We start from the raw sequence: 57,671 nt of genomic DNA on the forward strand, positions 1-57,671 counted from the left end.
CTGATTATACACAATACCGCAGCAGCCAGCTATCCATTCAGCGTACAACAAAATAGTTTCAACACTTCACGTCTGCAACTCGACACAAGAGGTATGGATGTAAAACACTGTGACATGATTGGATGGGTAACAGAAAAAACCGCTAACCGTTTATTCAGTGCCGCGGGCTTCGATTCTACCTTACTCAAAAAAGCGAATACACCCGGTTTTAAAGCCGTACCACTCAACCTGAATGTTTCTACCGGCATGAAAGTACAGGCTACCTATAAAAAATCATACAATGTCATCGGCAAAATCACAGGCACCAAAAGACCCGATGAAGTAATTATCTACACTGCGCATTGGGATCACCTGGGTATCGGTCGCCCCGATGCTACCGGCGATTCTATTTATAATGGCGCGCTCGATAATGCCACAGGTACTGCTGGTTTATTTGAACTCATCCGTGCCTTCAAAAGCATGAAGAAACAACCGGAAAGAACTGTGGTGTTCCTGGCTGTTACAGCAGAGGAACAGGGGCTGCTCGGCTCTGCTTATTATGCGCAAAACCCGGTGTATCCTGCTGATAAAACAGTAGCCAATATTAACATGGATGGACTCAACCGCTTTGAACCCACAAAAGATATTGTGATTGTAGGCGAAGGCCAATCTGATCTGGAAGATTACCTGAAAGAAGCCGTAGAGCGAACCGGTGGTTATATTTCCTATGATTCGCATCCCGAAGCTGGTTATTATTATCGTTCCGACCATTTCAATTTTGCCAAAGCCGGTATCCCAGCACTCTATGTAAGCACAGGAATTGATGTAATTAACAAAGGCAAGGCATTCGGACAAAAACTGGAAGATGACTATACCGATAAAAACTATCACCAGCCATCAGACAGCTACGATCCGACAACCTGGACCATGAATGGTGCCATCAACGACTTAAAATGGTTATTTCAGGTAGGCAAAAAATTATCCTTCGAAACCCATATGCCCAAATGGAAAGCGGGATCGGAGTTCAAGGCGAAGAGGGAGAAATAATTTGAAAATTTGATCCGCCTAAGGCGGATTGGAAATGAATTAATTTGGAAATGAAGGCTTTGCTGTTTTAAGGTTGCTATTTACAAGTGATTTTAAAAGATAAAAAGGTTTTCATTTCCAAATTTCCAAATTACCTCATTTCCAAATTTTCTCCTTTAGTTTTGCATCTAAGAATAACAGCACATGAAAGTATTTAAGTTTGGTGGAGCGAGTGTGAATAGTGTGGAGCGTATTAAGAACCTGACGGGTATTGTGAAGCAGTATCAGGGCGAGCAGTTAGTGATCATTATTTCGGCCATGGGCAAAACCACCAATGCACTGGAAAAAGTGGTGGAAGCTTTTTATGCCGGAAAGAAAGAGGAAGCATTGCAGCTTTTTGAAATCATCAAAAACCAACACCTTACTACCGCCAAATATTTACTGGTTACCCATTACAATGCCTGTGCCGCACAACTGAATGATTTTTTTACAGAAGTAGAATGGCTCTTACACGATAAACCCGTTCGCGAATTTGATTATTATTATGATCAGGTGGTATGTGCCGGTGAATTATTGAGCACCTGTATCATCAGTCATTACCTGAACCAGGAAAAAATACCGAACCAGTGGGCAGATGTGCGCGATATCATCCGCACCGATGACCATTTCAGAGACGCGGGTATCGACTGGCACTATACCACTGAAAAAGCAACACAGTGCTGGGCATCCGTAACAGCCAGTCATAACATCCTCATCACACAGGGTTTTATCGGATCTACCGACGAAAACGAAAGCACCACACTGGGCAGAGAAGGCAGTGATTATACCGCTGCTCTTTTTGCCAATATACTCAATGCTGAAAGTGTAACCATCTGGAAAGATGTGGAAGGTGTAATGAATGCCGACCCCAAAAAATTTCCGGATGCGCAGCTCATCAGTGAACTCAATTTTAATGAAGTGATCGAAATGGCGTTTTATGGCGCACAGGTCATTCACCCTAAAACCATCAAACCTTTACAGAACAAGGGTATACCCATGTATGTAAAATGTTTTCTCGATCCTTCCTTACCCGGCACCGTTATTCATAAAAAGAATGTAAAGAACCTGCCTCCTATTATTGTTGTCAAAGAAAATCAGCTGCTGGTACACCTGAACAGCCGCGACTTTTCTTTTATGGGCGAAGCACCCATGCAGCAACTGTACAGCATTTTTGCAGAGGCCCGCGTACGTCCCAACCTCATACAAACCGGCGCCATCGGCGTTCAGATCTGTATGGACGACAAGCAGGATAAAACAGAACAGTTTGCCTCAATGGCCAGCACACTCTTCGATGTGCAATTGGAAAAAAACCTCCAGCTCCTTACCATCCGCCACTACAACGAACCCCTCGTAGCTACCATGCTCGAAGGAAAAGAAGTTATTTTAACGCAGAAAACGAAGGAAACAGTGCAGATAATTTTTAAAATTTGAAAATTAGTTAATTTGAAAATTTGAAAATGAAAGAGATTTTTTGCTTCGCAAAAAAAGAGTAGCCAATTCTATAGAGCGCGCAGTAATAGTAGCTACCGCATTTCCAAATTTCCAAATTAACCAATTTCCAAATTATTTAGCGCGGCCCGCACCTCTGAATCTCGGTTGCCAGTATTTCTCATTGAGATCGCTGATCATCACACCACCGCTGGTGGCAGCGTGAACGAATTTGTTGTTGAGGAGATACACACCTACATGGGTAATATCTTTTTTGCGGCCCGATGTATGGAAGAAAACAAGATCACCTTCCTGTAAATCGGCGAGTTCTATTTTTTCGCTGTTATCAAATTGCTCCTGGGCAGTGCGGGGAAGAGAGGTATTGAAAACATCCCGCATCAGTACTTGTGTAAAAGCGGAGCAATCAATACAGTCAGTGGTGCTGCCACCCATACAGTATTTGGTGCCCCACCATTTATCGATAGTTTCCAATAAAGGAATATTGGTCAGTTTTTCTACCGTAGCATCAATGATCACTGCATATTTTAGCTGGAGATAACCAGCCCGCTCGATATTAAAACTATTCATATCCTTCGCAACAGCAGCTTTATCCTTATTGGCCGAACTGTTTACGGAAGAAGCATTGGTGGTACTGGTTTTATGACGGCTGGTAACCGCAGCGCCGGGTGTAATTTCTATACCGTCCAGAAATTCCCTTTGCTGTTTTGCCGTAGCCGTTTTTGCAGGGGCCGCTTTTGCCGTAGAATTATCCCTCGACGTGAGTTTACTCAGCGATTTACAACCCGACAGCACAAAAACTGATACCATTCCCGTAAAAAAAACAACTCTTTTCAGCATAACCCCCGCAATATAATCCCCCCTGCCATTCTGCCCAAGTATTGCGTATAAGTTTTAAGGATTTACTAGTAGTTCCACAGATGTGGAAAATGGCTGATGGCGGATCGCGGATGTCGGATTTGGGATGGAGGATTTATGATCTCAGATATCGGATGTGAACATTCTTGAATGTGGATAATCAGGCCTTTCTGAAACGGCTCCAAATTGGGATATTTGTGATTCGGAAATGACGGTGCTCTAACTCAAATCAGACATCCGCCATCAGACATCCGACATCCCTCTATGGTTTTCTCTCATTTACACGTACATACTCAATATTCATTGCTCGATGGTGCCGCGGCGATTGATAGCCTGTATAAAAAAGCAGCGAAAGATAATATGCCCGCACTGGCCATTACCGACCATGGTAATATGTTTGGTGCTTTTGAATTTGTAAGTCAGGCATGGAAGAATACCAAAGTCATCGGGAAAGATGAAAATGGAAAAGATATACTGGCCCCACAGGTGAAACCGATTGTTGGTTGTGAATTTTATGTGGTGAAGGACCGGCACATTAAAACCTTTACCAAAGAAATAAAAGACGAACGCTATCACCAGGTATTACTCGCTAAAAATAAAAAGGGCTATGAAAACCTGGTAAAACTCACTTCACTGGGTTTTATCGAAGGTATGTATAGCAAATACCCACGTATTGATAAAGAACTGATAGAACAATACCATGAAGGACTCATTGCCACTACCTGTTGCATTGGTGCCTATGTTCCGCAAACCATTCTGCATGACGGAGAGGAAAAAGGAGAACAGGAATTCAAATGGTGGCTCGATTTATTTGGAGAAGATTATTATATCGAACTGCAGCGACATAATATCAAAGAGCAGGAAATCATTAACCAGTCGCTGCTGAAGTTCGCCAAGAAATACAATGTACCGGTAATTGCTACCAACGATAGTCACTATGTAGACAGAGATGATGCGAATGCACATGATATCCTGCTATGTATTAACACGGGCGAAAAACAAAGTACACCGGGCTTTGATGATTTTGTGAATGATGATGCACAGATCAAGAACCGCCGCTTTAAGTTCCCGAACGATCAGTTCTATTTCAAGACCACGAATGAAATGGAAAAATTATTCAGTGATATTCCTGCATCACTGGATAATACCAACCAGATCGTAGACAAGGTGGAAGTGCTCAACCTGAAGAAAGATATTTTATTGCCGGCCTTCCCCATTCCCCCATCCTTTCAGATACATACCGATGCCAACCTGAACCAGTGGGAATACCTGAAACATATTACCATGGAAGGCGCTAAAATGCGCTATTCAGATCTTACACCAGAGATACAGGAGAGAATTGACTTTGAGTTGTTCACCATCAAAACCATGGGTTTTGCAGGTTACTTTCTCATCGTAAGTGATTTTATCAAAGCAGGTCGTGAGCTGGGCGTATTTGTGGGGCCGGGTCGTGGTTCGGCTGCGGGTAGCGTGGTGGCTTATTGTATAGGTATTACCAATATCGATCCCATCAAATACAACCTGCTGTTTGAGCGTTTCCTGAATCCGGATCGTAAGAGCATGCCGGATATCGATACGGACTTCGATGATGAGGGCCGTCAGAAAGTGATTGATTATGTAGTGGCCAAATATGGCAAGCAACAGGTGGCACAGATTGTTACCTATGGTACCATGGCTGCCAAAATGAGTATCAAAGATGTGGCCCGTGTACTGGATCTGCCACTGGCAGAAAGTAATATGCTGGCCAAACTGGTACCTGATAAACCCGGTACCGAACTCGGCAGGGTATTACATGCACCCATCACCAGCAAAGAAGGTGAAAAATCACTGGAAGAAAAAGAAGGTTATCAGCAGGAAGACATTGAGAATGTAAAGAAGCTGAGAGAAATTTATCAGGGTACCGATATACGTGCACAGGTACTCAAAGAAGCTGAACGTTTGGAAGGCTCTGTACGTAATACAGGTATACATGCTGCGGGTATCATCATTGCACCCAAAGACCTTACAGAACTCATACCGGTAGCTACGGCCAAAGACTCAGACCTTTGGGTAACACAGATTGAAGGAAGTATTATTGAAGATGCCGGCGTTATTAAAATGGACTTCCTGGGTCTGAAGACCCTCTCCATTTTGAAGACGGCACTCGAGCTTATCAAACAAAACCATGGTGTGGATATTGACCTCGACAATATTCCACTCGATGATGAAAAAACATTTCATCTCTATCAGCGCGGCGAAACCAATGCCACATTCCAGTTTGAAAGTGTGGGCATGCAGAAATACCTGCGCGATCTGAAGCCCGATAAATTTGATGACCTGATTGCCATGAACGCCCTGTACCGGCCGGGGCCCATTGCCTATATCCCCAAATTTATCGACCGTAAACATGGGCGTGAAGCGGTGAGCTATGATATTCCTGAAATGGAAGAATACCTGGCCGAAACCTATGGTATTACCGTTTACCAGGAACAGGTGATGTTGCTGAGCCAGAGCCTCGGCGGTTTTACCAAAGGTGATGCGGACGTACTCCGTAAAGCCATGGGTAAAAAACAAAAAGCCGTTCTGGACAAAATGAAAAAACAGTTTATCGACGGTGCCTCCGCAAAAGGACATCCTGCTGATAAACTGGAAAAAATATGGACAGACTGGGAAGCTTTTGCACAATACGCTTTCAATAAATCGCATTCCACCTGTTATGCTTTTGTGGCTTACCAGACCGCTTACCTGAAAGCCCATTATCCGGGAGAGTATATGTCGGCGGTATTGAACCATGCAGGCAGTATTGAAAAAATTACCTTCTTCATGGAAGAATGTAAACGCATGGGCATTAAAGTTCTCGGACCCGATATCAATGAATCACTGAAAGGTTTCGCCGTAAATAAAAACGGAGAGATCCGTTTTGGTTTGGGTGGATTGAAAGGTGTGGGTGAAGCAGCCGTAGAAAACATCATTGCCGAAAGAGAAAAGAATGGCTGGTATAAAGATGTTTTCGATTTCAGCAAACGGGTGGTACAGAGAAGCGTCAATAAAAAATCGCTGGAGAGCCTTGCCTATTCAGGTGCTTTCGATTGCTTCCCTGAATTTCACCGTGCACAGTATTTTCATGTAGCGGATGGTGATAAACTATCCGGCCTTGAAAAAATCATTCAGTACGGACAGGCCAACCAGACCGCTTCTGCAGCCAGTGCCAATACTTTGTTTGGCGATATGAGTGCTGCCATGCAGGTACCCATTCCTAAAATTGCTACGGTTGAGCCATGGACACTTACTGAATTACTCGATCATGAAAAAGAGGTAACAGGTATGTTCATGAGCGGTCACCCGCTGGATCATTTTAAGTTCGAACTGAAGTATTACGGCATTACCAATATCAACGATTTCAATGAAATCAAACAAACCCTGCACTTACAACCCAATCCGGGTAAACAGTTGCGTGTGGCAGGATTGGTGATTGATGTACAGCACCGCGTAACCAAAACCGGAAAGAATTTCGGTTCCTTTATCATTGAAGATTTCAGTGGTAAAACCGATTTTATTTTATGGAGCGAAGATTATATCAAGTTTCAGAACTACCTCGAAAAAGGACAGAACATATTACTCAACGGCTTCTTCCGGTCAAGGTATAACCAACCCAATAATTTCGAGTTTAAGATCAATAGCATGTCATTGCTCGAAACGGTAAAACAAAACCTCACCCGTAGTATTGAAGTAAGCATGCAGCCCGCGGCACTAACGCCCGACTTTGTTTCTTTTATTGATAAGAATGTACGTGAGTTCCCCGGCAAGTCCTCTCTTCGTTTCACTTTATACGAACCGAGAGAGCAACTGAAAGTAAGTCTGTATACATTGGAAAAAGGTTTTATGATGAACGAAGACATGGCCCATTTCCTCCTCAACAATCCGGATATTGAAGTTACAGTGGGGCTGGTAGGATGAACCCCGGATACCTGAAAAGAGCCAAAAATATCATCAAGTAGCACACTTATCATGTAACAATACCTTAAACCTGACGATTAACTTTATACAGTCCTTATTTATTTAGACCATAGATGATACTGTATTTATGCCAATTCAACATTACCAGCCACATCAACATCTGCAACATCTTATTAAAGGATACTGGCTGCTCGATGAAAAGGAAGCAAATAGTACAGTACAAAACATACATATGTTATTTCCGGCGGATGCTATTGAAATTATTTTCCATAGAAAAAATGTTTTGAACCGCATTAATCAGGATATAACCCAAAAGGAAGAAAATGCATTTCTGGAAGGGCAGCAAAGAAAAGCGATCTATGTACAGCACACCGGGCCAATAAACACAATCGGCATAACTTTGTATCCCTGGGCAACGTATATTCTATTCAATACACCTGCTGCCGTTTTTACAGATCAGAAATTTCCGATTAGGGTTATCGACCCTACACTTATTCAGCTATATGATCTTTTACAGGAAGCAGCTCCAGCGCATATACCACTTATATGTAACAACTACTTCTTCCATCGAATAAAGAAAAGTAAGCTGGACTTTTCTGACAAAGATGATTTACTCATAGAACTGATGTCTGAAACAAAAGGAATAACGAACCTTGATATGGTTAAAGGGAACTGGACACTGTCTACAAGATACTTCGAAAAAAAATGTCTGGTACTGTTGGGAATACAGGCTGGAGAAGTATTAAGGAAGAGAAAGATGAAAAAAGCCATCAGTTTTTGTATGCAGGAAGATTTTATTTCTTTTACCGATGTAGCACATAGGGCAGGATATTACGACCAGTCTCATTTTATTCATGAATGCCAGTATTATTTTCACCAGTCACCCAAGCATTTATTTAAGCACCCTCATCATTTATTACCATATTTTGTATAACTGTTCGCTCTCATACAATTTCAAGTCAGGCGATTAGGCTTGATTTGTAAAAAAATGAATATGAAATATCTGTTTTTACTACTACTGGCCCCTGCATACGTTTTTGGGCAATTTTTTGAAGCGGTTCCTAAAGAACAGGAGAAATTGTATCAATTTAATATAAAGGAGAACTTTTTCCATACAGAAGCTGACTACTACAGAGAATTTTCGAAAATAATAACCGAACTCAATCTTATCAATAACATTCTCAAAAAAAAGGGAACTACATCCACCCTGCTAACCCAAACAATACTCCGCTATTCCAATGCTGAAAAAGCATATCGAATCGTTGACTTGTATTTGTTTCTGCGTTTCGCAGTAAACATGAATGATGTGAAAGCCGATCGCGAATCAGATTCATTGAGGACCTTTATCAGAGTGACCCGGCAACTTGTAAAAGAGAAAATAGCGAATTTAACAAGCAGAGAGATAAAAGAAATTACGAAATACAAACCTTCGCTTGCTTATTACTTACAGAAAACCAGAGACAATAGTAAACATCTACTGAATGCTGCAAGTGAAAAAATTGTTCAGCCATTTACCAATTTACAGTCTGCTGATTTTTATGGCCAGGCTCTTCAAAAGATGAAGTTCGAAACCCTTAAAACCCCCAATAGCGAAATCGATGTGTTCAAGGATAGAGGTCAATGGGAGAATCACCCTGACAGTACTATACAGTTACTAGGGCAGGAATACCTTTTGAAAGGATACAATACACAAAGAGATTTTATTGGATATAATTACATTCAATATATAAAAGGACTTAATGCCTATGCGAAAACTAAAAAATTTCATTCACTTTTTGAGGAAAAGGCAAAGGATTGGGGATTAGAGACTACCGACATTGAAAAGTTATTTGATGTAATTATCAAGGGTGCCACTAAGCGTAAAAGTCCTGCTGAAAATCGCTCTCAGGCAAATAATCAACCCATACAATTCAACATAAAAGACGCATGTACCATCATTAAATCTGCGCTAAAAGTTCTTGGCAATGATTACGGTGATGAACTGGCCGGGTTACTGGATCCGGCAAATGGAAGAATTGATCTGAAAGGTGATAGCAATAGGATGCCGATCCGAGGTATGGCAAGTGTATATCCGGTATCACCCAGTATTTTTTTCGCTTATAACTATGAAGGCTATTTATTGGATCTCACCTTACTGGCACATGAGGCCGGGCATGCAATACAGGCTACCCTGATGGAGAAAAACAATGTTCCTTTGTTATACGCTACCGGGCCTGGATACTTCACCGAATCTTTCGGAAAATTGAATGAACTATTGTTATTTGATTATCTCACAACACATGAAACAGATAGCATTAAGAGAAAAGTATACAAGGAAGAATGGGAAAACAGGCTATCTGCTATGTTTGGCAGTGCCATGGAAGCCTATGTGGAGCATTCATTAATCGATGGGATCCTTAATGGCAGCATTCAAACACCCGATGATTTAGATAGTATTACCTTACAAAAGGGCAGCCTCATTACACCTGAAATATTTACAAAGATCCCATCTTACAAATCAAGCTGGCTATTACTGGAAAGTAATTATCAGGCACCTTTGCATAATATCGATGATATGATTGCAACTGCTCTATCCATCTACTACTACCGATTGTATAAGACTGATAAAGATAATTTTATAAAAAACTATATTCACTTATTAAAAAACGGATACCATGATGACCCTGATAAATTATTAAAAAAACTGGGAATCAATCTCAAATCTCCTTCATTCATACAATCGGTTATCGATTTTATTATAAGTAACAGGTAACAGGATCAATCATAAGAAACTATTACCGCTTATCATTTTTATTTATTTTATCTGCAAAAATGATAGCTTATTGTACGCAAATTGCTACGAATGCAAGCCGAAACCCTGAAAACCCGTATCATTACGGTTGATGCACTCCGTGGATTTGCCCTATTGGGTATCCTTCTCGCCCATATGATATACTGGTACAATGCCGGTAATATGCCGCAGGAACTTTTTCAAAAACATGATGGTATTGCCATGCGCATTGTAGGCACCATCAACGATATTCTCATCTCCGGTAAATTTTTCGCTTTCTTCTCCTTTCTTTTTGGACTGAGTTTTTTTCTGCAGATGAAAAGTATGGAAGACAGTGGCCGACCCTTTGTATGGCGCTATGCATGGCGCATCACCCTGATGGGTATCATCGGTCTCATACACCACGCATTCTGGAGAGGTGATATTCTTTCTATTTATGCGCCACTGGGTTTTATACTACTACCCATGCGTAAACTGAGTAATAAAGTGATTCTGGTACTGGGCATTTTACTAGCCATTAACCTGCCCGGTTTATTGATTCAGTTACCCGGATTGATCGAACAAATGGGAGCTGCCGCAACCCCACCACCACCACCGCCAGCCGGTGCGCCATCTGCTCAGGACCCCTCACAGGTGTTTTTCAGTACCGTATATAAAAGTGATTTATGGACGATGATGAAAAGCAATATCCTCAGTATCGGAGAAAAATTCGATTTCCAGTTTGGCAGTGGGAGGATTTATATTACGCTCGGCTTTTTTCTATTGGGTATGTACAGTGGCAGAAAAGGTTGGTTTGCGATGAGTAGTGAAGAAAGAAACCCTGCTTTCAGAAAAATCAGGAACCGATCAGGCTGGCTGGTACTCATTACACTGGTAATCGGCATCGGTATCATTGTGGTAAATGAAATTTTAAAACTGGGCTGGGAACAAATGCCTTTACCCGGTTATATTTTCGGTATCCTGTTTAATATAAACAGTGCTGCCCTGGTGGTGTTTTATGTGGCGGGTATTACATTACTGATGAACCGGCATTTCTGGCAATACCTCTTGTATCCATTGGCACCTGTGGGTAAAATGGCGCTGACCAGTTATCTTCTGCAAACCGCATTGGGACTGATCTTATTTTTCAATTTCGGTTGTAAACTGGTGGGTGTAACAGCACCCTGGCTTAACTGGGTAATTGCAATTGTATTTTTTATACTGCAGGCATGGTTCTGTAAATGGTGGTTCCGCTATTTCTACTTCGGCCCTGTTGAATGGCTCTGGAGAACAGCCACTTATTTCAAAGCACAACCTTTCAGGAAAAACCACTCCTCTGCATAAACGCTGCGACCTCATGTTCTCTGCTATCGGATTTCTAACGTCATCCTGACGCGGGAAGGAACCGCAGAAAACGAGGGAACGCAGGGATTATATTGATTGTCCGAAGGTGAGTAGGTTATGATCGGGATCGAGGAGGGCGAATTCTTTTTGTCCCCAGGGCTTTTCCGTCAATGGCGCATTCGGATGAATGGCTACTCCTTTTTCCAGCAAGGATTGATACAGCTGATCGATATCATTTGTTCTGATATACACCTGACCATAATTGCTCAGCGGATCCAGTTCAGGGAAAGAAAAGAAATGTATTTCAATCGCATCTCTCTGTACAATCAGGTAATCGCCATAATCTGCCGCCATTCGAAAACCCAGTTGCGCATAATATTTTTGGGTGGCGTCCTTATCACGCATGGGTAATTTGGGATGTATCTGTTGTAGCATATTCAAAAGTTTAACCCTTGCAATTTCAGTTTTTCATACCAGCCCCGGAAATAAAATCAACCACTCAATGCTGTTTTTCAACGGATCGGCATCCTGGCGAAGGACGGAACCGCAGAGAACGAGAGGACGCAGAGATTTCGTAGGGTTATTCGGGATTCATGGTTAATAGCAGATTCATCTCTGCGTTACCCCTGCGTCCTCTCGTTCTCTGCGGTGAACATACTCCGTAAGGATAATAGCAGGAAATTAGCAGCAGAGCCCCGGCATGTAAGGAGACACTGCTATCGAATCAACAACATCTTTTTGTTTTTGGTATCCAGTACCAATCCTGTCCGCAGGAAAAGTTTGTTGCCGGTCATACCACCTATACCCAGTTTCATCATACGGCTCACCTGTTCTTCACTGGCACCATCCATATAGGTTACGGTACGGATGGGTATGGAGAGTTCACTTATTTCAACACTATCCCTGGTAGCCATACTATTGGCATAGAGGGTTCTGCCCCAGGAAGTAACCGGATACCTGCTGGCAACCGTATCGGCACCTGCCATAGACAGGGCTATTTCTTTGGAGGTTAATAAACTGAAAGCGCTGGAACCCGTATCAAAATACAAAAGGGTTTTCTTTCCCCTTATGGTGGCAGGGAGCAGTATATTACGCTGTACATAACTGAAATCGGTTACCCTGTTTTGCAGTTTTTCAGGAATCGTGTAATTCAATACAATCTGCTGTTTGGGATAATCCATTAAAATGGTTCTGTTTTCCAGCCAGTCGCTGCCAATGGTACCAATGATTTCTTTTTTATCCGATGACCAATCAATCGTTTTGTCACCAAATGCAAGCAGACCCGGATGCTGAATCGTCAGTTTGTTTTTTCCTATCCGGATGGTTATTTCCGGTAACCGGCTGGTACTATCTTCTATGTGGTAACCGGAGGGATATTTTTCGAAAACAGCCCTGAGTTTCGATCTGTAGAAAAGGGTTGCCGGTGCCCCCATGTCGAACTGCATATAAAACTGTCTCGAACAATTGGGAAGTGTAACCGGTATGAGCATGGCCGCATGAGGCTCTATGGTACCCTTAATGGTATCCTGCATCCATACAAAGGGAAGGCTGTATTTTTCAGATGGCGACAATACAATACCAGATACAGGTTGCTGACCGCTTACAAAGCTCATGAACATAAGACCTGCGATGATGCAGGGAAAAGATTTTTTACGGAAAAAAGAAGACATCATTTTTTTCTGCAAAACTAATGGCGCACCAGCGGTAAGTGCCACCACAAATACACGACAAGACCACGACATCTGCACGACATCTATTATAAATCAATCCGTTAGAAAGTTGTCCGGATCTTCCGGTGTTGTAAGAGAATAATAAGCGCATTGGTAAAATACATCAACAGAAAAGGCCAGATATAAGCAATGGCTCCCTCTTTGCTTCCCCTTACCGATACCAGTATATAATTATAACCCAAAACACACAGCAATGCCAGGTGCAGAAAAATGACCCAGTACACCTGTCGCCTGATGATAGTGCGGCAGTACTGTACAGCTTCGGCAGGTAATCCTTTTCTTTTTTTGAGGATGTACATCGGTACCAAGCAATGTACCCATGGAACCACGATATAACTGAAACAGGAAATATTGAAGAGGATCATGAAATGACGGATATCCCCGGTGGCGGCTTGCACAGCGGGCTCCTCCCGACTGAGCAGCATTTCATAATCTACCTCCAGTGCTTTGGCAATGGCTTTCAGGGTAAAACTTTGTGGGGTATTGGCACCTGCTTCCATTCGCTGAATGGTACGAACGGTGATTTGTGAGCGATCAGCCAGTTCTTCCTGTGTAAATCCTTTCTGTTTTCTTATTTCAGCAATTTTCTTTCCCGGATGCATGGTGGTGTATTCCTGTTATTTATTGGAGCAATAATACAGGCAAAATTGTGTTTTCGGGATTTTAATTTAAATAGTTGCAGGGAATTGTGAGGGAGATTTTTTCACCGCAGAGAACATGAGAACGCAGAGATTTCGCAGGGTTCATCAGCAGGGCCAGGGTATGGATGGAGACGCTGCTGTGAATTCTCTTATTCACAAAGAGCCTTCCCTTCGGAGATGCTCAGGGCAGGCTTACAATTTCCGACATACTTCGGAATGCTCCTCAGGATGACACCGTCGGTGGCGGGAAAAGAGAGGGGGCGATTGGCTTTGCCAATCGCCCCCTCTCTTTTTTATCATTCAATTCCGTCATCCTGAGGAGCGTCACGATCGAAGATCGGGAAGCGCGACGAAGGATCTTTTCGTTCTCAGCAGTGTCTCCAAGAAACAAGCGATACTGCTGGTTGAACATCCAGAGTGTATCAAATAGTTTTACTGACAAAATATAATACCCTCCCAGTCATAAAGATCCTTCCCTTCGACTATGCTCAGGGCAGGCTTGCAATTTCCGACATACGTTGGAATGTTCTTTATATTGATGAAGTCATAATACCCTCCCAGTCATAAAGATCCTTCCCTTCGTTATGCTCAGGGCAGGCTTGCAATTTCCGACATACGTCGGAATGCTCCTCAGGATGACACCGTTGGTCGGGGGGGAAGAGAGATGGGCAATTGGCTTTGCCAATCGCCCATCTCTCTTTTTATCATTCAATTCCGTCATCCTGAGGAACGTCACGATCGAAGATCGGGAAGCGCGAGCCTGCCCTGAGCATAACGAAGGGAAGGATCTTTTTCGTTCTCAGCAGCATCTCTGAGACACGCAGAACACTTCCTGTTATCTTATTCATTAGGGTTAAAAACTTCCGTGCTCTCAATTCCTTTAATCAATAACCACAAACTAAATGCTAATTCTCCGATAAAAATCGGGATAGCAACATAGGAAAAAACAGGGTTTTCAAATCCTTTGGATAGCAGCATGGTGAAACTGTTGATCAGGTATCCGACTCCTGAAACAGCATACAGTATTCCCAGAAATTTAGGCACCAGTTTAGATTTGTAAACAACAAAGCCTACCAGCAAACAATACACCCCAAAAAATACCAGACCGATTGCATAACCTACAGCCTGAATATTCAGTGATAATTGTGAAAGGCCGGCAAGTTGATTGGGTTGAAATGATTGCAGGTAAGCGTCATTACCCAATATTAGCAAGGGTGAGGTCTGGTTCAAAAGATTAACAGCTATGATTGCCGTTTGAATGATCACAAATACTAGCGCAAGCTGAAGTAAAAACTTGTTTATGCGTTTGAATAAAAAATAAACAATCAACACACATGGCAAGCCACAAACAAAATTCACGATATCTGCCGCAATCCCCAATCGAAAAAGCATTTCAGACTTTTGAATATTATTTGCGGTAGCCAAAGCATCTCCTGAAACTTTGAATGCCTGCCGCACAGCTATCTCTGCAAATAACCCTGTAGCAATAACTATCAGGTAAAAGAGTCCGGCAATGCGTGCAAGGTTTTTGTTTGAAATCATTTCAGTTGGTTAAATATGGGTTACATAATGGTCTAAGGTATTGCTTTTAGGTTGCTGGCCATATATGTTTTTCACCGCAGAGAACGAGGGAACGCAGGGGTTACGCAGGGTAATTCGGGATTCATTATTAATAGTAGACTCCCCTCTGCGTAAACTCAGCGTCCTCTCGTTCTCTGCGGTGAACATACTCCATCATCATGAAGTCTGAAAACTTTCAAAACATAAATTTCAGTAATGCTCCTGTTTACGCTTAAACGTCTTTGTAATCTTTCTGAAACTTTCCAGGTACTTATCAAAATCTTCTTTGGCCTGCCCGATCATGATATAATAATCCCCGTTTTCATTAAAGAGCATTACCTGGTATACTAATTCAGTTTTATCATCTTTGGTTTTTCCGTTGGCAACAATTTCATACCCGTTTACATTGTCGATCCTAATCGGATTGATTTCTTTGATGATACTTTGTTCACCACGAGGAAGCTTTTTAAGCCTTTCTTCTGCGTATAGCTTTTGATTTGGAGGTGAAACTTTTGCAATAGAATTACCAACAAGTAAGGTTGGTTTTTCAGTCGGAATTTTTCCATCGGTAGAATAAATCAAAGTGCCCGACATATTCCTGATAAGCTGGAATTCAGATTCTTTTGTATCAATGGTAAATGTGGCCGCCTCCAGTGGATTCTCCTTTTGTTCATTGTTATACACGATCGATAATATAGCATCCTTAATCTGTGGTTCTATATTTTTTGATGCTTCAGGATAAATACCATTTACCAAAACAGTATTTTTTGAATCGCCAAAGACCAATATTTGTTTATGATAAATTACCCCGTTGGCAGGTTGTGTAAGCTGTACCAAAGTAGCTTTTGAGCCATTAAAGTCTATGACTTGCTTCTTTACCAATGTCATCCCTCTTGATCGTAAAGCTTCTGCAGTAAAACCATCTGCTACAGGTTCATAGGGTCCAGGAAGTTCATTCACCATAATGGAAGCGCCCGTTGCCGCACTCTGAAAACCACTGAAAGCTGTTGCTGCTACAAAACCATCTGGCGGAATGATGCTGCATTTTGTAGCGGGGATTTTGATATGTTTTGCTGTTTGCCCAAAAGCAACTTGTGCACAAAGCAGGAAAACAAGTAAGCATGTATTTTTCATTGTGAAGAGTGTCATTTTAAAATTACCGATCCTTTTGTAACCGGTTGATAGGTTAAAATCCTCGCCGTACCATTTCAGCTGCAGAAGCCTCTTAAAATTACGGATATTAAAGTGAAATATGCAACACCGGTTAGCGTATGGTTTATGCACAAACAACTGATGTAGTACCCTAATGCATGTTATGCAATGCCAGCCTTTTGAAAAAAAAAGGATTCAGCAGTTTTTTACTGCGATTGCAGCCATTTTAGTATCTGTACAGGATCTGCAATGCTCCAGGAATGGGGATGTCGCATATTATCAGGTTTTCTATATCCCTTACCCGCTGTTGTTACTAAAACAGCTTTCTTATTACCCAGTCTCTGCAACTCGTTAATCATGGCAGCATGGTCTGTAATATTATTATAAGTATAGTCGTATCCCCTTTCTTTTAACCACCACTGGATATCGGGTTCTGATATAAGCATGATGGGCGTTTTAATTAAATTTTTAACCGCTTTTTGCGTGGTATCAGAATATGAATAAGGGGAATGTTCATAAAAATTTTTCAATGCGGTTTCAGGCGTTCCTTTCATTTCTTTTTGTATTCTGTCGATCATATAAAATACCTCTCCATTTACTTTTGCGGCATCTGATAACCTAACAACCCTTCTGGCGGCCTTATAGTAACGCTCCCAATCAAGTGGCGGGTCAATTGCAAAAACGGCTTTGGGTTTTATTGCATAATTATGCTGCACAGATAACACTGCATATTTTACCGCACAGGTTCCGCCAATAGAAAAGCCACCTATATATAGATTTTTTCCCTTTAACTGATACCTGGCTACTGCCAGACTGATTATTTCTTTTAGTGATTGTTGAGAAGCTGCATCACTTCCAAAATATTGAGCACCTGTTTTTAAAATTGGGATAATCGTTAAGATGCCTTGTTGCGAGGCATATCTGGGGATAGCTGTTTGAAACAAAACATCTTTTGGAGAATTTCCAAATCCATCCAATAAAACCAGCAACGATTTTAGCTGCTGGTTTTCCGGTATAACGGCTATATACATATTTGTACTGCTGTCTTTAGCATTCAAATACACCGTCTCGGTTCTCTGACCATATGTAGAGATCAATGAGAAAGTCATCAGGATAAGTAAAATATTCTTTTTCATATTGAAATGTCAATTAAAATGTCTGGTAATGTAAAAGTTGGTTTATGGATAGTATATCATACAAAACTCAACCGAAGTACTGCAACTGAAGTTACCGTAAAATATTCCTTCAAAATACTTTTCGTCAGTAGTGAAGTAGTAAACTTCAAAGTAATTCATACGTCCTGGCTTTGTAACACCTAACATCCCTTGGAGCCTCAGGAAACGATGCGCCGAACTTCTTGATTAACAAGTAGACTCTGCAAAGAAGAAATAACCATCCATTTCCAAAGATCTTACCCTTCGGCTACACTCAGGGAAGGATTTTTTTGATTCACCGCAGAGAACGAGGGAACGCAGAGATTTCGCAGGGTAATTCGGGATTCATTATTAATAGTAGACTCCCTCTGCGTAAACTCAGCGCCCTCTCGTTCTCTGCGGTGAACATACTCCGTAAAAATGAGGTCAGGAATATCACCGTAGTAAACAGGCGATAACGGAGGTTTCGATGTGGCATTGAGGACCGTTGAGAATTAGAAAATTTTCGAAAATAACCACCCCAAAAAACAACCATTTTCCACTAAAAAACACCCTTACCTAATTCGCTTATTATCAGGGTTTTACTCAGAGCAACAACACATCAACAACACAGCATCAACACAGTTCAACACTAAAACAGTGTTATGCCCTGTTGTTAGACTGTTTTCGCACTGTACTTTACAGGAAGAAAACCGGAATACAATACCCATTTTAGTTAAGGATTGTTTTTATATATGGAAATTTGTATATTAGAGTTCGTATTACCTCCCCCCCACGGCAGCTGCCGGCACCTGTTTACCCTGATACACTTATAAACCTATGTTATGGCGAAACTCACCGACAAAGGACTGAGCGGACGTGTAGGTCCTGTTATTTATTACCAGATAAATGGTAAACAGTTTGTAAGGGCATTCCCGATTGCCAGGAAAAAACAAACCCATGCTGCCCGTAAACCGGCAGCCGTACTTTTTGGTATTTGCTCCCGCACCGCTACCTCGGCTGCTTATACCTTACAGGCTACCCTGCCCTTTCCTTTTAAATCGATGAATCTTTTCAGGGGCTGGGTGTATAAACATTATAAGCTTAGCCATGCCCAAACAAACTGGGTGCTGGGACAAAATTTTCTCCCTCCCTTCCAGTTAAATCCGGGGGCGGATCTGAGAGATTTTTTATTTGTTTCCATCAATATCAGGGGTGTGCAGGATGGGCGGCTGCATATACAGCTGCCTGCTTTTGACCCGGCAAAGCAAATCAGGAAACCGATGCGGGCGGCTTCGGTGGATATGAAAATAATGGTGCAGAGCTTACCGTTCGGTAAACCGGAGGCATACTTTTTTGCAGAGGAACAACGCCGCATCGATTTCTCGGAAAATCACCTGCCTGCCCAGGATCTGTTTTTTGAAACTACTACCCTACAACCCGACACGGTGCTGATGGTTACCGTAGCACTCTCTTTTAAGTTGTTTAATGGAACTGTTATTAATAAAGCCGAATATTTACCTGCAGCAGTGATTGGCATGGGTACTTGGATGGACTTTGATAGGTGAGGATAAAACTGATTTAATTATAAGCAAGCTTTTGGAAAGTCCCTAAACTTTCCAAAAGTCTTACTCTCGTTATATTTAATGTTGATTTTTATTATGATTTTCATCTTTAACGGTACCACGAAATTTTAAGATGGTAAAAACACTATCAATATTTGATTTCAAAACGATAGCCTTTTCAAAATCGCCACCGGCTAATGGAGCGAAAGAAACTGTCAAATCTGCTGAATCATTAGGCGCAATATTTCTTTTAACGAAATTGGGAACTGTACATTCGCAGGATGCCGAAACAGAATCAATTTTTAGTATCGCACCTCCAACGTTATATATTCGAAAATCAACCTTCGTCGTATCAGAGATTGAGATTGTACCTATATTTTTAACCTGTTCCTTAACTAAAACCTTAGGACTCTTTTTATTTTCTACGGTGCAAGCACCCAAGGAAATAAACAAAAGAATATGCAACAAGAACCTTATCATTGTTTAGATTTTTTAATTAACGAATAAATATTATCAACATACACCAAGGGATTTATCAATAAATCACCCGCATACACACAGCGCAGATTTTTATCAAAGACAAGTGTTACCGGAAAGGATTTCAGCGATAGCTTATCAACTTCTTCAGGGTATTGAAAGTAAAGTTTTTCAAAGGAATATTTACTGGTTTGTCTCCTCGCCTGTTCACGATCGTCACTTTGTTTTAACGGTATATTCAAAGCAATTACACGAATATTTGTATCATTTTTAAACTCATTCTTTACTCTCTCTAAATCCGGAAACTGCCTGATACATGGGGCACAAGCAGTAAACCATATATCCACAATTAGTATTTTCCCACGACTTCTATTTAATTGTATGACACTATCATTAGCATCTACAATTTTGAGGTCATCTAACTTATACATTGACAAATCCACTCGCTGTCCCTGTTTTGCCAAATAATTAGGCATAAGCCAAACGCTAGAAATAAGAATAACAATTAGAAAAAGAGAAAATATAATAATTGACTTAACTGATGTTTTCAATAAGAGACATACTAAAACCGATAAAATTATTCCTGATATCCAAATCGGGTATGTCTCTACTGATTTCAAATAAATACTGGCTGGTATAAATACACAGAAAAAAGGAACCGTAGTTAAAAATGATGAAAAAGCATTCGCAAAAACCTTTTTATAGGCCAGAAAAGGAATAATAACACTTACAGCTTGAACAATGATTATTTGGTTTAACCATCCTAAAGCTCCTGCCAGTAAGCAAACTACCGAATGAACTAACGTTAAAATAATATAGGCTAATATTTGTTTTCTATTTCTCATGCTAATTATTTACTGTTCCAATATTTAGTAGTAATTAATAATATCAGATCTTATTAATTAAGATCTGATATTATTTTTATAAATACTTAATAATTACAATGAGAACCGTTACATTTTTCCAGCCATAAGAAACCACATCCCCGGTTTGACGATTTACATACTCGATTACCCTCTTCGCACATACCATAAACCTGGGTAACACCAGATGGGAAACCAATTTGTAGTTGTTTACAAGAATATCCGGTATTACCAACATGACAAAAACAATCAACTGGATCTTCGGGCATGAAATCTACTTTTGTTTTAATGGTAGTTTCAGCCTGAGGATTAGATTCCTGGAAGTTGCTTAGTAGTAAATCAGATAATTCCCTCTTATTAAAGACCGTTTCTGCTTTTTTCATCCAGGCGGGTAGGTTGTATGCCAAAAAAATATTTTGCACATCAGAATTATCTTCAAAAACACGGTTATTTAAATAAGAGGATAATTCAGTAATCAAAGAGATTTTTTGCTCATCAGATTTAACCGTTGCCTGTTTCGATGCGTGGATAAAATGATCTTGCCAAAATTTTAGTTTTTCCGTAGAAGAGAAAAGCGAGTAGATTACTTTTTTTGAACCTTCATTTTTCTAACTTTGTAAAGCTTTTAATTTTGCTTGATACTGATTTGTAGCAGTTGTTGCATCTGGGGCATCAGAAGATTTACTACATGAAAAACATAGCAGCAAACAACAAAACAGCAATTTGTTGTTGATAAAAAACTTCAATAAGTTAAATGCAGGATTAGATTTCATAACAGATAGATTTTTAAAATTGAACAATAATTTTTTAAAAGTAGAGAGTAAAACATGCGGAAAAAACTGTGTTTTTTCGCAGTAGTAATTATATTACATCAATTTCAAAATTTAGCCATGATTCAAATAGCTAAATAGCTACAAATAGGGTGGTTTTTAAAAAATATATCATTACTATAGCTCAAACTGCCATGTAACCATACATGTTATTGATATTTTTTTAGCACGCTCGTATCGATTATCTAATGCGAATATTATTAAAAGCTACAAATATTTACCTGCGGCAGTAATTGGTATGGGTACTTGGATGGACTTTAATAGGTAAGGATAAAACTGCTTTGACTATACGCAACTTTCGGAGACGAGAAACTTTTGGAAAGTTTCGGAACTTTCCAAAAGTTAACGCTCACCTTCATTCGCATAGATCCTTCGTCGCGTTTCCCGATCTTCGATCGTGACGCTCCTCAGGATGACGGAATCGAATGAGACAGACAGCGAGGGGGCGATTGGCTTTGCCAATCGCCCCCTCTTTTTTCACCCGACCAAAGTCGTCATCCTGAGGAGCATTCCGACTTTAGTCGGAAATTGCGACGAAGGATCTTTCCAGCCTCTTCTGATGAAATAATGATCTCTTTGCAAAAGGAAGTTAATGCACACACAGATGCTCCTGATAGTAATAAACCTGCTTTGGCTATTAGCAGCTTGCGGAGACGAGAAACTTTTGGAAAGTTTCGGAACTTTCCAAAAGTTAACGCTCAATCGTTAACGGAGCTTTCGAAGTAGTACTGATGACCGTTGAGCATTAGAAAATTTTCGAAAACAACTACCCCAAAAACGCCATTTCCCACTAAAAAACACCCTTACCTAATTCGCTTATGATCAGGGTTTTACTTAGAGCAACAACACAGCACCCGCATAGTTAAATACTAAAACAGTGTATGCCCTGTGATTAGACTGACGAGAAACTTTTGTATGAAAGAACCTACGAAGAAGGAACTTTTATTTCCATTTATTTGTTTTGCCATTGCATTATTTGTTCCGCTAGAATATCTGCGTCGAATTCATTATTATATAGCCCATAAGTTATGCATAACTCACTTTCAATAATTCGTTTAATTTTTTCGCCATTTCCACTTCCATGCAAAGCATTTAGTAATTTGACAGAAAAGTCGTCTAGTTGTGACTTTGAAGCAACATTAATCAGATTCCAATTATGAATTAATTTAGACAGCTCTTTTATTTGTCCCTGAAATTCATTCATACAAAAGTTTTATACCATTAGTTTTATTACCCTGATTACAAAAGTACCGAATTCGAAAAGGATAAGAGGACGAGAAATTTTTGGAAAGTTTCGGGATTTTTCGAAAGTGAATAGCGAGTCGGAATAAAATCAGGTTATGTATTGACAATAACGAAGTGTATTTCCATCATCGTCGGTTACATAAAACTCCCGCCTACCCCATGTTTGGTTGATGGGTGCCAGGTGTACAGGAGAATCTGATTTTGTGGAAATATCCAATCCACGGTCCAGGAATTTTTTAAAGAGCGCATCAACATCTTCCACAAATACATAAACGACTGAACCATATAGCCTGTCATTTTCAATTGTGGTAAGTTGCATCTCCATTCTTTCGTGTCCGATATCAACTACCAGTGAGTGTTCATTATCATCCGGGCAGGTTACCACAAAATCCAATATTTCCGTGTAATGATGTAATGCTTTTCGCATATCATGTACCTTAAAAAGGGGAATAAACTTCATGACAATTTTATTTAGAAAGGTAATCAGCCCAAAAAGTGTTTATAAAGATCATAAACTTTTGGAAAGTTTAGGAACTTTCCAAAAGTTATCGCTCATCGATTTCTCAGAAAAACACCTGCCTGCCCAGGATCTGTTTTTTGAAACGACTACCCTACAACCCGATACGGTGCTAATGGTTACCGTAGCACTGTCTTTTAAGCTGTTTGATGGAACTGTTACTAATAAAGCCGAATATTTACCTGCGGCGGTGATTGGTATGGGTACTTGGATGGGCTTTGATAGGTGAGGATAAAACTGATTTAATGATAGGCAGGTTTCGGAGATGAGCAACTTAGTTTTTGAAGCCTATAAATTTTTTATTGTAGTAGGTGGGATTATTGATTGCACCGTATTCAAGTTCATTGGCATAACGATAATCAATGATGATTTTGTTTCCCTGCAGAACCAAACTTCCTGAAACATTTATGCAACCACAGTTTTCCCCTGGCTCTCTAAATGTTGCACCGATGTATCCGGCGGTCATTTGTACACCAGGTTTTATAAGTTCTTGTGATGAAGGAATTAATCCTTGATAACAACCTTTATTGATATTCTTTATCCAATATCCATAGAATGCATTATTTCTGTATTCATCTTTTATTGAAACTGTAAAGGGAGGCTCATTTTCACCTTGGTTTGTTCCTGTATATGTTCCAATGATTCGGCTGGTATTTATCGGTTTTACTACTAATTTTTTAGTAATGAAAATTGCAGAAGTGTCTGTTCTGCAAGGAAGTTGTTCAAGATTGTATTTTAACAATACACGAATGGTGATTTCAGTTACGCTACCAACCGAAAATCGCTGCCTTATTTTAGGTGTATTAGAAAATTTTAGATTTCCTACTTCCCATTCAATGATCTTAAAAGGATTATAGGCGTTTTCTCCATCCAATAACAGATTGACATCAAGAACAGCAAATGACCCATCAAGAATAGTATCTGTCAGAAATAATTTATCTTCCACTTCTTCATATATCCTAACTATCGGAATAACACTATTGATCTGTTCGCACAATGCATTTTCTTTATTTACCTGTTTTTTACATGTTGGGAAGATTATCAGAATGATCAGGAAATATGAGATAGATTTTAAAAAGGACACATTTCGATGTTTGAGTAAATGTCAAGCTTATTATCCTGATATATGTTAACTAAATCTTATCTAATTATTAATTGTACCAAAAGTTTATAATCACTTTCGTATCGGTTGTCTGATGGAACTGTTATTCATAATCCGAATATTTACCGGCAGCGGTGATTAGCGTACATTACTTGGATAGACTCTGAAAGGCAAGGATATACCTGATTTAATTATAAGCAGCTTTTGTAGATGTGCAACTTTCCAAAAGTTAACGCTCACCTTCATTCGCATAGATCCTTCCCTTCGAATATACTCAGGGCAGGCTCGCGTTTCCCGATCTTCGATCGTGACGCTCCTCAGGATGACGGAATCGAATGAGACAAATAGCGAGGGTGGCGATTGGCTTTGCCAATCGCCACCCTCGCTATCTATTACCCATCTACGGCGTCATCCTGAGGTTTATCCTGAATGTATTGAAGGAAGCATTCCGACGTTAGTCGGAAATTGCGAGCCTGCCCTGAGTATATTCGAAGGGAAGGATCTTTCCAGCGTCTTCTGATGAAATAATGATCTCTTTGCAAAAGGAAGTTAATGCACACACAGTTGCTCCAGATAGTGATAAACCTGCTTTGGTTATTAGCAACTTTCGGAGACGAGAAACTTTTGGAAAGTTTTGGAACTTTCCAAAAGTTATCATTCAGAGACTTGTAAATATTTTAACCAGCTCTTTAGGTTGTGAGAAAAATGGAGAATGGCTTGTAGCTATTTTGATTACTTTCTCACATTTAACCCTTGTTGGTAATAGACTTTTGTCAAGGTCTTTACCCTCTGTACACAAAATATAATACTTCGGAATTTGCCCATAGATACCATCGGTTACAGAAACAGTGGCACCAAGTGGTTCTACTGCTTGGCTGCACAAATTTTTATGCGCTATCATTTTGTCCTTTGGGGTACAGTCATGATAAAAGACCACATCAGCAACTTCTGGTTTAAATGTTCTTGTCTTACCATTCGGTGCAGTAACGATACCTTTAGCAAAGGTAACCTTTGCCGTATCAGTTTCTTGGGGTAAGGTTTGAAAAATCATTCCTGCCAGCTTACTTACAGATTCGCCGTTTCTCGGCAAGAATGCATCCAGATAAACCAGTTTATTTACTTTGTTTATACCAAGTTCTTCTGCTGCCTGTGATATTACAGTCCCCGACATGGAGTGTCCAACTAAAATAACCTGTCCATTGATCCTATTCGCAACTTCTTTTACTTTGTCAACATACATTCTGAATGTTACAATTTCAGGATTGGTTGTATCATTACCATGACCTGGCAGGTCTATCGCTATAGCTTTATATCCCTGTTTAGTCATTTCCGGTACAACTTTATACCAGGACCAGGCCCCATGCCATGCACCATGAATCAGAATGTATGTCTTGTTGTTGTTTTGTGCAAACGAAAGTTGATGAACGAAAAGCATTAGGGCTGTTATGATTGTCCATTTCTTCATGTGTCGAATATTTGATGAGTCAGATTACTTATGGGTCACGAGCAGGGTTTTATGGGGCCGGATACTCCTATACCGTCTGCATATACCACTGCTGACTGAAATATATTGATAAAGTTAAGTGCAAAAACTGATAGATTTTCGTATACCGGAGATCTGACTGTTTACCGGCGGCGGTGATTGGTATGGGTACCTGGATGGATTTTGATAGGTGAGGATAAAACAGAGGATGAACTTTTGGAAAGTTTCGAAACTTTCCAAAAGTTAAATCACACTAATGCCTCTCTCTTAATAAGCACACGCTGCGAAGAAGGAAAAATTGACCTTCGATCAATAGGTTGAAATTCTATTCAATTTCAATCTTTGTTTCGCTAAACTGTCCAGCCATTTGCCTGATAGTTTATTCATAATAAACCCTAATGGCCGTTTCCCTTGAGCACCTTCGGCTCTGCGATGACCGTCTGTCGAGTCAGCAACCAAGTGTTGGTTATCAATGGTTGTTAGACTGTCAATAACTTTATAATCTTCTTCTGTTAAAATTGGTTCTGTAAATCCGCTATTGTCGTTTTGAATAATTTCTTGAACAGCATTTGAATTGTTATAGCTTTTTTTTAGTAGTTGTCTGAAATATGTCAACTTAAACTGGTCAAGATAAATTTGTTTGTATTGAGTTTTTAGCGAATGTGTTCTGCGGGTGCTTTCACAAGAAAGCACCATTAATAAAGTTGTCAAAATAAAGTATGAAATAAAAGGTTTAAATGTTCTCATAGTTTCAAAGCCCTTTGGTTTGAGAAGTATCGTCTTACTTGTCTACAACGTTAAAGCACCAGAGTAATTGGTACATTCTGACTTCGCAACCAATCGCTTTGGCGATAGGCTCTCTACAGAGACAAGAAACTTTTGGAAAGTTTCGAAACTTTCCAAAAGTTATCACTCAGGTTATGTATTGACAATAACGAAGTGTATTCCCATCATCGTCGGTTACATAAAACTCCCGCCTACCCCAGGTTTGGTTGATGGGTGCCAGGTGTACAGGAGAATCTGATTTTGTGGAAATATCCAATCCACGGTCCAGGAATTTTTTAAAGAGCGTATCAACATCGTCCACAAATACATAAACGACTGAACCATATAGCCTGTCATTTTCAATTGTGGTAAGTTGCATCTCCATTCCTCCATGTCCGATATCAACTACCAGTGAGTGTTCATTATCATCCAGGCAGGTTACCTCAAAATCTAATATTTCCGTGTAATGATATAATGCTTTTCGCATATCATGTACCTTAAAAAGAGGAATGAACTTCATGGCGATTTCATTTAGAAAGGTATTCAGCCCAAAAAGCGTTTATAAAGATCATAAACTTTTGGAAAGTTTCCGAACTTTCCAAAAGTTATTACTCACTAATGAAGAACATTTACGTTCAGTTATTTTAAAACAGTTGAAAGTAGAGAGTGAGTAGTTTTTTTTCAAAAAAACCGATTTTTGGAACAACCTTCACCGACGCCTGTCTCTTAATAAGTAGACTCTCCGGAGATAATAAACTTTTGGAAAGTTTCGGAACTTTCCAAAAGTTAACGCTCAAAAAGTTAACGCTCAGAATTTGGCAAAACACTTATTCCTGTAATTGCTACCCTGGGTAATTGGGGCAACAATAATGAGGAGCATTTACGTTCAGTTATTTTAAAACGGTTGAAAATAGAGAGTGAGTAGTTTTTTCAAAAAACCGGTTTTTGGAACAACCTTCACCGACGCCTGTCTCTTAACAAGTACACTCTACGGAGATAAGAAACTTTTGGAAAGTTTCGGAACTTTCCAAAAGTTATCGCTCACCAATGGAAACGTTTTTAACAAGTAAACACCTGGCCAAAGAAAAACAGATAAATGAGCTATCTTTAGCTACTACTTAACCAACAAAAAATCCTGTACTGTCAGATAAAGTAGTAGCTATTACAACTTATGTTGCCTGCTGTTTTTCGTCCTTAATGCCATAAATACCTTTAAGTTTTTTAAGACCATTTTCCCTTTCATCAACAATATATTTTTGGTCAACTACATCCCATTTTCCACTGGAAAAGAAAGAATAAAGTTTCGTCAAATTGAAAGTCATACTTTCAAAAGTTCCTCTAATGCTTGCTTTGAGGTCTGTGTCTTTAGATTCATCAGTTCTGATTTCATTTTTGTCAAATAAGTCTAAAGACGAGATTACTTGTTTTAAAAGCGTCTCAGTCTTTTCCTGTCCCCATATAGCATTGTCAAATGGCATTGTGGTATTCTTGGCAATTACTTTACGAATTTGCAATTGTTCAATCAAATCAAATAAGTACAATTTCATTAAGTTTATTACTTCAAAAAGAAACTCTTTGTCTTTAATATAGAAGTCTCCTCTTTCCTTGTTGAAGTTAAATCTGCTGTCGTTTAGCAAGATGTTATACAACTCCTGCTTCTCAATTGCAATTTGTCTATTCTTGACTATGTTTGAATTGTTGTGAGCAATGCAATTTCTTATTTTTTGTATTTCTGTAATTCTAATCCAATTTTTGTCTGTAGCAGAAACACTCACTTCTGCAATTAGCTCCATATACTTTCTGCTCTTTTCGATATAATTACTTCCAGCTAAATCCGAAACCTTTACTTTGGAAAATCCCTTTCTATGGTCTAAGTCACAAAGTTTTTTTAACCATGTCTCAAACTGTCCATACAAGGTTAACAATAATGGATTGAAGGTGTAAACAGGAAAGACCTTGAAGTATTTATGAAGGTCATCTTCAAAAAAGAAGTGTGGGTCAAATTCCGGGTCATCCTGAACTTGTGCATTTGCATTCTTATAATCTTCATCAAGCCGTTGTTGTTTGTCAGCTAAGTCTGTTGAGATTTCATTTAGATAATCTTCAATTTCTCTTAGTTCCAGTTCTATAAGATTTTTGAAAACTCTAAAAATTGAAGTCCCTTTAAATTTTCGTCTGTCAACCATATGATGAGGGGTCTTTTAAAATAGCAGGCAACGTTGAAGCATTGGCGATGTGGCGGCAATCATTGAACGTCCAGCCCAGAACTGATGCTGATTAAAGATATGAAAACTCATTGTTTATTTTGTTGTTTGGCGTAATTCGTCTACCGAAACCGAAGCTGATTAGCGAACAAAAAGCTGAGAATATATTCGTCGCCCCACCATATTGCCAATGCAATGTTAGCAGCAGTTTTATTCTGGGTTTTCTTGCCTCGACTTGCTAAAATCACCATCTGTTAGACAGTCCATAAATTTTGTACAAATGTCAATGTTTATTTCGTCGCTTATACCATGTCTGTCGCAGAATGAATTTAATTTATCAAACATCGCTTGAAGAAATGGTGCAGAAGATGAAGTGTCATATTCAATTCTCTTTGGTCCCGCCCTAACGTAGTCGGAATGGGCAATGTGTAAGACTTTAACGAATTGGGCGGCCTTGTCCATAGTTAAAAAGTATGGCCAGTTGTCGATTTGTTTGAAGACTTCTCTTGCCCAATGCATAACTTCAGGAATTTGGTCTATTTCCCTTGGGTCTTCATCATATCCATGAACAAGTACATCAACCTTATTTCTCAAATGTATTATCAAATCTTCGCCACTTGTCTCGAATCTATCGAAGGCCATTATTAAATTCTCGAAGTCAAGTTCTAATATTTCATCTTTTGCAACAAGCAGCATAATTCTTTCATGCTCTTTTAGCATTTTATTGCCTTTCCAAAAATGCTCCAATTGAGAGACATAATCAATTGTGGGACTTATGTATTGGGCAAGTTCTTCTTTACTTGCTTTTGTCAATTGTTGTTTACAAGGAACAATAATTTTCCAGCTTTTTCCAGCTTTATCAGTTTTATTTGGGTCGCATAAACACCAATAAATTTCCTCAGTCGTGTCGTCTACTATTAAAATAATGACAGGAATTTCATGATTCAGATAATAGTTCAAATGACTCATTTGTCCTCTATAAACCCATCCTAAATCTGTGGGCTCACTAAAATAGAATTTCCCAGTTTTAATTTGTAGAGCTATCGATTTTCCCGTTACTTGTCCACATTCGGCAATTACATCTATATAGCCATCAATTCCAAAGTCATGCTCCTGGTGATTTTTCCTAAAAATCCAGTTAAGTTCCTTTTCAATAGTTTTCTTAACTATTGAAAGTCCTATTTCACCTGTCTCTTGGCTTTTATTATATTTTGGAAGCTCCATAAAAATTGCTGCTAAATTGTAAATTGCCGAAATCCACTTTCGCCAATCCACCATACAAGGAGATTTACGAAAGACATTTCACACATTAGTAAATTTAATCATTTTAATCCATTTCTGCAATACCCTCCCATTTTCTTATTTCTTATTCCGTATTCCTTATTTGCTGCCCCCCTGTCAGGTTTCCCCTGCCCTTACGTCATTAACAACAGAGACCATGAACTTTTGGATAGTTTCGGAACTTTCCAAAAGTTACCGCTCAAAAGTTATCATTCAAACTTCTTTTGAATACAAGACCTTGAGAAGAAGGAATTGAATCCGTTTAGCCCCGCTTTTGGCAATACCTTGTTAGCGGCTGAAGTTATTTCTCTGTCGTGTAGTTAGAAATACCTTCAATATTTAGATTGCTTTTACAAATTATAGCTACACTATGTCTTGCTCTTGTTATTGCAACATATAATTTTGAACGACTTGTTTCCGCTAACTCTGCATTGCTGTCTTTGAGCCATTTAATAAAAGGTTCTGTCGGATATATTAAAACTCTGTCAAATGACAACCCTTTTGATTCACCAAAATTCATTACTCTGTAATTCTCATTTACGATAGTCCTTTTGCTGTCTCGAAGTTGAATAGGAGCAAATTTTTTTAGATAATTTTCAATGTCTTGCTCTTTGATCAAAAAAACTCCACTATGTTCTATTTTGTTATTATTACCTGATGCCGTTGCTTGAAAATTCGGGAACAATTTATTTGACAAGTCACAAATAGGCTTATTACACCTGAAATTTATCATTAACGAAGTATCATCTTTTGTTAAATTGGCAATTTGATCTGTAAAGAAATTTACTATGTATGACTTCTTGAATTGCTTGTTTTTTGGGGCACTATTCGTTGAATATGTTCCTTGTCTTGGATCACCAACTAATTGAACTGTAGAACTGCAATTAAAAAATAGTTTCAGTAATTCCAAGTCGTAACCTGCTAAGTCTTGAACTTCATCAATGAAAATATGAGAATAAATTCGTGAAATTCGATCAATCACATTCCCATTTGATTTTTGATTGCATCTAAAAACGAATTTAGATAGTTTGTCGGAATAAATTTTCAATCCTTTTGTAAAATAGTGGCGTTCAAATTCCCTTTCTTCATCGAAATAGGTTGGATTTTTACATTTCTTACAATCGGGCTTAACGACTTTTTCAGATTTACATTCTTCACAAGGATTTCTATACGCTTTCAATCCCGATTGATTGTTTACTAAAATCAATCCTTTGATTTTCTTTTCAAACAATAATCCTTGAAAGGGCCTAACTCCATGCTGCAACAAAAATGAAAACCATGTTTGTACAGTAACATTTTCAGGGATACACTTATTTTTTTCAACAATTTTCTTTCTTATTTCGGCTTCGTTCGCTTGTGTATAAGTAGTAATAAGAACTTTACCTTCTTTTTGTTTTAGGGCTTGCTCTACCAAAAAAGTAGTTTTTCCTGAACCTGCGGCAGCTATGATTAGTTTATTGTTCGTATAATTTGATTGCATCTAATATGTATTGAGGAAAATTCAATTTTTCTTGTGTTTCAAAAATCTTCAAAGCACATTCGGTTTTGTTTGCTTTCATATATTTTCGTATCTCGTCATCGGTTTGATAAGTCTTCCCAAAAACCTTGTTCAATAATTCACGGCTATTAGCTTTCAAAAATTTTGGTTCAAGTGTGTTGTAATTAAAATCTTGCATATCACCTGAATCAACTTCTGAATCAAAACAAATTTTAATGTTTTGTTTGGCATTATCGTCCAAATAATTTTTATACTTGTTTTTAACGGCTGCAATATTTCCGTCATTGTCAGTAACAACAACAACTTTTGTCCCGATTTTTTCAGCAATTTCTAAAAATCTTAAAAACGAAGTGCCAACGGAAATTACATCAACACCTTTTTCAATAGGAAGTTTGCCGTCATTGTTAAGCATGAATGCTTTTTGAACAACTAACTCGTCAGAATCGCCCTCAACCAAAATAGCTTTCTTGCATAAGATCAAACGCAAAGTGTCATAACCTGACAGCTTTTCAAAAAACTTGTATGTGTCCGATGAAAGTTCGTTTAGCCTTACAATTTTCTTGTCATTCAGCAAAACCAAATGTTCAAGACCTAATTTGTTCGCAACAAAACTGCTATGGGTAGAAATCAAAATCTGCTTTTCTCCGCTATCGCTTTTTATGTCACTAATTAGCTGATTTAGTTTAGAATATGACAAATGATTTTCGGGTTCTTCTAATAAAATAACATTCGCTTCTTTTGCCTTTTTGTGTCCTAAAGCCAACTTGGTTTTTACCAAACATTGTTCACCCTTGCCTATGTAATGAAACGGAACATCTTCCAAGTAAGTTATTAAACTACTTTCCCAAGCATTTTTTGAGGATAGCTCAACAGAAAGTTCAACTTTTTTTTCTGAAATTTTTGAAGCTGTTTTTATCTTCTCATTTATCTTTTTTATTGCTTCTTCACCCATAAAAGTTTCTTTCATTCTTCTGTGGGCCTGTGATATTTCAACAATTTCGTTTGATTCTAAAAATTCCTTTACAATTCGAGAAATGTAAATATCTGAACCATTTTGAAGTTTGTTACTTGCTGAATCAATTAGAGCCGATTTTATAGGAATTGTTCTTGGCGTAATATTTTCATCTCTCGAAAAACTAGACCACGAAACGTTATAGTATTCTATTGGCAATGTTTTTATTCCTCCGAGTTTTACTAAGTCTTCATATTCTTTCTGATAATTTTCATCAAACTCAACCTTAAAAGAGAATCCGCTAACTTTTCCTTTCTCACTATTGCCATCCCCTTCAAATTCTGCAATATCTTCACCCTCAATAAAAACTTCAATAAGGATTTTCGGCAATGGTTGTGCGATATTGCTTTTTCCTAACCCTTGAATATATTCTGCCACAAATTCGTTATTGAATACATATTGCGACAATTCATTTTTCAAATACTTGCCGTTGTGCAAACCTGTTAAAGCAAGATGAATGGCTTCAATAATTGTGGATTTACCTGCTTCATTGTCGCCCACAAGAATATTAACCCCTTTGTTCAAAGTAAGTTTAAACGAACCTTTAAAGGTTTTAAAATTCTCAATATGGACTTTGGTAATGTTCATTTGTCGTCTGATATTTTGATGGTTGCTTGGTCTTTACAGTTGCCACTAACTCGGGCATTTACGCACTACGCAAATCCCTTCACCTGAGAACGATTTACGCCCCACTACCACACATTACTAAAAATACATATTTTCTACAATCTCAAAACACTATCATTTGCTTCCTTGCGCCAGGCGTCAAATCCCTCCTCGCTGGGCTTCTCGGCATGACTTTTCGCTGCCCCCCTGTCAGGTTTCTCCTGCCCTTACGTCATTAATAACAGTGGTGGAAAAGTCAAAGGGGCAGGGATGGGGGATTGGGCTTAAATTTGTTCTTTGGCGTATAGCTTATGGGTAATGGCTTATAGGTGATGGCTTATGGTATTGGGGGATGGCTTATAGTTGATGGTGGTACTTTAGAAAAATATCGGCAATAAGCTATAAACTATCAGCAATAATCCATTAGCCATGAACCATAAGCTGTTATTAGCTATGATCCATTAGCCATAAGCTAAGCTAACAACAACAATAAACATTTAAAAATAGAAACAATGGCTTTAGAATTAACAGACGCGAATTTCCAGACTACTGTGCTGGATAGTGATAAACTGACCGTAGTAGACTTCTGGGCTGAATGGTGTGGCCCCTGCCGCGCTATCGGACCCGTTATCGAAGAACTGGCCAAGGATTATGACGGAAAAATCAATGTAGGTAAAGTGAATGTTGACCATAACCCCAACCTGAGTGTGAATTATGGTATCACTTCTATCCCTGCCATCCTTTTCATCAAAGGTGGTCAGATTGTAGACAAACAAATTGGCGCCGTACCGAAGTCGGTGCTGGATAAGAAGATTCAGGCGCATTTATAAGAAGCTGTGAGCGATGAGCTTCGAGCTATGAGCTTTTTAAAAGAATCGACCCTTGCGGGTCGATTCTTTTTTTGGGTTCCCTTTTAGGGAAATAAATTATCATAGAGGACTACAAAAAAGCTCGCAGCTCATGGCTCAAAGCGAATAGCCCTCCTCAATGCGCAGCATTGGCAACTTCTGCGGGATTGTGCTTATGCCTGAACAGCAACCCAAAAAATACCGCTATAAACAGCGCATAGATGGCGAATACCATCCAGATGCCAGGCCAGTCTTTGCTGCCGTCTGCGAGCAGGTAGTATTTGTCGATCATCCAGCCACTTACAATACTGCCCATGATGGCGCCAAAGCCATTGGTCATCATCATAAACAGTCCCTGCGCTGAGGATCGTATTTCGGGCTCAATCGTGGTTTCCACAAAGAGGGAGCCGGAGATATTGAAGAAATCGAAAGCCATACCATACACGATATTCGAGAGTATGATCATCCACAGCAAACCTTCCGGGTTTCCGAATGAGAACAAACCAAAACGCAGTACCCAGGCAAACATGGATATCAGCATCACTTTCTTGATACCAAACCTTTTCATAAAGAAAGGAATGGCCAGGATAAACAGGGTTTCCGATATCTGAGATATGGAGATGATCATGGTAGAAGATTTTACCACCAGTGATTCGGCATATTGCGGAATTTTTTCGAAATCTTTCAGATAGGTATCTCCATACATATTGGTAAGCTGCAAGGCCGCACCTAAAAACATGGAGAACAGGAAGAAGATGGCCATCTTATAATTACCCAGCAATTTAAAGGCCCGCAATCCCAGGTTATCGATCCAGGAACCCATGGCCTTCCCTCTGTTCTGCGGCGTACAGGCCGGCAGGAAAAAGGAATAAATACCCAGCACCACCGCAAATACCCCCGCCACATAAAACTGGTTGGCATTGATGGCATGTCCGGTTAAGGCTGCCAGCTGCTCTCCAATGGCTTTACCCGCATCCCAGGGCGACTGTGGATCGCTGATGAGGTTGGTGGTCCACATGGCCGCAATAAAACCCACCGTACCCCATACCCTGATGGGCGGAAATACTTTTACCACATTCAACTGGTTATCGACCAGTATGCGGTACGATAGTGAATTGGATAAGGCAATGGTGGGCATATAAAAACACATACTCACCAACAGCACCCAGAAAAAAGTATTCGGCTCATCTATAAAAGGTAGCACAAAGAGGGTAAGACCATAGAGTATGTGTAAGATGGCATACAATTTTTCGGCATTCATCCAGCGGTCGGCAATAATACCAACCAGGGCGGGCATTACCAAGGATCCCAAACCCAGGGTGGAGAATACGGCCCCGAACTGGGCACCCGTCCAGTGTTTAAATCCAAAGCCATAGGAACCCAGTGTGGTGAGCCAGGCACCCCATACAAAAAACTGGAAAAAACTCAGAACGGTTAGTCTTAATTTAATCGACATAGGTTATTCAGTTAATCATTGAACCATCCCCTTCCGGTTACTGTTATTATTGGGGACCAACGAATCTATAGAAAATTCGTGAACTTGGAGAAGCTGTTAGCTTTTAGCTATTAGCCTTTAGCTTTTAGGTGCCGGGTGCTAGTTACTGGGTACTAGGTTTTAAATAGAAATCGTATTCAGGAGAAAATCTTCTATACCTGCTCGCTAATAACCAGCAACCCACACCCTCCGCCCATGGCTAAAAGCTAATGGCTAAAGGCTAATAGCCCTTAGCTTTTAGGTGCTGGATTTTAAAGAGAAATGGTATTCTAGAGAAATGCTTCTACACCTGCTTGCTAATACCCGGCAACCCCACCCCCTCCGCCAATGGCTAATGGCTAATAGCTAAAGGCTAACAGCTCAAAACCCGTATTTTTGCACCCAAATTAGTGAAGATGATCGCGCGTATTGCAGACCCTTTTGTTTTGGTAGCTAACCAGGCCGATGCTGACCTGAAAAAGATTGGTGAAAAAATTTTACATAAAGAGCGTATTTCTTTTGATGAAGGTGTTACCCTTTTCGAAAAAGGGTCGCTCTCCTGGCTCGGCGCCCTCGCCAACTGGGTGCGTGAAGAGAAACATGGTAACAAAACCTATTTCAACCGCAACTTTCATATTGAACCTACCAATGTTTGTGTGTTCTCCTGTAAGTTCTGCTCCTACTCCCGCCTCTATGCCAACCGCGAAGAAGGCTGGGAACTGAGCATCGAACAAATGATGCATATCGTAAAAAGCTACGACGGTAAACCCGTTACCGAAGTACATATCGTGGGTGGCGTACATCCGAAAATGAACCTCGATTTCTTCCTCGAACTGCTGCGCACCATCAAAGCGCATCGTCCCGATCTGCATATCAAAGGTTTCACACCTGTTGAACTCGACTATATGTTCCGCAAGGCCAAAGTGAGTGTGGAAGAAGGTATGCGTTTGGCACATGAGGCCGGACTGGATTCTTTACCCGGTGGCGGCGCAGAAATTTTCCATCCCGAAATCCGCAAACAGATCTGTGAAGACAAAGTAGATGCAGATGGCTGGTTACTTATTCATGAAACCGCTCACAAGCTCGGCATGCACAGCAATGCCACCCTGCTCTACGGACATATTGAAAAATTCTGGCACCGTATTGATCATATGGATCGCCTTCGTCAGCTGCAGGATAAAACAGGTGGCTTTAATACATTTATTCCACTCAAGTTCCGCAATAAGGATAATGATATGAGTCATATCCCCGAATCATCTGTGGTAGAAGATATGCGCATGTATGCGGTTTCTCGTTTGTACATGGATAATTTCCCGCACCTGAAAGCTTACTGGCCCATGCTGGGGCGGCAGAATGCACAGCTCACTTTATCATTCGGTGTAAACGATATCGATGGCACCATCGACGACTCCACCAAAATTTACGCCATGGCCGGCAGTGAAGAACAAACCCCCACCATGAGCACCGAAGAACTCGTTCGCCTCATTAAACAAGTGAACAGACAACCCGTTGAAAGAGGAACACTTTACAATGAAATCAAAGACTACTCGGGGGAATTTCTGATAGCTGATGTCTGATCGCGGATGGCAGATTTCGGATGTCGGATCGCGGATTTATGTTTGATTTTTTGATGTTTGATTTTTTGAATCGTTTATATGGAATGTATTCCTAACTCCCTTTCTCTCTACGAAAGAAAGGGAGTTAGGAATAAGTCGAAAGCAGCTATGTAATTTCTGAAATCAAGAAATCAAACATCAAAAAATCAAACATCAAATCAGACATCCGCCATCCGACATCAGCCATCTTTCCCTTCTTCTTTATACAAATCCACCTGGTGCTTTGTGGGTAGTAATATCAGCCTTAGTGTGGTGTCGTTGGTGAAATAGCTGATGGCCCAGTTGATGAAGATGATGAGTTTGTTTTTTACGCTCAGTATCAGCATCAGGTGCAGAAACATCCATACAAACCAGGCAAACCTTCCCTGAAAACTCATAAAGGGCAAATCTACCACCGCTTTTCTTTTTCCCACCGTGGCCATGGTGCCGGGACTTTTATAAGTAAAGGGTAATAAGGCAGCACCCTTCTGTAAGCGTGTAAAATTCTGCACCAGGTTTTTGGCCTGTGCAATGGCTACATTGGCCAGTTGGGGGTGTCCTTTGGGGAAAGCGGCTGTTTCCATATAGGCAATATCGCCCAATACGAAAATATCTGATGCGCCTTCGAGCTGGTTGTACTGATTGGTTTTAATACGGTTACCCCTTACCAGTAAATTGCTATCGATGCCCTTCGGTACATTACCGGTAACACCAGCGGCCCAGATCAGTGTTTGCGTGGCAATGGTGCGTCCATCGGCCAATAATACCTGCTTACCATCATAATCCTTCACCTGTGTATTCAGTTTCACCTGCACTCCCATCGACTCCAGATAAGCCTGCGATTTTTGTTGCGATACTTTACTCATGGGTCCCAATGTGGCCGGACCTGCTTCGAGCAAATACACATTCAAATGCGAGAAATCCATATCGGGATAATCACGGGGCAATATATTTTTCTTCAACTCTGCCAGTGAACCCGATAGCTCAACGCCGGTAGGTCCACCCCCTACTACCACAATATTCATGATACCTTCCAGTTCTTCTGCCGTAGCATGTAATGCTTTTTCGAAATTGAGCAGTATATGGTTACGCAATGCGATGGATTCTGTGGTTGACTTCATCGGAAAGGCATATCGCTCAATATTGGCATTACCGAAATAATTGGTGGTACATCCTGTAGCAATCACCAGATAATCGTAAGGAAAAACACCCGCATCGGTTATTACCTGTTTTGCGGTTCTGTCTATACCCTCAATAGCGGCAATGCGGACATGCACATTGGCCTTGTTCTGAAATACTTTACGAAGTGGGAATGATACGGAACTCGGCTCAAGGCGTCCGGTAGCTACCTGATAAAAAAGTGGTTGAAACTGATGGAAATTGTATTGATCGATCAGTGTAATATCAAACTGTGAACCTTTCAATCTGCGTGCCAGCTGCAACCCGGCAAAACCCGCACCCAGAATAACAATTCGCTGTAACATGGTGCATTTCTTACAAAGTTACAACATATCCAGTGGATATGAGATGAATTGCGATTTTGGATCGCGGATGTCGGATCGCGGATTTATGTTTGATTTTTTGATGTTTGATTTTTTGAATCGGTTTATATTGAATGTAAGACTCCCTAACTCTCTTTCTTTCTACCTACGAAAGAAAGGGAGTTAGGAATAAATCTAAAGCAGCTATGTAATTTCTGAAATCAAGAAATCAAACATCAAAAAATCAAACATCAAATCAGACATCCGCCATCCGACATCTGCCATTTCCTAGCACTCCGGCAAACTAATCGGGATGTGAATGGCCAGGCCTCCGTCTGCGGTTTCTTTGTATTTGCTGCTCATGTCGAGGGCGGTGTCCCACATGGTTTTGATGACTTTATCGAGGCTAACTTTGGCGTAGTCGGGTGAGCTCTGCAGGGCCAGCTGCGATGCAGTGATGGCCTTGATGGCGCCCATGGTATTGCGTTCAATACAGGGCACCTGTACGAGGCCGCCGATGGGATCGCAGGTAAGACCGAGATGGTGCTCCATGGCTATTTCTGCTGCCATTAATGTTTGTCTTTGTGTACCACCCAGCAATTCGGTTAATGCCGCCGCAGCCATGGCAGATGAGACCCCGATTTCTGCCTGACAACCACCCATGGCCGCAGAAATGGTGGCACCTTTTTTAAAGATGCTGCCTACTTCTGATGCCGTAAGCAGGAAACGCATGATCTTCTCATCATCATACCCATCACAAAAAGCAATAAAATATTGCAACACCGCCGGAATGACCCCTGCTGCACCATTGGTAGGTGCCGTAACCACACGACCGAATGAAGCGTTTTCTTCATTCACCGCCAGTGCAAAACAGCTTACCCAGTCGAGAATGTATTTAAAATCATTTCCGCCCGAACGTATCGCCTCAATCCAGGAGGGATAGTCTGTATAGGAATGATTGTTGATTAATTTTTTGTTGAGATCGAATGCACGCCGGCGTACCTGCAAGCCACCGGGTAATTCACCTTTGGTATGACATCCCCTGTATGTACAATCGCGCATGGTTTGCCATATCTTCAGCACGCCTTCTCTTGTGGCTGATTCAGGTCGCCAGGCTGCTTCATTCTCCATCACCACTTCATGTACACTCATACCGGTTTTCATGCACCAGTGCAGCAAGTCATCGGCTGTATTGATGGGAAAGGGAAGATCCACAGACTGCTGCGCATTTTTATCTTCTCCTTCCTTCACCACAAAACCACCACCAATGGAATAATAGGTTTCACTGAAATGCGCGCCGTTTTTCAATGCCACCAGAAACGATAAGCCGTTGGGATGAAAAGGCAGTGTTTCATTGAAAAGAAACTGGAGATTATCCGGAAAATGAAAAGGTACGGCTACTTCACCACCGAGTGGTAAAAGCTGTTTGCTTTCGATATCCTTTACTTTCGGTGTAATGCTATTTACATCGATGGTTACCGGATCTTCACCACATAAGCCGAGTAATACGGCTATATCGGTTCCATGTCCCTTACCTGTTTTGGCCAGAGAACCATAGAGCAATACAGTGATCGATAACACATCGGTAAGTGCATATTTACTGCGAATGGTATCCACACAGCGCAAAGCGGCCCTCCAGGGCCCGAGTGTATGAGAACTCGAAGGGCCCACCCCTATCTTAAACATATCAAAAACCGAAATCGCTTCGTGTGGCATAGAAATCGTTTACCCTACAAAGTTACGAAGAACGGGGGAATGTGGGATGTAGGATCGTTGATGGCGGATGTCTGATGTCTGATTTTTTGATGTTTGATTTTTTGAATCGGTTTATATTGAATATAAGCCATCCCAACTCTCTCTTTCTCCCTGCGAAAGAAAGAGAGAGAATTGGGAATAAGTCTAAAGCAGCTATGTAATTTCTGAAATCAAGAAATCAAACATCAAAAAATCAAACATCAAATCAGACATCCGCCATCCGACATCAGACATTTTCTCTATTTTTAATCATGCGCATTTTATTCTTACTGTTATGGGTTGCGGGCTCTGTGGGGGCCCAGGATACGGTTTTGCTGAAAAAGCTTTTAGCAGCTAAGCCGGATTTGTTTGGGGAGATTTTGCAGAACAGGGATAGTTTGCGGGTGCAGATTTTGTATACACAGATTGATCGTAGCAAAAAGAATAAACCCGTTTTTACAGATTATGCTTTTCAGCTGAATCCTGCTGAATATTTTTATCCGGCCAGTATGGTGAAAATGCCCGTGGCATTGCTGGCACTGGAGAAACTGAGTAAGGCCCGAAGAGCAGGCATACCCATTTCACTGCAAAGCACCCTCATTACAGATAGCTTAGATTTAGTAAAGTACAGCAATAAATTACAGGATAGTTTTCCGGACCGACCCACCATCGAACGTTTGATCAAGCAGATATTTCTGGTGAGCGACAATGATGCTTATAACAGACTGTTTGAGTACCTGGGTCAGACCTATATTCAGGAACAGCTTACAAAGAAAGGTTATCCTGAAGCCATCATCCGCCACCGGCTGAGCGTGAGCAGAACGGAGGAACAAAACAGAACCACGAATGCTGTAAGTTTCTTAGATAAAAATGGGGCTGTGATCACATCACAACCTGCTGCCTATAGCAAAGCGGTGTTCCCTGCATTTCAAACCCGTTTGGGTAAGGGCTATTACGCAGGCAACCAACTCATGAATACAGCTTTTGTGTTTGATGATAAGAACAGGGTGTACCTGCAGGATTTTCACCGCATGCTGCAATCGGTGATCATGCCGGAGATGTTTCCCAAACAGCAGCGGTTTGATTTCACCAAAGAGGATGAACAGTTTATCCTTCATTGGATGAGTGCTTTTCCATCAGAAAGTACTTCCCCTGCTTACGATACCGCCAAAGTAGGCGATGCCACCGTTAAGTTTTTATACTATGGTGCTGCCAATGGAAGGGCACCTAAACATATCCGCATATTTAATAAAATAGGTGGAGCCTATGGCTTTCTTACGGATGTGAGTTATTTTGTTGACTTTGAACAGAAAATAGAGTTCTTTCTCAGTGCTACCATCCTCTGTAACAGCGATGGTATTTTTAATGATGACAAATACGATTATACCCATACCGGTTACCCCTTCCTGAAAAACCTCGGCCGCACCGTATATGAGTATGAATTGCAAAGGAAGAAAAAAAGACTCCCGGATTTGAGTAAATACAGGATTGAATATTAGTTTGGAGTTTTTAGTCTGAAAGTCCGATGTCCGAAAGACCGGAAGTCCGGAAGAAAGAAAGCAAGTAAGAGAGAAAAGCAGATGACGGTCTTTGATAATATCTTTTTCTAAGAAAAGCGACCTTCCTTTTGTGTAGTTACAAAAAATGAACCCCTCCATCTTCCAGACCTCGGACTTACTGACTTTCGGACTTCCGGTCTTCCGGACCTCGGACTTACTGACTTTCTCCCAAAACTTACATCCGTTTGCTTGTTTTTTACGAACTTCCCGCTCGCTAATTCAAGTATCATATTTATTTTAATGTAAGTAAGAAATGCAACTATCTTCTCTTCTCAACCGGTTTAATGAGCCGGAAACCCTTAAAATGGCCAAACTGGGCCGCGAATTAAGAGCCAAAGGTATCGATGTTATCGACCTGAGTTTAGGTGAACCCGATTTCGATACACCGCAGCATATTAAAGATGCTGCCATTAAAGCCATTAACGATAACTGGAGCCACTATACCCCCGTTCCGGGTTTTCTGGACCTGAGAGAAGCCGTTTGCACCAAACTGAAACGCGACAATAACCTTGACTACGCACCTGAAAATATTGTTACTTCTACCGGTGCCAAACAAAGTCTCGCCAATGCTATTCTGGCCCTGGTAGATGAAGGTGATGAAGTGGTGATTCCTACCCCCTACTGGGTTACTTACTCAGAACTGGTGAAGATTGCACGTGGTAAAGTAGTGGAAATAAGAACCACGGTTGAAAATGGTTTTAAAACCACCGCTGCAGAACTCGAAGCTGCGATTACACCCAATACAAAAGTATTCATGTTCTCTTCACCCTGTAACCCATCGGGTGCAGTGTATAGTAAAGCAGAACTGGAAGCACTGGCAGCTGTTTTCAGAAAACACCCCAATATTACCATACTCTCTGATGAGATTTATGAATACATCAACTTTGTAGGCAAGCACGAAAGCATTGCACAGTTTGCCGACCTGAAAGACCGTGTGGTCATCATCAACGGTTTGAGTAAAGGTTTTGCCATGACCGGCTGGAGACTTGGTTATATTGCTGCGAATGCCACCATTGCCAAAGCCTGTGAAAAATTACAGGGTCAGTTTACCAGTGGTACCTGTTCTATTACACAGAAAGCCGCTGTTGCCGCTTTAACCGGTGACCTGCGTCCTTCAGAAGAAATGACGGAGGAGTTTACCAGAAGAAGAACCCGCACCCTCGAACTCGTAAAAGAAATTCCCGGCTTCAAATGTTTTGAACCCGAAGGCGCTTTTTATGTGTTTCCGGATGTAAGTGCCTATTATGGTAAATCAGATGGCACTACCACCATCAGCAATGCAGCAGATTTCAGTATGTATTTACTGAATACAGCGCATGTATCTTCTGTTATGGGCGATGCTTTTGGTGAGCCGAACTGTGTACGTTTTTCTTTTGCCAACAGCATGGGCAATATTGAAAAAGCATGGGGAAGAATCAAAGAAGCTTTGTCGAAGCTGAAATAAAAAAAATCTGTGAATCTGTGGCGAAAGAAATTAGGCCACAGATTCACAGATGATAGAAATTATTATTTAGAGGCGGATACAGTTCCGCCTTTTTTACTGTCTACACTCACAGTATATTTTCCTCCACCCTGTACAATCCATTTTACGGTAACAGATCCCAGTCCAGGTATATTGGCTACTTCAATGGTTGCCGGATTTTGTTCCTGTTCTGTACTCAGGTTTAAATCACGGTTTTCTACCACCATACCGCTGATGATTTTACCGGATGTAGTCAGCGTAATATAATCAGGACGTTCAATTTTATTTTTCACATCCTGACTGCTATGTGTAGGCATCAGACGGCTATTGGTAATGACTGCGGTTACTTCTTTCAAACCATCACCCAGGTCTTTCTCTGTGATTTCAAATACTTCCAGCTTGGGTGTATGAAAACCATGATAGATACTGAATGCCATATTGCGGTGTGCATCAGACTCTAAGAGGAAACCCGGATGCGCACGGCCAAAGTTTTTCTTCATACCACCCACTTCAATTTTTCCGTATTGCGGATGATCGTATTCGGCCCAGGGTACAAATGCATCCTGAAACAACAGGTAACGGTCGAAGCTGAAACTGGCATTGTCAAAAGGATCTCTGGTAGCATCACGCATATACATGAGGAAGGGTGTCCACAATTCATTGGAATAGGTGTAGATACCACGGCCTGCATAGAACCAGTCTAATTCACCGCCATAGGCAGAATACAAATCTTTATACACCACCAGGTATTTATAACCGGGAATCAGTTCTTCTCCTTTTTTGGCGATGGCATCATATACCGCAATATCCTGTGCATTATACGTGCCCACATCTTCCTGTCCGCCCGGTCCACGTAAAATCATACCACCTGCATTGTGGAAGGATTGTGCTGCGGCAATATTGGGATGCTTCATCACGAATTCCATCACAGCCCTGTTTTCTGGTAATGAGAATGGATATTTATAAGCTCCATTCTGTATATAATTCGGCTGCCAGCCCCAGCCCCAGTCGCGGTTGGGATCGTACTCGAAAGTATAGCCATCTTCATTCACACGGCCATCACCATCATTATCAATACCTTCAATACCGAGTAATTCATAATCACCTTTTTCATCGGGGCCCACCTGAATCATGTTACGCGGATCTTTGGGATCTACTTTCCATCTGCCATTCGGATTCTTTCTGCGCATCATGGTAATATGACCGTCCTTATTGATGTCGTCGTAGCTGTCTTCATTCACCAAACCATCGCCATCATTGTCTACCGGAATCACACCCGAACGTGGTGAGCTGCCTGTATTGGGTTTGTGCATATAACTATCGCGTGCATCGGGATTGATGGTAGGAACGATGTAAAACACTTTGTCTTCCAGTAATTCCTGAATGAATTTGGTATCACCAAAAGATTCCGTAAGGTACCAGGCCGTGTACAAGGCAAACTCTGCACCCTGTATTTCATTGGAGTGAATATTACCGTCGATATACATACCCGGTTTGGTATCGGCATTGCCTTTTTTGAAATCGGTAATGGTAAGGCACCATAGATCGCGGCCCTCATAAGATTTACCGATGGATTGCAGTTTGGCCAGATCGGGATATGCCGCTGCAATTTTTTTACAGATTTCACTGATGCCTGCATGGTCATAATACCGGTTCCAGGTAACCGTAACTTTTGGGTTTACCGGCGATCCCGCAGCTTTAAATACCTGATTGGGCTGCTGTGCCTGCACATACATACCCGAACTGAGTACGAGTATGCTGGTGAATATTTTCAGAATGAATTGTTTCATGTGTTTAGGTTTTTTGATGTCAGCTTTCATCCCTTTCATATAAGAGATGAATCAGCTTTGAATGATCAAAGATTTACTTCCATGGTTTTGATACCTGCGGTAGGGCAACCTGCTTCTATGGTAAGTTTACCCGTTCCTTTTACTACCCAGCTGAAAGAACTGGCACCATTGGCATCAATACTATTCAGCAAATGAATTTTCTTACCACCGATCACTTCCTGTTTGCCGTTTGTTTGCAGGGCCACTTTCACTTTTTTCAGGAAATAGTTTCTTTCACCGAGTTTACTATGCGTAGACATCCCACCTTTATTCACCACTTCAAGGCTGATACGCGTGAGACCATTTGCCAGCTTTTCTGTTTTCAGGTTAATGATGTCTATCTCCGGCTGCTGTGCGGCCAGTTTCACCAAAAACTCAGTATGTTTTTTAACCACAGGCTCCACCATTTTATAAGGTGGGTTATTGAGTACATAGGGATCAATGCCACCAACTTCTACTTTCTGTCCGGGGAAATCCGGATGCTGAATAGTTTTCCATTCTGTAAACGTATTGCTGATACCCTGCTGTGCGGCCCAACGCAGATAATTGGCGATGGGATCTTCTACTGTAAATGCTTTTTCTTTTTTAGCCGTATCGGGTTTGGCCTTGGGTACCCACCAACCTGGTGTACTGAAGCTGTAACGTCCGTAATGGAAATAACCCCATGCCAGTACATCACCACCAGCGGAAGTGCTGCGGGGTGCATCTTTGGCAGCGGTTACTTTATTATACAGATCGCTCACCATGCTGTTTACTTTGGCATCCGGCTCCAGCAATCCGGCAACAATACGTTGTGCAGCGGCCTGCGGGTTATAGGCAATGGGGGATGAGAGATTATTATGGGTACCGAAACTTACCACCGCATACACATTGAATGCATCGTAAAGAAAGTCAAGCATGGCCCTGGTTTCTTTTTCACTGGCAGGAAACTCACCGGCACCTGCTGCAAAAGTTTTATGGTTATAGGTAAGGTTTTTATTGAAGGCAATACCCCCTTCCCCATCTTCATTAAAGTCGCCGTCTTTATCGTTGTCGATGCCTTCAGTCAATAATTTGTATTTACCTTTTTCTCCTTTGCTGAAGTCGGCTTTAATCAATACACGTGCATCATCGGGATGCAGTTTATAATCACCTGTTAGAGACTCCACACGGAGGAACGTAATTTTACCATTGCCATCCAGGTCATCCCACCCGTCTTCATTTTGTTTGCCATCTCTGTCATCATCGGTACTGGTAGCATTACCGGTTCTATCTGCACGCAGTTTGCTGAAATACTGCTCCATGGCATCCGGACTCATGTTCGGAAATACATAGTAAGTGGTTTTGTTGAGCAGTGCACGAATACTGTCGCTGGCAGCACCTTTTAACAGCTGTTCTGCAAATCCGATAGCCAGTTCGGTACCGAGCAGATGGTTGCCTTCCACACCACCGATTACGGCAATGGCAGGTTTGGTTTCGGTTTTACCTGTGCCGATCGTAAGCAGCCAGATATCTTTTCCACCGTTGGTCTTTGTTACGGATTTCAACGTAGTGAGTTGCGGATAAGCTTTGTTCAGTGCATTGAGCCTGTTAGCCTGTTCTGCCGCATTACTGTAGTCCTGGGCATAAACAGAAGCTGCCGCCCAACACACCAGTGTTGTCATCATGAATTTTCGCATGCAGTTTGATTTTTGGGTCTTAAATATAAAAGAAACTACTTGCTTTTGCAGCTTATTTACTTGAGTGGCTGAATCAGGAAAGATTAGGCCCCACCCATTATCTTTGCGCCATGTCTGAGAGCCCTAAACTGGAAATGTTTCGCAACCGCTTACTGAAAGTGTACAAGCACCGCCATAAGCAGGCCAGAAGAATGGGCATCAGCTGTTACCGCGTTTACGACCACGACCTTCCTGAATTTCCTTTTGCGATTGAATTTTATGAGGATAAAATCTATCTCGCCGAATACCTGCGCCGACATGGTATGACCGATGAGGAACATGATGCCTGGATGGAACAATGTATTGGAGTGATCAGTGAAATAACAGGTATTAAATCTGCTTCGGTTTTTGTAAGGCAGCGAAAAAGAATGTCGCACAGGGATGAGCAGTATGAAAAAATTGACAGTAAGAAAGAATTCTTTACCGTAGAAGAAAACGGTTTGAAATTTCTGGTCAACCTCGCCGACTATCTCGACACCGGTTTATTCCTCGATCACCGGATTACAAGGCAGATGGCGAGAGAAATAGCCGCCCATAAAAGGGTATTGAATTTATTCTGTTATACAGGTTCCTTTTCTGTGTACACAGCTGCGGGAGGTGCCGCTTCTGTAACATCGGTGGACCTTTCCAAAACCTATCTGAACTGGGCAGAAGACCATATGGTGATTAACCGGTTCAAGGATAAGGACAAATACTTTTTTGTACATGCCGATGTAAAGCAATACCTGAAAACATTGGTACCCAATAGTTTTGATCTGGTGATCATGGATCCACCCACTTTCAGCAACAGCAAACGCATGAAAGATTTTCTTGACATACAACGCGACCATGTTGAATTGATCAATGATGTACTCGCTGCCATGACACCCCAGGGTACACTTTTCTTCAGTACCAATTACACAAAATTCATCCTCGAAGCCGAACAGATCAAAGCATCCGACATCAAAGACATCACCAAAGCCACTACCCCATTTGATTTTGAAGGGAAGTTGAAGCGTTGGTGTTATCGGATTATTAAATAGGAAGCTTTTAGCCTTTAGCTTTTAGAAGACACTGCTGATCTGTCAGGCTTATTACTATCAATCACTTTTTACTACAGGGCATTTATTTCTTTAGCACGATTAAGGCTAATGGCTAATAGCTAAAGAGATACTGCTGATCTGTGAGGCTCATTACCATCCACCCCCTTTTACTGCAGGGCATTTATTTCTCCAGCCCAATTAAGTAAGGCTAGTAGCTCTTAGCCATTAGCTTTCTTTCAGGCGCTTACAAATTATTTGGGATACCAAATGTTCTGCGAGAAGTACGATCATCAGCTATGATCCATCAGACAGTACTATATAAGGTATCGCAATTTGCGATACCTTATATAGGGTAATCATCGTTGTAAAATCAGGTATAAATACGGTAAAAAAACTAAGCATATCCATATAGATTAGCGAAAACATTTTTATGCCGGCAAAAAGAAAAACCAGTTTCACCGATGAAACTATTACACAGCATATTTATTTGTTGAGAGGACAGAAAATTATGCTTGACCGCGACCTCGCTAACCTGTATGAAGTTATACCCACAAGACTCAGAGAGCAGGTAAAAAGAAACCTGAAAAGATTTCCCAAACACTTCATGTTTCCACTCACCCAGAAAGAAATCAAGTTCATGGTATCGCAAAATGCGATACCTTCTTTACAACACCTGGGAGGCTCTATACCATTGGCTTTTACCGAACACGGCATTCTGATGCTGGCGAATGTTTTGAAGACAGAAAAAGCCTTGAAAGTGAGTATTCGCATCATTGAAATATTTGTACAGATGCGTGCATTGTTATCGAATAGTCAGGAAGTACTATTAAAACTGGAACAAATAGGTAAGCGTGTCGACAAACATGATGAAGACTTCGAAAACGTCTTTTCACTTTTTCAAAAACTATTGATGCAGGAATCAACCAGACGAAGAATTGGATTCAGAAGATCCAATGAAAAGGAAGAATAAGGCATTATGAGTTCTGAGCTATTAACTTTTAGAAGATACCGCTGATCTGTTAGGTTTATTAAAATCAATCAACTTTTACTGCAGGCCCTTATATTCTTTAGCACGATTAAGGCTAAAGGCTAATAGCTAATGGCTAATAGCTCTCCTCCACCTAACCAGAAATTCACCACACTTCGCATGATACGAAGTAGTAAGTAGTAACACCATGTATTTATACGCTATCGCAAGCAACCTGCTTTTTTTTCTGAAGAGAATAAATAGTTTTGAAAAAAATAAACGCCATGCATACAACAGCCCGTTTCAAGCCTTACCGTGAAGCACGTGTTTTTTCTGAGAACGAATTACTGTTTATGGAAATACAGGCCTGCCTGCTTATCTCGGAAGCTGAACGCCCCTGGTGGAAGAAACTGAGCGCCCAGGAGAAGTATCGCATCCTTTTCAGCAACCATCATTCATCTACTGCTTTTATAAAAGATTTTTCAACCAATACCACTTTGGTTCAGGAAGTGTAAACCTTACTGCAACCGAAAGGTAAAGTTTGAGTTTTGCGTATGCCTGCTGATACATACACTCCGTTATAAAATAGTTTTCTTATAAACAGGTATATAAAAAGGCCCCGTTTTTTTAAACGGGGCCTTGACAATTTATGATGCTATGCAACATTTTATTTCACTTCTTCGAACTGTGCATCTTCAACGGTATCATTTTTAGCTGATCCATTGGGTTGCTCAGCACCGGGTTGTGCTTCTGCTCCTGGCTGCGCACCTGCTTCCTGTTGTGCCTTGTAAATTTCTTCACTGGCAGCTGTCCAGGCAGTATTCATCTCAGTCATAGCAGCATCTACTGCAGCAATATCCTGATTTTTGTGTGCTTCTTTCAGTTTGGCCAAAGCCGCTTCAATCGGTGCTTTTTTATCGGCAGGAATCTTATCACCAAAATCTTTGAATTGCTTCTCGGTCTGGAAGATCAGACTATCTGCCTGGTTGAGCTTCTCTACTTTTTCGCGTGCTTCCTTATCGCTGGCTTCATTGGCTTTTGCTTCGGCTTTCATTTTTTCAATTTCTTCCTTGCTCAAACCACTACCTGCTTCGATGCGGATTTTTTGCTCCTTACCGGTTCCTTTATCTTTTGCGCTAACATGTAAAATACCGTTGGCATCAATATCAAAAGTTACTTCGATCTGAGGTACACCTCTTGGAGCCGGTGGAATACCATCGAGGTTAAAAATACCCAGGCTCTTATTCTGGTTGGCCATCGGGCGCTCACCCTGTAATACATGAATCTGTACACCGGGCTGGTTATCGCTGGCTGTAGAGAATACTTCTGTTTTCTTGGTAGGGATGGTGGTATTCGAAGGAATCATGGTGGTCATTACACTACCCATGGTTTCGATACCCAGACCCAGCGGTGTAACGTCGAGTAAGAGTACATCTTTTACTTCACCGGTTAATACGGCACCCTGAATAGCGGCACCTACGGCTACTACCTCATCGGGGTTTACACCACGGTTAGGTTTTTTACCAAAGAATTTTTCTACGATCTCCTGTACTTTAGGAATACGTGTTGAACCACCTACCAGGATCACTTCATCAATCTGTGAAGTGCTGTAACCAGCATCTTTTAATGCGGCTTCACATGGTTTTAAACAGCGTGCAAATAAATTATCGGCCAGTGCCTCAAACTTAGCGCGTGTTAATTTCAGTACAAGGTGTTTAGGTACACCATCTACCGCAGTGATATAGGGAAGGTTGATTTCTGTTTCAGCAGAAGAACTCAATTCAATTTTAGCTTTTTCAGAAGCTTCTTTCAAACGCTGTAAAGCCATAGGGTCTTTACGGAGGTCGATGGCTTCCTGGCTCTTGAACTCATCGGCCAGCCAGTCCATAATCACTTTATCAAAATCATCACCACCCAGGTGGGTATCACCATTGGTTGATTTTACTTCGAATACACCATCACCCAGTTCGAGGATAGAAATATCGAAAGTACCGCCACCGAGGTCGAATACAGCGATTTTCTGATCTACATTCTTTTTATCCAGGCCATAAGCCAGTGCCGCAGCTGTTGGTTCGTTTACGATACGACGAACATTCAGACCCGCGATTTCACCCGCTTCTTTGGTAGCCTGACGCTGTGCGTCATTGAAATAAGCCGGTACGGTAATCACCGCTTCGGTTACTTCCTGCCCCAGGTAATCTTCAGCTGTTTTCTTCATTTTCTGAAGAATCATAGCAGAAATTTCCTGTGGTGTGTATAAACGATCATCAATCGCCACGCGCACAGTATTGTTATCGCCTTTGGCTACTTTATAGCTCCAGTGGCTGATTTCTTCGGTTACTTCATCATGACGACGACCCATAAAACGCTTCACACTGGTAATGGTGTTTTGTGGGTTGGTAATAGCCTGACGTTTAGCAGGATCACCCACTTTACGCTCTCCGTTTTTCAGGAATGCTACTACGGAAGGTGTGGTTCTGCGTCCCTCATCATTTGCAATCACTACCGGCTCGTTACCTTCCATAACGGCCACACAGCTATTTGTTGTTCCAAGGTCAATGCCTATTATCTTGCCCATAACTATTGATTTCAGGTTAATAATCAGCTTATTACTGTCAATGATTATGCCACCCGACTAAAAAATGTAAAAATGGCAGAATTCTATGGCAGGCTATACCATTTTTTACAGTCAGAGACTCAAAACGTCATCGTAATTTGACTAAACAGTGTATTTAAGAGATTTTAATGACCTAAAACCTGGCAAATCATTACATTGCTCATTGCTAAACCCCGAGCATTTGAAAGCCATTCTGACCAGAACATGCTGTTTACTGACAGTTGTATTGTTTTTATTTTCAATACGACTACCAGCGCAGCTACCTACCAAAAAATTTTTATATGGCAGGGTAATCAATGATTTTACCAAGGAGGCTGTACCCTTTGCCAGCATTTTTTGGAAAAAAGCCGGCTTCGGGATTACAAGTGACAGCAGCGGCCAATTCAAACTGCGGGTCAGTCAACTGAACCATGATACACTGGTGGTGAGTTTTGTTGGGTTTGAACCAACCTATAAAGCATATATACCCCAACAAAAAGATTCCGCTTGGATGGATCTGGTAATGGCTGAAGTAAAATCCGGCGGTACGGTTGAGGTGAAATCAAAGTTTAATAAAGGATTACGCTGGTGGAAACAGATTGTTGCGCATAAAAAACAAAATAACCCCTACACATTTGAACAGTTTTCCTGCGAACTATACAGCAAAACAGAGCTAGACATTAACAATATCAATAAAAGATACTTTACAGACAAAAAACTACTGAAGCCATTTGCTTTTTTGCTGGACAATATTGATTCAGTAAGTGACCAGCGGCCCTTTTTGCCAGTTTATATGACAGAAACGCTTTCTGATTATTACGCATCCTCCAATCCGCAAAAAACAAGGGAAGAAATCCGAGCAGCCAAAACGGATGGTATGAAAAATGAGAGCGTACTTCAATTCCTGGGTGGTATGAGTCAAAAGATCAGTGTTTACGACAATAGTTCTGTTTTGTTTGGTAAAGAATTTATCAGTCCTATCAGCGATTGGGGTGATAAATATTATCATTACAAGGGTGCTGACACGCAGGTAATTGGCGGCACCAAATATTTCCACCTGCTTTTTTCACCCAAACAGGAAGGGGAAAATACTTTTAGTGGCGACTGTTGGATACACAGTGAGAACTGGGGTATTTTAAAAATCAACCTAACGATCTCTCCCACTGCCAATATCAACTTTGTAAACCGCCTCAGCCTTGTACAGGAATTTTCCTTACAGGAAAACAAGGAATGGATGTTTGCGAAAGATAAGTTTGTGATGGACTTTGCACCATTGGGTAAAGAGAATTTGTCTTTTATTGCCAAAAAAACGAACTCTTACAAACAGATTCGAATCAATGACCCGCTCATCGGTATTAAACTCCAACAGAATCATCAGCGCAATGAAGTAATCGTAGCAGACAATGCCCGCGAACAGGATAAAAAATTCTGGTCGGTACAAAGACATGAAGCGCTTTCTGAGAATGAAAAAAAGATTTATCAGATGATGGATACCATTAAAACCATTCCGGCCTTCATCAGCTATACAAAAGCCATCACTTTCATTTTTGATGGTCATAAAAAACTGGGGGTTGTGGAAATTGGTCCCTGGTATAAATGGATCAGTGGCAACCAAAAAGAAAGGATACGTGTAAGATTCGATCTGGGTACCACAGACCAATTCAGTAAACACCTCAGGTTGCACGGGTATCTGGCATATGGTTTTAAGGACCATACCTTCAAAGGCCGTTTTGATGCTACCTATAAACTACCCGGCGACAAAGGAATTACTCTTTTTGCTTCCTATACGGATGATCTTGATAATGGCAGGGTTCGATACAATGATGAAGACATTACGACTGATAATCTTTTCAGCCAACTCATTCGAAGACCGGGCATACCTCAAAAATTTTTAGGAGTGCAGGAATTTAAATTATCGGTTACCAAAGAGTGGCCAAGTAAATTATCGGTACAAACATTCTTTACCCGATCTAACTTTGAAAGCTACACACCTTTACCGCATAAAAAAATATTATTCAAAAGATCCTTCCAACATGAAATTGCCAATGCGGAAATTGGCATAAAGCTTCGTTATGCACCCGGAGAAAGAACATTTTCCCGTCATCGTAAAGACACTAAGATCAAAGGTTCTTTACCAATTGTAGAACTTCGGGCCGCTTTCTCTTCTGATGGCTTATGGGGATCGGAGTATGCGTATGAAAGAGTGGGCATGCATATTTCACAGGATGTGAGAATACCTCGCTGGGGTAAATTAAGCTATCGGATATATGGGGGCAAAATATTTACTAAAGAGGCCCTACCCTTTATGCTGATGGAAATTCATCCAGGTAATGAAATCTATTATTACAACAGGCAATCATTTAACCTGATGAACCGTTTTGAATACATAAGTGACCGCTATGCAGGTGTGCACATTGAACACAATATCGAAAAGAAGTTCCTCAATATATTGCCATTCATGCGCAAGTCTAATATACGTCAGTTCTGGAATTGTAAAGCCGTATGGGGTGATATGTCAACCGGCGGCCGCATACTCAACCACATAGAATATGCATCAGAATACAAATTACGTTCATTAAGAGGTGGCATTTATACAGAAATAGGCACCGGTTTTGAAAATATATTCAAGATACTCCGTATTGATTTTGTATGGCGCCATGCACCACTCCGCAAATTACCCGGCAATGTGAACCCCGGAGCTTTTAAGTCGACCACACAGGATTTCGGCATATTTGGAAGTGTCCGTTTTCAGTTATAACTATTACGGGTATGGAACTATAGTATCCATGCATCTCTGTTAGCAGAAAAACGTAGCTTTAAATATGAAGAAAAAAATCTGTCTGTTTTTCTTTTTCTGCTGCATCAGCATACTATCTCATGCTCAGCTTAATACGCCTGTAAAACAGGGCATGCTGGTAACTACATCCATAAAAATAGAACCCGGCATCTATACCGCTGCAGCACCTTATGACACTATGGCATGGATTGAAATAGCGGGAAAAGATATTACACTTGACATGACGGGTGTAACCCTCATAGGTACTGATGATATCAATGAACCGGATAAATTCAAAGGCATTGGCATACGCATCAGGAAAGGCTCATCACGCATAGTTATACGCCAGGCTACTTTACAGGGATTTAAAATCGGCATATATGCAGATAGTACGGAAGACCTTACTATTGAAAAGTGTACGCTCAGCTTTAATTACCGGCAAAAACTCAAGAGCAATCTTGAGAGAGAGGATATCAGTGACTGGATGAGCTATCACCATAATGAAAACCAGGAATGGCTTCGCTATGGAGCAGCGATCTATATTCATAAGGGTAAGAAAATACACATTGCTGAAAATACAGCCACCAATGGTCAGTGTGGCCTGATGCTGTCGGGAACTGAAAATGCCATTGTGCACGATAACAATTTCTCCTTTAACTCAGGTATCGGTATCGGACTTTACAGAAGCAGTTTTAATAATTTTTACCACAACCGGCTTGATTATAATGTACGAGGCTATAGTCATGGTAAATACAAACGAGGTCAGGACAGTGCCGGCTTCCTGGTTTTTGAACAGTGCAACGACAATATTTTTGCCTTCAACAGTGCCACGCATAGCGGAGATGGCTTTTTTCTCTGGGCAGGCCAGCATACTATGGATACGGGTGAGGGTGGTTGTAATGATAACTTCATTTATGGCAATGATTTTTCCTATGCCCCTACCAATGGCGTAGAAGTTACATTTAGCAGAAACCTGGTTATGAAAAATGTGATCCGTGATTGTGATCATGGTATCTGGGGTGGCTATAGCTATGGCAGCGATTTTACCGATAACGATTTTGCATTCAACAGAATTGGTATTGCCATTGAGCATGGGCAGGACAATAATATTGCCATCAATCGCTTTCTGTACGATAAAACGGCTATTAAATTATGGTCGCGCGCCAGCCAACCTGCCGACTGGACATATGCGCAGGTAAAAGATACCAGAAGCATGAATTATTGGATTGCGGCAAATCAGTTTACTGCTGTAGAAACCGTGTACGATATTATGGGAACGGATACGGTAGCTTTCAGCGGCAACCAGAAAATGGCTTATACCGTTAACCTGAAACTGGGGGAAAGAACCAATGATATAGATACTTCACGTGAAGAGGATCCTTTGGATATGGATTATGTACCGGATGAAAGACTGAAAAAAGTACCTGTTACCCGAAGACCCGAATCCACCATTCCGAAAGGCAAAGAAAATATCCGTATTACCCCATGGGGGCCTTATAATTTTGAATACCCGCTGTTATGGCTGAAAAGTATTGATAGTACTGGTGTATACCATTTTGAAATACTGGGCAAAACAGGTTCCTGGAACATTAAAGAGCTGAATGGTTTTGAAATAGTGGAGAAAGGAAAAGATAGCTTTCCATCTTCAATGATCGCAAAACCGGTAACGAATAGTTATGTAAAATACATTCGTTTAGCTTACGAAGGACCGTCTTACATCAATCAGTTTGGGAAAGAAGAAGATACCGGTAGCTTGTTTGAATACGAGGAATTCACACCCAAACAACAATGGGTTACCAAATGGTTTCAATGGGATGGCAGCGCTGATCCCTTACTGGCCAATGAGGCTTTTATGAACCTGTTACAATCAACACCTGTACATACAGACACCCTCTCCAAACTGGATTTCACCTGGTGGGGTGCTATTGGCAAGAATTTACCTGCCGATTCTTTTGCTACCGATGCAGTTACGACGATTGAAACAGAAAAAGGATTTTATGATATTGCAGTTACGGCCGATGATTTTGTAAGAGTATATGTGGATGGTAAACTGGCTATTGATGGATGGGATCCGAAATATACCCTTTACGACGAATATACCCATCACCGTGCGCGTATTGAAATGACAAAGGGTAAGCACCAGATCAGGGTGATACATGCAGAGAAAAGTGGTATTGCTACACTTATGTTTTATATGAATCCGGTAAAGGGTAAAACAGAAATGCCCATATACCAGATGCGTATCATGAACAACTAAGCAGCCGGGGCTTTAAACGTAAAATTCTTCTGGGAGAAATAACTGAAAGCCACCACAAAAAAAGTGGTCACGATTTTAGAAGCAGTTGGGTACCATCCGAATACTTCTACAAAGATTTTCAGAAATATATAGTTCAGAAAGAAGCATCCCAGTACCACCAGAAAATACTTGCTGAGTTGTTTTCTTTTGGCAACCGATGTTTCCTGAAATACCACATACCTGCTCAGGTAAAAACCCGTAGGGAAAGTAACCACAAAAGCAGCCAGGAAAGCAGCGATATGCGCACTGATGGCTATAAAAGGCAGGTGCAGGGTTTGTTTCTGAAAAATATAGTTATAGGAAACAAAGAATAAAAGAATATCAAGACTGGTATTAAACCCACCGCAGGCAGCATAACGATAGGTTTGCAGGGGCATGATTTTTTTAAAAACGGGATAGAAAAAATCAACCACTGCCAGAACAAAAGCCCGTATATGTTCGTGTAAGTTTAGCATGAACACGGCGAAGGTAGGGCTTAATTAATTACTTTTGCCGCCGTAACTATTATGAATATGAGTGTTGTAGACCAGATAAAATTGGCAGCATCGGCAGCTATTAAGGCTTTATACCAGGTTGATATGCAACCCGGAGAGGTATTGGTAAATGCTACCAAACCTGAATTCGAAGGCGATTACACAGTGGTATTGTTTGCCCTGGTGAAACAGTTAAAAAAGTCGCCTGATGCACTCGGTGAAGAAATGGGAAAAGCATTGGTAGAAGCCAACCCTGCATTATTCAGTGGTTACAATATCATTAAAGGCTTTTTGAATTTATCGGTAGCCGATTCGTATTGGTTACAGTTTCTGGGTCATTCATTTCCAGATAGCCGTTTCGGTTTCAGCAAACCCACTGCAGAGAAAGTGATGGTTGAATACTCTTCTCCCAACACGAATAAACCCCTACACCTCGGTCATTTAAGAAACAATTTTCTGGGATGGAGCATTGCCGAGATATTAAAAGCTACCGGTAATGAAGTAGTGAAAACCTGTATTGTGAACGACCGTGGTGTTCACATTTGTAAAAGTATGATTGCCTGGCAGCGATTTTCAAATGGAGAAACCCCTGCCAGTACCGGTACCAAGGGCGATCATTTTGTAGGTGATTATTATGTAAAATTCAACGATGCCTATAAAGCTGAAATCGCTGAACTCGTAGCCGGTGGTATGGGTACAGAACAGGCAGAAAAAGAAGCCCCCATCATGAAAGCCACCCAGCAGATGTTGATAGACTGGGAAGCCGGCAAACCCGAAGTAATGGAACTATGGCGTACCATGAACGGCTGGGTATATGAAGG

At 40.9% G+C, this 57,671-nt stretch carries 45 protein-coding genes (2 of these 45 running past the window's edge); 18 read left to right on the forward strand and 27 right to left on the reverse strand.

Annotated elements, in window-relative coordinates:
* Together BC659_RS00805 and BC659_RS00810 are read left to right on the forward strand one after the other, a co-directional pair.
* Positions 1-1,026 carry the 3' portion of a M28 family metallopeptidase gene (locus tag BC659_RS00805; protein WP_133472684.1) on the forward strand. The gene continues 615 nt to the left of window position 1, outside the view, so only the last 1,026 of its 1,641 coding nucleotides appear in the window; the start codon falls outside the window, past its left edge; it ends in the stop codon at positions 1,024-1,026.
* Positions 1,027-1,209: 183 nt separating this feature from the next.
* Positions 1,210-2,475 carry an aspartate kinase gene (locus BC659_RS00810; protein ID WP_133472685.1) on the forward strand — a complete coding sequence of 422 codons (1,266 nt, stop codon included), beginning with the start codon at positions 1,210-1,212 and terminating at the stop codon, positions 2,473-2,475.
* Positions 2,476-2,607: 132 nt separating this feature from the next.
* On the opposite strand, the gene BC659_RS00815 is transcribed toward BC659_RS00810, so the two are convergent.
* Positions 2,608-3,330, reverse strand: coding sequence for a C40 family peptidase (locus BC659_RS00815; RefSeq protein WP_133472686.1), 723 nt, complete (start codon positions 3,328-3,330; stop codon positions 2,608-2,610).
* Between the two features lie 282 nt (positions 3,331-3,612).
* Here BC659_RS00815 and dnaE point away from each other — a divergent pair, with 282 nt between their 5' ends.
* The 4 genes from dnaE (at position 3,613) to BC659_RS00835 (ending at position 11,377) form a co-directional block, all read left to right on the forward strand.
* Positions 3,613-7,284, forward strand: coding sequence for a DNA polymerase III subunit alpha (gene dnaE, locus BC659_RS00820; RefSeq protein ID WP_133472687.1), 3,672 nt, complete (start codon positions 3,613-3,615; stop codon positions 7,282-7,284).
* Between the two features lie 127 nt (positions 7,285-7,411).
* Positions 7,412-8,218 (forward strand): DUF6597 domain-containing transcriptional factor, encoded by an 807-nt coding sequence (locus tag BC659_RS00825; protein ID WP_133472688.1) that lies wholly within the window; start codon positions 7,412-7,414, stop codon positions 8,216-8,218.
* A 60-nt stretch (positions 8,219-8,278) separates the two neighbouring features.
* Positions 8,279-10,036, forward strand: coding sequence for a M3 family metallopeptidase (locus tag BC659_RS00830; RefSeq protein ID WP_162847308.1), 1,758 nt, complete (start codon positions 8,279-8,281; stop codon positions 10,034-10,036).
* A gap of 90 nt (positions 10,037-10,126) precedes the next feature.
* Complete coding sequence (locus tag BC659_RS00835; protein ID WP_133472690.1) at positions 10,127-11,377, forward strand: DUF418 domain-containing protein; 1,251 nt, start codon at positions 10,127-10,129, stop codon at positions 11,375-11,377.
* Positions 11,378-11,464: 87 nt separating this feature from the next.
* Here BC659_RS00835 and BC659_RS00840 read toward each other — a convergent pair whose 3' ends face one another.
* From BC659_RS00840 to BC659_RS16765, 6 genes are all read right to left on the reverse strand, one after another.
* Positions 11,465-11,812 (reverse strand): bleomycin resistance protein, encoded by a 348-nt coding sequence (locus BC659_RS00840; RefSeq protein WP_133472691.1) that lies wholly within the window; start codon positions 11,810-11,812, stop codon positions 11,465-11,467.
* A 281-nt stretch (positions 11,813-12,093) separates the two neighbouring features.
* Positions 12,094-13,119, reverse strand: a complete 1,026-nt coding sequence (locus BC659_RS00845) for a hypothetical protein (RefSeq protein ID WP_133472692.1) — start codon at positions 13,117-13,119, stop codon at positions 12,094-12,096.
* Positions 13,120-13,148: 29 nt separating this feature from the next.
* Positions 13,149-13,709, reverse strand: a complete 561-nt coding sequence (locus BC659_RS00850; protein ID WP_133472693.1) for a helix-turn-helix domain-containing protein — start codon at positions 13,707-13,709, stop codon at positions 13,149-13,151.
* An 879-nt stretch (positions 13,710-14,588) separates the two neighbouring features.
* On the reverse strand, positions 14,589-15,290 hold the full coding sequence (locus tag BC659_RS00855) for a DUF4386 domain-containing protein (RefSeq protein WP_133472694.1): 702 nt from the start codon (positions 15,288-15,290) through the stop codon (positions 14,589-14,591).
* Positions 15,291-15,518: 228 nt separating this feature from the next.
* The gene (locus BC659_RS00860) at positions 15,519-16,442 is read right to left on the reverse strand and encodes a hypothetical protein (protein ID WP_133472695.1); all 924 of its coding nucleotides are present in this window, start codon (positions 16,440-16,442) and stop codon (positions 15,519-15,521) included.
* Between the two features lie 224 nt (positions 16,443-16,666).
* Complete coding sequence (locus BC659_RS16765) at positions 16,667-17,596, reverse strand: alpha/beta hydrolase (protein WP_162847309.1); 930 nt, start codon at positions 17,594-17,596, stop codon at positions 16,667-16,669.
* Positions 17,597-18,438: 842 nt separating this feature from the next.
* Here BC659_RS16765 and BC659_RS00870 point away from each other — a divergent pair.
* Positions 18,439-19,161 (forward strand): hypothetical protein, encoded by a 723-nt coding sequence (locus tag BC659_RS00870; protein ID WP_133472696.1) that lies wholly within the window; start codon positions 18,439-18,441, stop codon positions 19,159-19,161.
* A gap of 75 nt (positions 19,162-19,236) precedes the next feature.
* Here the strand turns inward: BC659_RS00870 and BC659_RS00875 are convergent, their stop codons facing one another.
* The 5 genes from BC659_RS00875 to BC659_RS00895 form a co-directional block, all read right to left on the reverse strand.
* Positions 19,237-19,638, reverse strand: coding sequence for a DUF1573 domain-containing protein (locus BC659_RS00875; RefSeq protein WP_133472697.1), 402 nt, complete (start codon positions 19,636-19,638; stop codon positions 19,237-19,239).
* Entirely contained in the window at positions 19,635-20,480 is an 846-nt protein-coding gene (locus tag BC659_RS00880) for a TlpA family protein disulfide reductase (RefSeq protein ID WP_133472698.1), read from the reverse strand. Before BC659_RS00880 ends, BC659_RS00875 begins: the two co-directional genes overlap by 4 nt.
* An 86-nt stretch (positions 20,481-20,566) precedes the next feature.
* Complete coding sequence (locus tag BC659_RS00885) at positions 20,567-21,082, reverse strand: bacteriocin fulvocin C-related protein (protein ID WP_162847380.1); 516 nt, start codon at positions 21,080-21,082, stop codon at positions 20,567-20,569.
* A gap of 1,198 nt (positions 21,083-22,280) precedes the next feature.
* Positions 22,281-22,532 carry a hypothetical protein gene (locus BC659_RS00890; protein ID WP_133472700.1) on the reverse strand — a complete coding sequence of 84 codons (252 nt, stop codon included), beginning with the start codon at positions 22,530-22,532 and terminating at the stop codon, positions 22,281-22,283.
* A gap of 129 nt (positions 22,533-22,661) precedes the next feature.
* Entirely contained in the window at positions 22,662-23,033 is a 372-nt protein-coding gene (locus BC659_RS00895; protein ID WP_133472701.1) for a glyoxalase superfamily protein, read from the reverse strand.
* On the opposite strand from BC659_RS00895, the gene BC659_RS00900 reads away from it, so the two are divergent.
* Positions 23,032-23,319, forward strand: a complete 288-nt coding sequence (locus BC659_RS00900) for a hypothetical protein (RefSeq protein WP_133472702.1) — start codon at positions 23,032-23,034, stop codon at positions 23,317-23,319. The genes BC659_RS00895 and BC659_RS00900 overlap by 2 nt on opposite strands.
* 45 nt (positions 23,320-23,364) lie before the next feature.
* On the opposite strand, the gene BC659_RS00905 is transcribed toward BC659_RS00900, so the two are convergent.
* From BC659_RS00905 to BC659_RS00945, 8 genes are all read right to left on the reverse strand, one after another.
* Positions 23,365-24,174 carry a hypothetical protein gene (locus BC659_RS00905; protein WP_133472703.1) on the reverse strand — a complete coding sequence of 270 codons (810 nt, stop codon included), beginning with the start codon at positions 24,172-24,174 and terminating at the stop codon, positions 23,365-23,367.
* 676 nt (positions 24,175-24,850) lie between these two features.
* On the reverse strand, positions 24,851-25,657 hold the full coding sequence (locus BC659_RS00910; protein ID WP_133472704.1) for an alpha/beta fold hydrolase: 807 nt from the start codon (positions 25,655-25,657) through the stop codon (positions 24,851-24,853).
* Positions 25,658-25,984: 327 nt separating this feature from the next.
* Positions 25,985-26,422: a hypothetical protein gene (locus BC659_RS00915; protein WP_133472705.1), complete on the reverse strand. Its 438-nt coding sequence runs from the start codon at positions 26,420-26,422 to the stop codon at positions 25,985-25,987.
* A 166-nt stretch (positions 26,423-26,588) separates the two neighbouring features.
* On the reverse strand, positions 26,589-26,960 hold the full coding sequence (locus BC659_RS00920) for a glyoxalase superfamily protein (protein ID WP_281277218.1): 372 nt from the start codon (positions 26,958-26,960) through the stop codon (positions 26,589-26,591).
* 649 nt (positions 26,961-27,609) lie between these two features.
* Positions 27,610-28,626, reverse strand: a complete 1,017-nt coding sequence (locus tag BC659_RS00930; protein WP_133472707.1) for a hypothetical protein — start codon at positions 28,624-28,626, stop codon at positions 27,610-27,612.
* Between the two features lie 228 nt (positions 28,627-28,854).
* Positions 28,855-29,922: a DUF4365 domain-containing protein gene (locus BC659_RS00935; RefSeq protein ID WP_211340682.1), complete on the reverse strand. Its 1,068-nt coding sequence runs from the start codon at positions 29,920-29,922 to the stop codon at positions 28,855-28,857.
* Between the two features lie 304 nt (positions 29,923-30,226).
* Complete coding sequence (locus BC659_RS00940) at positions 30,227-31,405, reverse strand: UvrD-helicase domain-containing protein (RefSeq protein WP_133472708.1); 1,179 nt, start codon at positions 31,403-31,405, stop codon at positions 30,227-30,229.
* Complete coding sequence (locus BC659_RS00945; protein ID WP_133472709.1) at positions 31,380-33,023, reverse strand: ATP-dependent nuclease; 1,644 nt, start codon at positions 33,021-33,023, stop codon at positions 31,380-31,382. The genes BC659_RS00940 and BC659_RS00945 overlap by 26 nt, the downstream gene beginning before the upstream one ends.
* 530 nt (positions 33,024-33,553) lie before the next feature.
* On the opposite strand from BC659_RS00945, the gene trxA reads away from it, so the two are divergent.
* On the forward strand, positions 33,554-33,871 hold the full coding sequence (trxA, locus tag BC659_RS00950; RefSeq protein ID WP_133472710.1) for a thioredoxin: 318 nt from the start codon (positions 33,554-33,556) through the stop codon (positions 33,869-33,871).
* Positions 33,872-34,025: 154 nt separating this feature from the next.
* Here the strand turns inward: trxA and BC659_RS00955 are convergent, their stop codons facing one another.
* Entirely contained in the window at positions 34,026-35,345 is a 1,320-nt protein-coding gene (locus BC659_RS00955; protein ID WP_133472711.1) for a nucleoside permease, read from the reverse strand.
* A gap of 434 nt (positions 35,346-35,779) precedes the next feature.
* On the opposite strand from BC659_RS00955, the gene mqnE reads away from it, so the two are divergent.
* Positions 35,780-36,940 carry an aminofutalosine synthase MqnE gene (gene mqnE / locus BC659_RS00960; RefSeq protein WP_133472712.1) on the forward strand — a complete coding sequence of 387 codons (1,161 nt, stop codon included), beginning with the start codon at positions 35,780-35,782 and terminating at the stop codon, positions 36,938-36,940.
* 218 nt (positions 36,941-37,158) lie between these two features.
* On the opposite strand, the gene BC659_RS00965 is transcribed toward mqnE, so the two are convergent.
* Positions 37,159-38,442, reverse strand: a complete 1,284-nt coding sequence (locus tag BC659_RS00965) for an NAD(P)/FAD-dependent oxidoreductase (RefSeq protein ID WP_133472713.1) — start codon at positions 38,440-38,442, stop codon at positions 37,159-37,161.
* A 285-nt stretch (positions 38,443-38,727) separates the two neighbouring features.
* Positions 38,728-40,155, reverse strand: coding sequence for an L-serine ammonia-lyase (locus BC659_RS00970; protein ID WP_133472714.1), 1,428 nt, complete (start codon positions 40,153-40,155; stop codon positions 38,728-38,730).
* A gap of 290 nt (positions 40,156-40,445) precedes the next feature.
* On the opposite strand from BC659_RS00970, the gene BC659_RS00975 reads away from it, so the two are divergent.
* Together BC659_RS00975 and BC659_RS00980 are read left to right on the forward strand one after the other, a co-directional pair.
* The gene (locus BC659_RS00975; protein ID WP_246027059.1) at positions 40,446-41,672 is read left to right on the forward strand and encodes a serine hydrolase; all 1,227 of its coding nucleotides are present in this window, start codon (positions 40,446-40,448) and stop codon (positions 41,670-41,672) included.
* 313 nt (positions 41,673-41,985) lie between these two features.
* Positions 41,986-43,176 carry a pyridoxal phosphate-dependent aminotransferase gene (locus tag BC659_RS00980; RefSeq protein ID WP_133472715.1) on the forward strand — a complete coding sequence of 397 codons (1,191 nt, stop codon included), beginning with the start codon at positions 41,986-41,988 and terminating at the stop codon, positions 43,174-43,176.
* Between the two features lie 62 nt (positions 43,177-43,238).
* Here BC659_RS00980 and BC659_RS00985 read toward each other — a convergent pair whose 3' ends face one another.
* Together BC659_RS00985 and BC659_RS00990 are read right to left on the reverse strand one after the other, a co-directional pair.
* On the reverse strand, positions 43,239-44,984 hold the full coding sequence (locus BC659_RS00985; RefSeq protein WP_133472716.1) for a M14 family metallopeptidase: 1,746 nt from the start codon (positions 44,982-44,984) through the stop codon (positions 43,239-43,241).
* Between the two features lie 65 nt (positions 44,985-45,049).
* Positions 45,050-46,681: a M14 family metallopeptidase gene (locus BC659_RS00990; protein ID WP_133472717.1), complete on the reverse strand. Its 1,632-nt coding sequence runs from the start codon at positions 46,679-46,681 to the stop codon at positions 45,050-45,052.
* Positions 46,682-46,791: 110 nt separating this feature from the next.
* Here BC659_RS00990 and BC659_RS00995 point away from each other — a divergent pair, with 110 nt between their 5' ends.
* The 3 genes from BC659_RS00995 to BC659_RS01005 all read left to right on the forward strand — a co-directional run bounded on the left by BC659_RS00995 (position 46,792) and on the right by BC659_RS01005 (position 49,224).
* Positions 46,792-47,742: a class I SAM-dependent methyltransferase gene (locus BC659_RS00995; RefSeq protein ID WP_133472718.1), complete on the forward strand. Its 951-nt coding sequence runs from the start codon at positions 46,792-46,794 to the stop codon at positions 47,740-47,742.
* A 430-nt stretch (positions 47,743-48,172) separates the two neighbouring features.
* A complete protein-coding gene (locus BC659_RS01000) occupies positions 48,173-48,712 on the forward strand; it encodes an ORF6N domain-containing protein (protein ID WP_133472719.1) in 540 nt (179 codons plus the stop codon).
* Positions 48,713-48,993: 281 nt separating this feature from the next.
* Entirely contained in the window at positions 48,994-49,224 is a 231-nt protein-coding gene (locus BC659_RS01005; RefSeq protein ID WP_133472720.1) for a hypothetical protein, read from the forward strand.
* 152 nt (positions 49,225-49,376) lie between these two features.
* Here the strand turns inward: BC659_RS01005 and dnaK are convergent, their stop codons facing one another.
* The gene (dnaK, locus tag BC659_RS01010; RefSeq protein WP_133472721.1) at positions 49,377-51,287 is read right to left on the reverse strand and encodes a molecular chaperone DnaK; all 1,911 of its coding nucleotides are present in this window, start codon (positions 51,285-51,287) and stop codon (positions 49,377-49,379) included.
* 220 nt (positions 51,288-51,507) lie between these two features.
* Here dnaK and BC659_RS01015 point away from each other — a divergent pair, with 220 nt between their 5' ends.
* Together BC659_RS01015 and BC659_RS01020 are read left to right on the forward strand one after the other, a co-directional pair.
* Positions 51,508-54,063: a DUF5686 family protein gene (locus BC659_RS01015; protein ID WP_162847310.1), complete on the forward strand. Its 2,556-nt coding sequence runs from the start codon at positions 51,508-51,510 to the stop codon at positions 54,061-54,063.
* A 64-nt stretch (positions 54,064-54,127) separates the two neighbouring features.
* Positions 54,128-56,338: a right-handed parallel beta-helix repeat-containing protein gene (locus tag BC659_RS01020; protein WP_133472723.1), complete on the forward strand. Its 2,211-nt coding sequence runs from the start codon at positions 54,128-54,130 to the stop codon at positions 56,336-56,338.
* Here BC659_RS01020 and BC659_RS01025 read toward each other — a convergent pair.
* The gene (locus BC659_RS01025; protein ID WP_133472724.1) at positions 56,335-56,832 is read right to left on the reverse strand and encodes a GtrA family protein; all 498 of its coding nucleotides are present in this window, start codon (positions 56,830-56,832) and stop codon (positions 56,335-56,337) included. The two genes, BC659_RS01020 and BC659_RS01025, sit on opposite strands and share 4 nt — an antisense overlap.
* A 57-nt stretch (positions 56,833-56,889) precedes the next feature.
* Here BC659_RS01025 and argS point away from each other — a divergent pair, with 57 nt between their 5' ends.
* Positions 56,890-57,671, forward strand: the 5' end (the start) of a protein-coding gene (argS, locus tag BC659_RS01030; protein ID WP_133472725.1) for an arginine--tRNA ligase. The gene runs 1,030 nt beyond the window's last position; the window shows 782 of its 1,812 coding nt (coding positions 1-782); the start codon lies at positions 56,890-56,892; its stop codon lies beyond the right edge, outside the window.

The organism is Sediminibacterium goheungense (assembly GCF_004361915.1).
In the GTDB taxonomy this organism is placed as follows: Bacteria; Bacteroidota; Bacteroidia; order Chitinophagales; family Chitinophagaceae; genus Sediminibacterium; species Sediminibacterium goheungense.

Bases quoted from the DNA above. Each gene is read 5' to 3' on its own strand.
- BC659_RS00810 (WP_133472685.1), top strand. From the start codon at position 1,210: ATGAAAGTATTTAAGTTTGGTGGAGCGAGTGTGAATAGTGTGGAGCGT.
- BC659_RS00815 (WP_133472686.1), bottom strand. From the start codon at position 3,330: ATGCTGAAAAGAGTTGTTTTTTTTACGGGAATGGTATCAGTTTTTGTG.
- dnaE (WP_133472687.1), top strand. From the start codon at position 3,613: ATGGTTTTCTCTCATTTACACGTACATACTCAATATTCATTGCTCGAT.
- BC659_RS00825 (WP_133472688.1), top strand. From the start codon at position 7,412: ATGCCAATTCAACATTACCAGCCACATCAACATCTGCAACATCTTATT.
- BC659_RS00830 (WP_162847308.1), top strand. From the start codon at position 8,279: ATGAAATATCTGTTTTTACTACTACTGGCCCCTGCATACGTTTTTGGG.
- BC659_RS00835 (WP_133472690.1), top strand. From the start codon at position 10,127: ATGCAAGCCGAAACCCTGAAAACCCGTATCATTACGGTTGATGCACTC.
- BC659_RS00840 (WP_133472691.1), bottom strand. From the start codon at position 11,812: ATGCTACAACAGATACATCCCAAATTACCCATGCGTGATAAGGACGCC.
- BC659_RS00845 (WP_133472692.1), bottom strand. From the start codon at position 13,119: ATGTCGTGGTCTTGTCGTGTATTTGTGGTGGCACTTACCGCTGGTGCG.
- BC659_RS00850 (WP_133472693.1), bottom strand. From the start codon at position 13,709: ATGCATCCGGGAAAGAAAATTGCTGAAATAAGAAAACAGAAAGGATTT.
- BC659_RS00855 (WP_133472694.1), bottom strand. From the start codon at position 15,290: ATGATTTCAAACAAAAACCTTGCACGCATTGCCGGACTCTTTTACCTG.
- BC659_RS00860 (WP_133472695.1), bottom strand. From the start codon at position 16,442: ATGAAAAATACATGCTTACTTGTTTTCCTGCTTTGTGCACAAGTTGCT.
- BC659_RS16765 (WP_162847309.1), bottom strand. From the start codon at position 17,596: ATGAAAAAGAATATTTTACTTATCCTGATGACTTTCTCATTGATCTCT.
- BC659_RS00870 (WP_133472696.1), top strand. From the start codon at position 18,439: ATGGCGAAACTCACCGACAAAGGACTGAGCGGACGTGTAGGTCCTGTT.
- BC659_RS00875 (WP_133472697.1), bottom strand. From the start codon at position 19,638: ATGATAAGGTTCTTGTTGCATATTCTTTTGTTTATTTCCTTGGGTGCT.
- BC659_RS00880 (WP_133472698.1), bottom strand. From the start codon at position 20,480: ATGAGAAATAGAAAACAAATATTAGCCTATATTATTTTAACGTTAGTT.
- BC659_RS00890 (WP_133472700.1), bottom strand. From the start codon at position 22,532: ATGAATGAATTTCAGGGACAAATAAAAGAGCTGTCTAAATTAATTCAT.
- BC659_RS00900 (WP_133472702.1), top strand. From the start codon at position 23,032: ATGACAATTTTATTTAGAAAGGTAATCAGCCCAAAAAGTGTTTATAAA.
- BC659_RS00895 (WP_133472701.1), bottom strand. From the start codon at position 23,033: ATGAAGTTTATTCCCCTTTTTAAGGTACATGATATGCGAAAAGCATTA.
- BC659_RS00910 (WP_133472704.1), bottom strand. From the start codon at position 25,657: ATGAAGAAATGGACAATCATAACAGCCCTAATGCTTTTCGTTCATCAA.
- BC659_RS00915 (WP_133472705.1), bottom strand. From the start codon at position 26,422: ATGAGAACATTTAAACCTTTTATTTCATACTTTATTTTGACAACTTTA.
- BC659_RS00920 (WP_281277218.1), bottom strand. From the start codon at position 26,960: ATGAAGTTCATTCCTCTTTTTAAGGTACATGATATGCGAAAAGCATTA.
- BC659_RS00930 (WP_133472707.1), bottom strand. From the start codon at position 28,626: ATGGTTGACAGACGAAAATTTAAAGGGACTTCAATTTTTAGAGTTTTC.
- BC659_RS00935 (WP_211340682.1), bottom strand. From the start codon at position 29,922: ATGGTGGATTGGCGAAAGTGGATTTCGGCAATTTACAATTTAGCAGCA.
- BC659_RS00940 (WP_133472708.1), bottom strand. From the start codon at position 31,405: ATGCAATCAAATTATACGAACAATAAACTAATCATAGCTGCCGCAGGT.
- BC659_RS00945 (WP_133472709.1), bottom strand. From the start codon at position 33,023: ATGAACATTACCAAAGTCCATATTGAGAATTTTAAAACCTTTAAAGGT.
- trxA (WP_133472710.1), top strand. From the start codon at position 33,554: ATGGCTTTAGAATTAACAGACGCGAATTTCCAGACTACTGTGCTGGAT.
- BC659_RS00955 (WP_133472711.1), bottom strand. From the start codon at position 35,345: ATGTCGATTAAATTAAGACTAACCGTTCTGAGTTTTTTCCAGTTTTTT.
- mqnE (WP_133472712.1), top strand. From the start codon at position 35,780: ATGATCGCGCGTATTGCAGACCCTTTTGTTTTGGTAGCTAACCAGGCC.
- BC659_RS00965 (WP_133472713.1), bottom strand. From the start codon at position 38,442: ATGTTACAGCGAATTGTTATTCTGGGTGCGGGTTTTGCCGGGTTGCAG.
- BC659_RS00970 (WP_133472714.1), bottom strand. From the start codon at position 40,155: ATGCCACACGAAGCGATTTCGGTTTTTGATATGTTTAAGATAGGGGTG.
- BC659_RS00975 (WP_246027059.1), top strand. From the start codon at position 40,446: ATGCGCATTTTATTCTTACTGTTATGGGTTGCGGGCTCTGTGGGGGCC.
- BC659_RS00980 (WP_133472715.1), top strand. From the start codon at position 41,986: ATGCAACTATCTTCTCTTCTCAACCGGTTTAATGAGCCGGAAACCCTT.
- BC659_RS00985 (WP_133472716.1), bottom strand. From the start codon at position 44,984: ATGAAACAATTCATTCTGAAAATATTCACCAGCATACTCGTACTCAGT.
- BC659_RS00990 (WP_133472717.1), bottom strand. From the start codon at position 46,681: ATGCGAAAATTCATGATGACAACACTGGTGTGTTGGGCGGCAGCTTCT.
- BC659_RS00995 (WP_133472718.1), top strand. From the start codon at position 46,792: ATGTCTGAGAGCCCTAAACTGGAAATGTTTCGCAACCGCTTACTGAAA.
- BC659_RS01000 (WP_133472719.1), top strand. From the start codon at position 48,173: ATGCCGGCAAAAAGAAAAACCAGTTTCACCGATGAAACTATTACACAG.
- BC659_RS01005 (WP_133472720.1), top strand. From the start codon at position 48,994: ATGCATACAACAGCCCGTTTCAAGCCTTACCGTGAAGCACGTGTTTTT.
- dnaK (WP_133472721.1), bottom strand. From the start codon at position 51,287: ATGGGCAAGATAATAGGCATTGACCTTGGAACAACAAATAGCTGTGTG.
- BC659_RS01020 (WP_133472723.1), top strand. From the start codon at position 54,128: ATGAAGAAAAAAATCTGTCTGTTTTTCTTTTTCTGCTGCATCAGCATA.
- BC659_RS01025 (WP_133472724.1), bottom strand. From the start codon at position 56,832: ATGCTAAACTTACACGAACATATACGGGCTTTTGTTCTGGCAGTGGTT.